The 57,671-nt window shown below is 53.3% G+C and carries 50 protein-coding genes, 1 CRISPR repeat array and 1 other annotated feature (1 of these 52 running past the window's edge); of the genes, 7 read left to right on the forward strand and 43 right to left on the reverse strand.

Annotated elements, in window-relative coordinates:
* Positions 1 to 490: 490 nt before the first annotated feature.
* The 11 genes from AC4ED1_RS03840 to AC4ED1_RS03890 all read right to left on the reverse strand — a co-directional run bounded on the left by AC4ED1_RS03840 (position 491) and on the right by AC4ED1_RS03890 (position 15,633).
* The gene (locus AC4ED1_RS03840; protein WP_490936095.1) at positions 491 to 619 is read right to left on the reverse strand and encodes an IS3 family transposase; all 129 of its coding nucleotides are present in this window, start codon (positions 617 to 619) and stop codon (positions 491 to 493) included.
* Positions 561 to 1,217 (reverse strand): transposase, encoded by a 657-nt coding sequence (locus AC4ED1_RS03845; RefSeq protein WP_490936096.1) that lies wholly within the window; start codon positions 1,215 to 1,217, stop codon positions 561 to 563. Before AC4ED1_RS03845 ends, AC4ED1_RS03840 begins: the two co-directional genes overlap by 59 nt.
* 281 nt (positions 1,218 to 1,498) lie before the next feature.
* Positions 1,499 to 5,651: direct repeats of the CRISPR family, unit length 36 nt; unit sequence GTGCTCAACGCTTTTCAGCATCACAGCAGTTATCAG.
* A gap of 263 nt (positions 5,652 to 5,914) precedes the next feature.
* Positions 5,915 to 6,262, reverse strand: a complete 348-nt coding sequence (gene cas2 / locus AC4ED1_RS03850; RefSeq protein WP_490936097.1) for a CRISPR-associated endonuclease Cas2 — start codon at positions 6,260 to 6,262, stop codon at positions 5,915 to 5,917.
* A complete protein-coding gene (gene cas1, locus AC4ED1_RS03855; protein WP_490936098.1) occupies positions 6,217 to 7,860 on the reverse strand; it encodes a type I-MYXAN CRISPR-associated endonuclease Cas1 in 1,644 nt (547 codons plus the stop codon). Before cas1 ends, cas2 begins: the two co-directional genes overlap by 46 nt.
* A 39-nt stretch (positions 7,861 to 7,899) precedes the next feature.
* Entirely contained in the window at positions 7,900 to 8,550 is a 651-nt protein-coding gene (gene cas5, locus AC4ED1_RS03860) for a CRISPR-associated protein Cas5 (protein WP_490936099.1), read from the reverse strand.
* 13 nt (positions 8,551 to 8,563) lie between these two features.
* Positions 8,564 to 9,469: a type I-B CRISPR-associated protein Cas7/Cst2/DevR gene (gene cas7i / locus AC4ED1_RS03865; protein WP_490936100.1), complete on the reverse strand. Its 906-nt coding sequence runs from the start codon at positions 9,467 to 9,469 to the stop codon at positions 8,564 to 8,566.
* A gap of 24 nt (positions 9,470 to 9,493) precedes the next feature.
* Positions 9,494 to 11,077 carry a type I-MYXAN CRISPR-associated Cas8a1/Cmx1 gene (gene cas8a1, locus AC4ED1_RS03870; RefSeq protein ID WP_490936101.1) on the reverse strand — a complete coding sequence of 528 codons (1,584 nt, stop codon included), beginning with the start codon at positions 11,075 to 11,077 and terminating at the stop codon, positions 9,494 to 9,496.
* On the reverse strand, positions 11,067 to 13,331 hold the full coding sequence (cas3, locus tag AC4ED1_RS03875) for a CRISPR-associated helicase Cas3' (RefSeq protein ID WP_490936102.1): 2,265 nt from the start codon (positions 13,329 to 13,331) through the stop codon (positions 11,067 to 11,069). The genes cas8a1 and cas3 overlap by 11 nt, the downstream gene beginning before the upstream one ends.
* On the reverse strand, positions 13,328 to 13,951 hold the full coding sequence (gene cas6 / locus AC4ED1_RS03880; RefSeq protein ID WP_490936103.1) for a type I-MYXAN CRISPR-associated protein Cas6/Cmx6: 624 nt from the start codon (positions 13,949 to 13,951) through the stop codon (positions 13,328 to 13,330). Before cas6 ends, cas3 begins: the two co-directional genes overlap by 4 nt.
* A 396-nt stretch (positions 13,952 to 14,347) precedes the next feature.
* The gene (locus tag AC4ED1_RS03885; protein WP_490936104.1) at positions 14,348 to 15,298 is read right to left on the reverse strand and encodes a helix-turn-helix transcriptional regulator; all 951 of its coding nucleotides are present in this window, start codon (positions 15,296 to 15,298) and stop codon (positions 14,348 to 14,350) included.
* A gap of 176 nt (positions 15,299 to 15,474) precedes the next feature.
* Positions 15,475 to 15,633 carry a hypothetical protein gene (locus AC4ED1_RS03890; protein WP_490936105.1) on the reverse strand — a complete coding sequence of 53 codons (159 nt, stop codon included), beginning with the start codon at positions 15,631 to 15,633 and terminating at the stop codon, positions 15,475 to 15,477.
* A 296-nt stretch (positions 15,634 to 15,929) separates the two neighbouring features.
* Here AC4ED1_RS03890 and AC4ED1_RS03895 point away from each other — a divergent pair, with 296 nt between their 5' ends.
* Positions 15,930 to 16,136, forward strand: a complete 207-nt coding sequence (locus tag AC4ED1_RS03895) for a hypothetical protein (RefSeq protein WP_490936106.1) — start codon at positions 15,930 to 15,932, stop codon at positions 16,134 to 16,136.
* A gap of 70 nt (positions 16,137 to 16,206) precedes the next feature.
* Here AC4ED1_RS03895 and dnaJ read toward each other — a convergent pair whose 3' ends face one another.
* The 8 genes from dnaJ to spoIIP form a co-directional block, all read right to left on the reverse strand.
* A complete protein-coding gene (dnaJ, locus tag AC4ED1_RS03900) occupies positions 16,207 to 17,331 on the reverse strand; it encodes a molecular chaperone DnaJ (protein WP_490936107.1) in 1,125 nt (374 codons plus the stop codon).
* Between the two features lie 113 nt (positions 17,332 to 17,444).
* Positions 17,445 to 19,271, reverse strand: a complete 1,827-nt coding sequence (gene dnaK / locus AC4ED1_RS03905; RefSeq protein ID WP_490936108.1) for a molecular chaperone DnaK — start codon at positions 19,269 to 19,271, stop codon at positions 17,445 to 17,447.
* A gap of 65 nt (positions 19,272 to 19,336) precedes the next feature.
* Positions 19,337 to 19,948: a nucleotide exchange factor GrpE gene (gene grpE / locus AC4ED1_RS03910; protein ID WP_490936109.1), complete on the reverse strand. Its 612-nt coding sequence runs from the start codon at positions 19,946 to 19,948 to the stop codon at positions 19,337 to 19,339.
* A 67-nt stretch (positions 19,949 to 20,015) separates the two neighbouring features.
* Entirely contained in the window at positions 20,016 to 21,044 is a 1,029-nt protein-coding gene (gene hrcA / locus AC4ED1_RS03915) for a heat-inducible transcriptional repressor HrcA (RefSeq protein WP_490936110.1), read from the reverse strand.
* An 81-nt stretch (positions 21,045 to 21,125) separates the two neighbouring features.
* Positions 21,126 to 22,268, reverse strand: coding sequence for a radical SAM family heme chaperone HemW (gene hemW / locus AC4ED1_RS03920; RefSeq protein WP_490936111.1), 1,143 nt, complete (start codon positions 22,266 to 22,268; stop codon positions 21,126 to 21,128).
* Positions 22,269 to 22,287: 19 nt separating this feature from the next.
* A complete protein-coding gene (lepA, locus tag AC4ED1_RS03925; protein ID WP_490936112.1) occupies positions 22,288 to 24,096 on the reverse strand; it encodes a translation elongation factor 4 in 1,809 nt (602 codons plus the stop codon).
* Between the two features lie 106 nt (positions 24,097 to 24,202).
* Entirely contained in the window at positions 24,203 to 24,583 is a 381-nt protein-coding gene (locus AC4ED1_RS03930; protein WP_490936113.1) for a hypothetical protein, read from the reverse strand.
* Between the two features lie 132 nt (positions 24,584 to 24,715).
* Positions 24,716 to 25,861 carry a stage II sporulation protein P gene (gene spoIIP / locus AC4ED1_RS03935; RefSeq protein WP_490936114.1) on the reverse strand — a complete coding sequence of 382 codons (1,146 nt, stop codon included), beginning with the start codon at positions 25,859 to 25,861 and terminating at the stop codon, positions 24,716 to 24,718.
* A 164-nt stretch (positions 25,862 to 26,025) separates the two neighbouring features.
* On the opposite strand from spoIIP, the gene AC4ED1_RS03940 reads away from it, so the two are divergent.
* Both AC4ED1_RS03940 and AC4ED1_RS03945 read left to right on the forward strand, forming a co-directional pair.
* On the forward strand, positions 26,026 to 26,244 hold the full coding sequence (locus AC4ED1_RS03940) for a spore germination protein (protein WP_490936115.1): 219 nt from the start codon (positions 26,026 to 26,028) through the stop codon (positions 26,242 to 26,244).
* Between the two features lie 151 nt (positions 26,245 to 26,395).
* Complete coding sequence (locus AC4ED1_RS03945; RefSeq protein ID WP_490936116.1) at positions 26,396 to 28,111, forward strand: ABC-ATPase domain-containing protein; 1,716 nt, start codon at positions 26,396 to 26,398, stop codon at positions 28,109 to 28,111.
* A gap of 21 nt (positions 28,112 to 28,132) precedes the next feature.
* On the opposite strand, the gene gpr is transcribed toward AC4ED1_RS03945, so the two are convergent.
* The gene (gpr, locus tag AC4ED1_RS03950) at positions 28,133 to 29,140 is read right to left on the reverse strand and encodes a GPR endopeptidase (protein WP_490936117.1); all 1,008 of its coding nucleotides are present in this window, start codon (positions 29,138 to 29,140) and stop codon (positions 28,133 to 28,135) included.
* Between the two features lie 153 nt (positions 29,141 to 29,293).
* On the opposite strand from gpr, the gene rpsT reads away from it, so the two are divergent.
* The gene (gene rpsT, locus AC4ED1_RS03955; RefSeq protein WP_490936118.1) at positions 29,294 to 29,560 is read left to right on the forward strand and encodes a 30S ribosomal protein S20; all 267 of its coding nucleotides are present in this window, start codon (positions 29,294 to 29,296) and stop codon (positions 29,558 to 29,560) included.
* A 65-nt stretch (positions 29,561 to 29,625) separates the two neighbouring features.
* On the opposite strand, the gene AC4ED1_RS03960 is transcribed toward rpsT, so the two are convergent.
* The 10 genes from AC4ED1_RS03960 to AC4ED1_RS04005 form a co-directional block, all read right to left on the reverse strand.
* Complete coding sequence (locus AC4ED1_RS03960; RefSeq protein ID WP_490936119.1) at positions 29,626 to 29,949, reverse strand: alpha/beta-type small acid-soluble spore protein; 324 nt, start codon at positions 29,947 to 29,949, stop codon at positions 29,626 to 29,628.
* Positions 29,950 to 30,106: 157 nt separating this feature from the next.
* Positions 30,107 to 31,135, reverse strand: coding sequence for a DNA polymerase III subunit delta (holA, locus tag AC4ED1_RS03965; RefSeq protein WP_490936120.1), 1,029 nt, complete (start codon positions 31,133 to 31,135; stop codon positions 30,107 to 30,109).
* A 64-nt stretch (positions 31,136 to 31,199) separates the two neighbouring features.
* Positions 31,200 to 32,384, reverse strand: coding sequence for an NAD(P)/FAD-dependent oxidoreductase (locus AC4ED1_RS03970; RefSeq protein ID WP_490936121.1), 1,185 nt, complete (start codon positions 32,382 to 32,384; stop codon positions 31,200 to 31,202).
* A 236-nt stretch (positions 32,385 to 32,620) separates the two neighbouring features.
* On the reverse strand, positions 32,621 to 33,316 hold the full coding sequence (locus tag AC4ED1_RS03975) for a VIT1/CCC1 transporter family protein (protein ID WP_490936122.1): 696 nt from the start codon (positions 33,314 to 33,316) through the stop codon (positions 32,621 to 32,623).
* A gap of 21 nt (positions 33,317 to 33,337) precedes the next feature.
* Complete coding sequence (locus AC4ED1_RS03980) at positions 33,338 to 35,275, reverse strand: heavy metal translocating P-type ATPase (RefSeq protein WP_490936123.1); 1,938 nt, start codon at positions 35,273 to 35,275, stop codon at positions 33,338 to 33,340.
* Positions 35,276 to 35,552: 277 nt separating this feature from the next.
* Complete coding sequence (locus tag AC4ED1_RS03985; protein WP_490936124.1) at positions 35,553 to 36,341, reverse strand: hypothetical protein; 789 nt, start codon at positions 36,339 to 36,341, stop codon at positions 35,553 to 35,555.
* 153 nt (positions 36,342 to 36,494) lie between these two features.
* Positions 36,495 to 36,752 (reverse strand): hypothetical protein, encoded by a 258-nt coding sequence (locus tag AC4ED1_RS03990; RefSeq protein WP_490936125.1) that lies wholly within the window; start codon positions 36,750 to 36,752, stop codon positions 36,495 to 36,497.
* A 121-nt stretch (positions 36,753 to 36,873) separates the two neighbouring features.
* Positions 36,874 to 39,357: a DNA internalization-related competence protein ComEC/Rec2 gene (locus AC4ED1_RS03995; RefSeq protein ID WP_490936126.1), complete on the reverse strand. Its 2,484-nt coding sequence runs from the start codon at positions 39,355 to 39,357 to the stop codon at positions 36,874 to 36,876.
* 174 nt (positions 39,358 to 39,531) lie between these two features.
* Positions 39,532 to 40,818, reverse strand: a complete 1,287-nt coding sequence (locus AC4ED1_RS04000; RefSeq protein ID WP_490936127.1) for a homocysteine synthase — start codon at positions 40,816 to 40,818, stop codon at positions 39,532 to 39,534.
* Between the two features lie 31 nt (positions 40,819 to 40,849).
* Positions 40,850 to 41,461 (reverse strand): helix-hairpin-helix domain-containing protein, encoded by a 612-nt coding sequence (locus AC4ED1_RS04005; protein WP_490936128.1) that lies wholly within the window; start codon positions 41,459 to 41,461, stop codon positions 40,850 to 40,852.
* 171 nt (positions 41,462 to 41,632) lie between these two features.
* On the opposite strand from AC4ED1_RS04005, the gene mntR reads away from it, so the two are divergent.
* Both mntR and AC4ED1_RS04015 read left to right on the forward strand, forming a co-directional pair.
* Complete coding sequence (mntR, locus tag AC4ED1_RS04010; protein WP_490936129.1) at positions 41,633 to 42,079, forward strand: transcriptional regulator MntR; 447 nt, start codon at positions 41,633 to 41,635, stop codon at positions 42,077 to 42,079.
* 56 nt (positions 42,080 to 42,135) lie between these two features.
* The gene (locus tag AC4ED1_RS04015; RefSeq protein WP_490936130.1) at positions 42,136 to 43,239 is read left to right on the forward strand and encodes a D-alanine--D-alanine ligase; all 1,104 of its coding nucleotides are present in this window, start codon (positions 42,136 to 42,138) and stop codon (positions 43,237 to 43,239) included.
* A gap of 139 nt (positions 43,240 to 43,378) precedes the next feature.
* On the opposite strand, the gene leuS is transcribed toward AC4ED1_RS04015, so the two are convergent.
* The 13 genes from leuS to AC4ED1_RS04080 all read right to left on the reverse strand — a co-directional run bounded on the left by leuS (position 43,379) and on the right by AC4ED1_RS04080 (position 57,200).
* Positions 43,379 to 45,841: a leucine--tRNA ligase gene (gene leuS, locus AC4ED1_RS04020; protein ID WP_490936131.1), complete on the reverse strand. Its 2,463-nt coding sequence runs from the start codon at positions 45,839 to 45,841 to the stop codon at positions 43,379 to 43,381.
* A 137-nt stretch (positions 45,842 to 45,978) separates the two neighbouring features.
* Positions 45,979 to 46,222, reverse strand: a binding site (T-box leader).
* A 111-nt stretch (positions 46,223 to 46,333) separates the two neighbouring features.
* The gene (locus tag AC4ED1_RS04025) at positions 46,334 to 47,644 is read right to left on the reverse strand and encodes a glycoside hydrolase family 18 protein (RefSeq protein WP_490936132.1); all 1,311 of its coding nucleotides are present in this window, start codon (positions 47,642 to 47,644) and stop codon (positions 46,334 to 46,336) included.
* 160 nt (positions 47,645 to 47,804) lie between these two features.
* Positions 47,805 to 49,472, reverse strand: coding sequence for a methyl-accepting chemotaxis protein (locus AC4ED1_RS04030; protein WP_490936133.1), 1,668 nt, complete (start codon positions 49,470 to 49,472; stop codon positions 47,805 to 47,807).
* Between the two features lie 176 nt (positions 49,473 to 49,648).
* Positions 49,649 to 50,218, reverse strand: a complete 570-nt coding sequence (locus tag AC4ED1_RS04035) for a cob(I)yrinic acid a,c-diamide adenosyltransferase (protein WP_490936134.1) — start codon at positions 50,216 to 50,218, stop codon at positions 49,649 to 49,651.
* Positions 50,215 to 51,786 (reverse strand): cobyric acid synthase, encoded by a 1,572-nt coding sequence (locus tag AC4ED1_RS04040; protein WP_490936135.1) that lies wholly within the window; start codon positions 51,784 to 51,786, stop codon positions 50,215 to 50,217. Before AC4ED1_RS04040 ends, AC4ED1_RS04035 begins: the two co-directional genes overlap by 4 nt.
* 34 nt (positions 51,787 to 51,820) lie before the next feature.
* On the reverse strand, positions 51,821 to 52,588 hold the full coding sequence (locus tag AC4ED1_RS04045) for a class I SAM-dependent DNA methyltransferase (RefSeq protein ID WP_490936136.1): 768 nt from the start codon (positions 52,586 to 52,588) through the stop codon (positions 51,821 to 51,823).
* On the reverse strand, positions 52,588 to 52,935 hold the full coding sequence (rsfS, locus tag AC4ED1_RS04050) for a ribosome silencing factor (RefSeq protein WP_490936137.1): 348 nt from the start codon (positions 52,933 to 52,935) through the stop codon (positions 52,588 to 52,590). Before rsfS ends, AC4ED1_RS04045 begins: the two co-directional genes overlap by 1 nt.
* Positions 52,936 to 52,995: 60 nt before the next feature.
* Entirely contained in the window at positions 52,996 to 53,571 is a 576-nt protein-coding gene (gene yqeK / locus AC4ED1_RS04055; RefSeq protein ID WP_490936138.1) for a bis(5'-nucleosyl)-tetraphosphatase (symmetrical) YqeK, read from the reverse strand.
* On the reverse strand, positions 53,549 to 54,163 hold the full coding sequence (nadD, locus tag AC4ED1_RS04060; RefSeq protein WP_490936139.1) for a nicotinate-nucleotide adenylyltransferase: 615 nt from the start codon (positions 54,161 to 54,163) through the stop codon (positions 53,549 to 53,551). Before nadD ends, yqeK begins: the two co-directional genes overlap by 23 nt.
* 75 nt (positions 54,164 to 54,238) lie before the next feature.
* The gene (aroE, locus tag AC4ED1_RS04065) at positions 54,239 to 55,081 is read right to left on the reverse strand and encodes a shikimate dehydrogenase (protein WP_490936140.1); all 843 of its coding nucleotides are present in this window, start codon (positions 55,079 to 55,081) and stop codon (positions 54,239 to 54,241) included.
* Between the two features lie 125 nt (positions 55,082 to 55,206).
* The gene (locus AC4ED1_RS04070) at positions 55,207 to 55,428 is read right to left on the reverse strand and encodes a hypothetical protein (RefSeq protein ID WP_490936141.1); all 222 of its coding nucleotides are present in this window, start codon (positions 55,426 to 55,428) and stop codon (positions 55,207 to 55,209) included.
* Positions 55,429 to 55,563: 135 nt separating this feature from the next.
* On the reverse strand, positions 55,564 to 56,676 hold the full coding sequence (yqeH, locus tag AC4ED1_RS04075; RefSeq protein WP_490936142.1) for a ribosome biogenesis GTPase YqeH: 1,113 nt from the start codon (positions 56,674 to 56,676) through the stop codon (positions 55,564 to 55,566).
* Between the two features lie 8 nt (positions 56,677 to 56,684).
* Positions 56,685 to 57,200, reverse strand: a complete 516-nt coding sequence (locus AC4ED1_RS04080) for a YqeG family HAD IIIA-type phosphatase (protein ID WP_490936143.1) — start codon at positions 57,198 to 57,200, stop codon at positions 56,685 to 56,687.
* Positions 57,201 to 57,395: 195 nt separating this feature from the next.
* On the opposite strand from AC4ED1_RS04080, the gene AC4ED1_RS04085 reads away from it, so the two are divergent.
* A protein-coding gene (locus AC4ED1_RS04085; RefSeq protein ID WP_490936144.1) for an Hsp20/alpha crystallin family protein crosses the window boundary here: on the forward strand, positions 57,396 to 57,671 show its 5' portion. Its footprint extends 165 nt past the window's final position; only the first 276 of its 441 coding nucleotides appear in the window; the start codon lies at positions 57,396 to 57,398; the stop codon falls past the right edge of the window.

Here is a 57,671-nt window from a genome sequence, read left to right on the forward strand (position 1 = left end):
GGTACAACGCTCACGTCAATGGCGGTGAGAAATTCATCGCCAAATAGCGTGAGCGGCTACAATTTTCATAAATCTGTTCATATAACGGAATTCCTCTTTTTACTGTGAGCATGGATTCCTCCTTATAGACTACTAGACTGCTGAATTCAGTCGACTGTCTTCTTGTCTGAATTATACATTCAATCGAAGATTTTCGCAACATTTTTAATCAAGTTGTGTGAGTCAAGTCAATGTGGGCATCGACCTGTTGCAACGTGAAATGTTCTTGGGGCTTCTCCTTCTTGAAAGCGCTTCCGTTATCTGTCCTTCACCCGTTCAAACGGTGTTGGGCTGTTTTAGCCGCGTAACGCCTTCAACGCCTCCCCTGTCGGGCTGCTTTGATAAGGACCCTGTAACCGGTTTGACACCCTAAATCCGGACTACACACCACTTATTCCGTTGTTTCGTAGAATCGCTTTGTCTTTCACCTGTGTTACTTAAACCGGAATATTCAGGCTCTCACCACCTTTGGCTCGACAACTCCTTGTTCCACTGCTTCCCTGTATTCATACGGCGCCATATCATAAAGACTGCCGTGAATCCGTCGCTCGTTGTAATACCGAATAAACTCTGTCACCACCTCGTACTTCTGCCGATAAATTGTCAAACTCGTTCCATTGGTAACACCCGCGTTCTAATATGCCATGAAAGGCTTCAATATGCGCATTTTGGTTCGGGGTTTTCGGCGGAATCCGCTCATGGGTGAGCTGAAACCGCTCACAAGCTTCTTCAAATAGATGGCTGATAAACTGTGGACCGTTGTCCGTCCGGATCACCGGCCTCTCTTTGACAGCAAACAGTTGGCGTTTCATCAACCCCTCCTGGACAATTTGCACGGCATGTCGTGCTTCGCAGGTGAGCCCGATATGGTACGCTACCACGGATCGATCAAACACATCCAGAATATCCATCAGGAAAAAGAACCGTTGCTCTCCCACAATCCAGCCGTATTTTACATCCATTTCCCACAGTTGGTTCGGACCGGTGACAGTACGGTTGCAGGCCACTTTCCGGGGATGGCGAAACACGCGCGGCCGCTGGGGACGAAGCACGTTCATTTCCTTGCAAAGCCGGTACACCTTCTTTTTGTTGATAACCAAGTGATGTCGTTTTCGCAAGGCAATGGTGAGCTTGCGATACCCATAAGCAAATCCTTCACCAAAAGCTCCATGATCCACTCCCGGATTTGTTCATCGCTTACCGGTTGGCCGTCTTTCGTGTAAGAGATCCCCGGCAGTGGTCGCCCCCCTTTACGCACCGCATGCTGCTTGGTCCGAACCTTCCGCTTGATGTGTGCATAATACGTGGAATGTGGGACGCCCACCACCCGCAATACGAAACGGATCGGGTGGCCTTGTGCGATGTATTTGTGCGCGATCTCTATTTTATCTTCAAGTGTGGGTTGGTTTTTTTTAGGTTACCAGGCTGGCAGAACTTCAAAAAGGAACATTTGTTGAGCGTGCTCAACGCTTCTCAGCATCACAGCAGTTACCAGCATCCGGCCGGGCGTACTACTCGAAATTACTGGATTAGTGCTCAACGCTTCTCAGCATCACAGCAGTTACCAGTATCACGAACAACCAAACGAAAGAGCAATACCAGCAGAAGTGCTCAACGCTTCTCAGCATCACAGCAGTTACCAGTCAAGGAACAGGACTAAATCCGGCAAGAAACATTTTAGTGCTCAACGCTTCTCAGCATCACAGCAGTTACCAGAATTGAATTCTGGATTTTGGTCTAAATATCTTTTTATGTGCTCAACGCTTCTCAGCATCACAGCAGTTACCAGAATTGAATTCTGGATTTTGGTCTAAATATCTTTTTATGTGCTCAACGCTTCTCAGCATCACAGCAGTTACCAGAACGGGGACGGCATCACGGTCACGCCTGAACTGACCGTGTGCTCAACGCTTCTCAGCATCACAGCAGTTACCAGACTATATCACCCCCTATCCTGCCGCGAAGGTTATCCGGGTGCTCAACGCTTCTCAGCATCACAGCAGTTACCAGGGAGGAACTGTTGGAAGCATGCCGCGGGAAGGGGGTGGTGCTCAACGCTTCTCAGCATCACAGCAGTTACCAGGTTGGGAATCCGCAAATGCGGTTGTATGCGCTGGGAGGTGCTCAACGCTTTTCAGCATCACAGCAGTTATCAGACGACCGTTTTTAAATTTACGAAAGCTACCATCAAGTGCTCAACGCTTTTCAGCATCACAGCAGTTATCAGTTTGCTAACCACTTGATGTATTGTTCGATCTGTTTGTGCTCAACGCTTTTCAGCATCACAGCAGTTATCAGAGGGAATCAGGAATCAGAGAATCAGCACGGCTTATTCGTGCTCAACGCTTTTCAGCATCACAGCAGTTATCAGTAGACTTTCCTTCCAGCCACAGGTCCGCCAGGGAGTGCTCAACGCTTTTCAGCATCACAGCAGTTATCAGTTTCAGTTTCGGCAACATACGTATTACTATTTTCGTGTGCTCAACGCTTTTCAGCATCACAGCAGTTATCAGAGTTGATGACGGAAAAGTTTCAACAGATTATGAAAGTGCTCAACGCTTTTCAGCATCACAGCAGTTATCAGATTTACGATTTGTTGATTTTTTTCTTTTTGAATGTGTGCTCAACGCTTTTCAGCATCACAGCAGTTATCAGCCTCTCCATTTGTCAATGTTAAAACACAATTTTCCTGTGCTCAACGCTTTTCAGCATCACAGCAGTTATCAGATATATAACCGTTTTCATTACGACTAACAATCTTACACGTGCTCAACGCTTTTCAGCATCACAGCAGTTATCAGCATCACCTGGAACTAATATTTCATATTTATCATAATGTGCTCAACGCTTTTCAGCATCACAGCAGTTATCAGACAATGATAAGGTGGCAAAAATAATTCAAGTAATTGAGGTGCTCAACGCTTTTCAGCATCACAGCAGTTATCAGGTCCGCATACTGATCAGCTCAGAAAGTCATCGTCTTCCTGTGCTCAACGCTTTTCAGCATCACAGCAGTTATCAGTTGACGCGGCGGAAAGTGCTATGAACGCAGTTATCTCGTGCTCAACGCTTTTCAGCATCACAGCAGTTATCAGGATGAAGATTTTGGAAATGTAAATTTTGTCAAAGAATGTGCTCAACGCTTTTCAGCATCACAGCAGTTATCAGTCGCCATGCAAATTGAGTACGTTGTCGAGAAGTTGTGCTCAACGCTTTTCAGCATCACAGCAGTTATCAGATCAAGTCATGACCGTTAGCTTTTCTTTGAATCTGGTGCTCAACGCTTTTCAGCATCACAGCAGTTATCAGGCTGTACCATCTTTTATTCTTCTGTTACTTATGCTGTGCTCAACGCTTTTCAGCATCACAGCAGTTATCAGGGGCACTAGTAGACTGGGTGCAGGCGACTTTTAGCGTGCTCAACGCTTTTCAGCATCACAGCAGTTATCAGTATACACGGATAGTCACACTCCCGTTATTGCAATTTTTGTGCTCAACGCTTTTCAGCATCACAGCAGTTATCAGGTGGTTATGCTTCCAATACCCGCGCCGGTTGCTAGTGCTCAACGCTTTTCAGCATCACAGCAGTTATCAGGTCCGCCAACCGCCCGATTTCCTTGTCGGGAACAATTGGTGCTCAACGCTTTTCAGCATCACAGCAGTTATCAGTCTTACCACCGGCGAGGAACCGTTGTCCACTGATTGTGCTCAACGCTTTTCAGCATCACAGCAGTTATCAGACACTTTTGTCCGTAAAAATGTAAAATCGCTAGGCGAGTGCTCAACGCTTTTCAGCATCACAGCAGTTATCAGAATCTTTTTATTTGCGCCAAGAGAGAGAGATAATAGTGCTCAACGCTTTTCAGCATCACAGCAGTTATCAGGGACAAGTTGTCAAGATCCCGCCCGCTCATTCAATGTGCTCAACGCTTTTCAGCATCACAGCAGTTATCAGTAGAGTAACCTTGTTACCATTCTCAACAAAGACATCTAGTGCTCAACGCTTTTCAGCATCACAGCAGTTATCAGAGGCGAACAATACGGCCTTATCTTCGATGGCAACATGTGCTCAACGCTTTTCAGCATCACAGCAGTTATCAGAACCCCACGCTCTGTTTCGCTCAACTCGTCAACTTGTGCTCAACGCTTTTCAGCATCACAGCAGTTATCAGGTGACTGTGACAGCAGGTACAGCGAACAACGTATTTGGTGCTCAACGCTTTTCAGCATCACAGCAGTTATCAGTGTTTAGAGGATCCTTTTCGATCACTTCCAGGCATTCCAGAATGTGCTCAACGCTTTTCAGCATCACAGCAGTTATCAGGCATCGACACCTACGGCGGGAAGCTCGTGGAAAAGTGCTCAACGCTTTTCAGCATCACAGCAGTTATCAGTAAATTACAGCAAGCATTATATGGCGTTTATTACTGTGCTCAACGCTTTTCAGCATCACAGCAGTTATCAGTTCGAGTGGGATTTGGCTGAGTTCTGTTATGACACGTGCTCAACGCTTTTCAGCATCACAGCAGTTATCAGAATCCACTTTCTTAATGTAAACATCCATATCCGTATGTGCTCAACGCTTTTCAGCATCACAGCAGTTATCAGCCACGGAAAATGCTCGTCCACCCACATCTTCTTTTCGTGCTCAACGCTTTTCAGCATCACAGCAGTTATCAGGCACAATCCTTGCGCGTTGGTCAGGACGATGAAATGTGCTCAACGCTTTTCAGCATCACAGCAGTTATCAGGAAGGCAAAAGGTCGCAAGAAATAGGAGGTAGTTGTGCTCAACGCTTTTCAGCATCACAGCAGTTATCAGATGGAATCGAGATTGAGACAGTCGTTGCAAGCATGTGCTCAACGCTTTTCAGCATCACAGCAGTTATCAGCCGGCACACCTTTGCCGAATTTAAGATCGATAATCTCGTGCTCAACGCTTTTCAGCATCACAGCAGTTATCAGGTATTGTCCCAAGACCGTGTACTCGTCGCCTACGAGATGTGCTCAACGCTTTTCAGCATCACAGCAGTTATCAGGTTGAAGAACGAAAGAAAAATGGAGCGATCTTTGGTGCTCAACGCTTTTCAGCATCACAGCAGTTATCAGCCGTTTTGATGCTGCAAGCGCAGACTCGTATTTTCTGTGCTCAACGCTTTTCAGCATCACAGCAGTTATCAGGTGTGTTTGCGAACACGCCGGGGACGTATTTGCTCAGGGTGCTCAACGCTTTTCAGCATCACAGCAGTTATCAGCCTGATCATCGACAAAATCCGGCCAGAGTATATGAGTGCTCAACGCTTTTCAGCATCACAGCAGTTATCAGTAATCTGTTCGACATGGTGCGCATCCACAAATTCGTGCTCAACGCTTTTCAGCATCACAGCAGTTATCAGCTGCATTCGAGCCTTGGGCAGAGAAAGCCGAACAGGTGCTCAACGCTTTTCAGCATCACAGCAGTTATCAGTCCTCTGGTGAGCGCGATATTCTGAAAATTCCCTTCGTGCTCAACGCTTTTCAGCATCACAGCAGTTATCAGATCTTACCGGATCTAAGAGCCATACTGCCTATCTGATAGTGCTCAACGCTTTTCAGCATCACAGCAGTTATCAGGGCCCGCGGTTTGAACCGTTGTCGGACGCGAACATTCGAGGCATGCTTTCAAGCATCTCACCCATTTGCGGACGAGTACACCTTGTCCTCTAAAGGATTGATGGCAAACGTGTCTTGCAACCCCCGCATCCGACAAGCGATCAATCCGACTCAAGCACCACACCCCCATTTTACATCACGTAGAACCTTGTATCTCACGACTAATTTGGCCTTCCACAATAGGAATTGAATTTCAATGGCCCTGATCCTTGAATTCGAAGTCACTAAAATAAGTCAAACCGCTGACGTTGATAAGAATCCCATTCCAGTTCAGGGCCTTTAATGACAAATTTATTCGAGTCGGGCGCATCAACCGGTGCGATAAGAAGACTGTCTTCCCGTGAAAGGCATTTTTCCAGTTCAAATCTCAACTTCGACATTTTCAAATCGCTTAGCTCACAATGGAAAACTGAATACTGCACGCGTTTTCCGTACTCCTTCAACAATTTGTAAGCCTTTCGCCACCTTCTTTCGTCTCGAACATCGTAGCATATTAAGTAATGGTGTCTCTGTTTTGCCAATGTAATCACCTGATACGGCTCATGGCAAACAACCCGGAGGCCCCTGTCCATTCTTTTTCCAACAAACGAGCCTCTAACTCAATCGTTCGATCATAGGTCAAGGAATAATTTACCACAGGGTGTTTCCATGAGTCTTGTTTGCGTTTTTCATAAGCTGCAATCGCTTTTTTCTTACCTTGCTCGCTCAACCAAACCTGCTTCCCGGCAGAAACAAAATCTTCTGCCCGATCCCATTGCTTACGATGGATTGTCCCGATTAACACCGTGTCGCAAATCATCACTCGAAACAGCTCCATCAAATCCAGCGCCAGCGGATAAGCAGCCGATCGGGGTTGGTGATAGAATCCGATTGTGGGATCCAGTCCTACTGTTATAATTGCCTGAACGCAATCCCGGTACAACAAACTGTACAAAAAAGAAAGGATCGCATTCGCCGGATCGCGAGGCGGCCGTTTGTTTCTTCCATCAAACGGAATGTAACTCTCATTTTCGCGAGTCAATAGCGATATACACTCAAAGTACGACTTTGCCGCCATTCCTTCATATCCGAGTAGCTGATCCCGATCCGGATTCCGGCCGTGGATGTGCCGTAAAGCGATACGCATCGACTGAATATGCGGTTCGTAAGGAGTCCGATCCCGCTCCCGTGTCAAACGCAAAACGTACCGCAACTGCGCTTCCACTTTGGCCCGAACCAAAATTTTCGCCAACCTCCCAGCCACCTCTTCATCGGAGAGCGCACGATACTGGCGTAACCTACGCTGCGTCCCACCGGCAGCCTGTGTCAAACTGCCGATATATTTTCCACCTGCTGTCATCCAATGAATGTGAATGCCTTTCAGTGCCGCCAAGTGAATCGCCTGTGTGGTGATTTGGCTATTTCCGTGGATTGTAATAGAACCCAAAGATTCACTTGGAAATTCCTTCACATTTCCCTCTTTATCTTGCAGCACAAACGTACCGGCGGACTTACGGATGGTGGAACCCGGTTGGATCACATGTACATCCAATAGATCCCGGTCAGGTGGAAAATATCTGGGCAATTCTTGTTTGTCTGTTGTCAGCAACCTTTCTTCTTCCGGTAAACAGACCGGTGCAAGTGAACATTTCCCACAAAGATTCTCATTTTTGGCAACAGGAGGTCGTTCCAATGAAACTCGCAATTCTCGTGCTCTTCGTATCGCAATCAGCACTTTTTGCCTAATTTCTGCATTAAGAGGGATTCTGGCCGTGCGGTGATCGGCAGCATAATACACACGCGCCTCCGATATTTCACGGCCAAAATGTTCCTCCACCAACATTGCGTAGGCTGCTATTTGCAGTTCATCTGAAGGCCACGCCAGTGTTCGTCCCTCCTGATTGGTACGAGATCGGCCTTTTTTATACTCGAACGGTATCCATTCTCCCCGCTCAGTACGAACACAGTCTACTTTTCCCTGGATTCCTAACTTGTCGCTTTGTAAATTGAAACTGGTAATTTCCACGTATTCGGGCATCTGTTCATGAAAGCGTCGGCCATCGTATACCGCCTTGTCAGCTACCCGAATTTCCTCCACTTCTTCAAGGTAAAATAACCGCTCGCAATAAGCCAATGCGTGAAGCCCCATTACGCGGATGAGCGGTTCCTCAGATGCAGCATTGACCGTCATTCAACCTTCCTCCCGTCTGCTAGAATTCGGTAGAATCCATTATTGACGGTCAATACGAAAATCATTCAACTGATCTAACGAAAAAACCGGATCGATGTGTACCAGCTGAGCTTTTTCCCATACCGTTCCAGCCGAACCTACATGATCCACCCAGACAGGACAGGCCCAATCCCCATCAGGGGAGGGCAAGAGCGCCCATCCTCCTATGACAAATTCATTCACCTGTTCTCGATTAAACAATTGAACCTGATCCACCAAGTGATGGCTTTCTCCACAAGATAATCCACCAAAACGATCAATATTTTCAGGCTGAAAGAAAAATTGACAGAGCCGCTCAATTATAGAATTCTCCGAGTCACCGTCGGTAACACGGACCAAAAAATTCACCCCCGTCAAAACGGTCTGGTAATCTGGCTTACTATTAGTTGGAGCATTCAGATCCTTGTCTTTCACCCGCCGAATTTTGCGTAAGATGATCGATGACACGGGCAACTCTTTCAAAATAATTGCCAATCGGATTCCTCTATACTTCGAACGATCTGTTTCACCAATCATAGACAACAACATTCCATACACGGTTGCAGGTGGGACAAAAGGATAACTTTCAACAAATTCCCGCGCTTGCGGAATAGCGAAAGAAGCAATCGGCACTGTCACATGAAGCCATAATGTTTCCTTTGCATCGGACATACGCTGTCCACCCCTAAACCAAGTGCTCGCGGACAAAGGCGATAGTCTCCTTAATCCCGGCATATACATGCGCCCCTTTTTCTTTTAGCAAACGGGCTTCATCTGAACCAGAAATGGCGCCTCCGATGACCAGTTCATCGGCCGAGATATCACCAGCTTCGACTCTTCTTACCAATTCAATCAGCCGTAACGGTTTTCCCACTTCTTGTTCAAATACATAGAGAATTCTGGGAGCCGGGTCATGGGAGACACGCATCACCATCGTCAGCGGTGAAAAGTCATACAAAAATCGGCTCTGGTTGCCTCCCACTTCGGTCAAAGATCCGAACGCCTCCAAGACAGCCTTGGCCCTTTCGGGACGATAGAGCTGGGAAGGAGTGAAGGAAAAACTGTACTGATAAGAAGTAGCATGCATCTCGGTAGCATACAGGGAAGTTCTTCCCTTTTGCCCTCCTCTTGCATTAAATGAGGTCTCACCAAAGAACGGGTACAATGATACCGCTCGAGTGACTTCCAATGCCCCCCGACGGGCAGTAGTGGTTCCCTTCGCACGCTTGTTTGACGATTTTGTTTCCCCATCTTCCTCTTTTTCCGCTTGAGCAGCTTTGGCGTCCATAAATCCCATCACATCGTCATCGATATAAGCTTCAGCCGAGAATGCCTGGTTTTCAATAACAAAATCCTGTTTGTCCTCATCCCACCTTCGGTTGATTCGCAAAAGTTCGTCTCCTGATTCATCGTACATTTTTTGCCACAAATACCTGAGTGCAAAGCGGATTGCTTCAGCAGATACACTCGTATGAACTTCCCCGTTCCACAGGATCTTTTGCAATGTTGTCAGATTCCCTTCATTTTCCCCTCTATTGTTGGCAGCCACACCAAATTGCGTTACAACCGTTCCGTGAACATGAATTGTCATTTGATTCTCCTCCTTCAGAGATTATCATTGTGAGACGTCCAATTCATCATCGCCGTCGTTCGGAAGATATTTTGCACCATCTTCCTTACCGGTATATGTCACAATAGCCAACAAACACAAATCCCTTGCTTCTTTCCAATCGCTTTCAATCGCGGCTTGGAACAACATACTTGCTCTTTCCTGCGGCGTGAGGTGCTTAAGTCGGGCTCGATTCACCGCGAGAAAACGTAACAATTCTTCGCGAAAACTCTCCTTTGTCCGGCACTTGCTGAAAGCCAGGACCATCCGGTCGTATTCCCTTTCCAACAAACTTTCTACATTGGCCCCGCTGTTTTTTGCATCAGCCGCCACCTTGCCGTACCGATTGCGCACTGCTACCTGGATCAAGTCTACAAATTGACGCTTCACTTCTTGGCTCCATTCCATCTCTCGTAGCAACTTCCCCAACTCCTTTCTCCATCGAAGAATTCGTCTTCCCATACCATTGCCTGCATATTGTGCAAAGCCCGAATACCACGGCCGCTCATGTATCAGATTTTCGGCTATGCGATTCCGCATCGGCATGACTTCAACGTATGTCACATTTCCATCGGCATCACGCTGTTCGTATGGCTGTAAATGTTCATCAATGAACAAATACGTTGTAATCATTTCCGGTTTCAGCGTAGCAGTCGATATCACACCCGTTCTGGTTTTTTGTTGCTTGCTCCATCCCACCGTTCCAAATCGCATAACCTGGAAATTCAACTGCCCTTGATTTGATTCACGAAAATCGATATCGAGCCGAAAAGCGGTTGCGTCTAATAGAAACATGGTGGCTGATAGCAAGGCGGCATCCGATTCTCCGGCAACATACAGATGTTGATGTAGTTGGGCTTGGGACGACTTGTAAAGTCGCAGCAATCGTTCGGTATGCCGTTCGAGTGAGACAGGGCGTGGAATGGCCAGAACAAACTGGGTTCTAGGATCAAAATCACCATTTGTTAACCGCGCCCTACCGGAAAAGTAAAGACAACCAAGCGGCGCACACAGCAACAAAAGGTATCGTTCCGGCGGATCCTGCAAAGCGGTTTGTTTGGAAAACGCATTATGGCGCACCATCCCCCCCGGAAATGCCCATCCTTTGATTTCGATCTGCTTGTTTTTTTCGATCGCTTCACTAATCTCGCTTGCTGATGCAAGGGATCGATGCTTAAAATCGAATAGGGGTAGAAAGGTGACCGGTATATGTTGCTCTCCGATCGAGTAAACTGCGGTATGACTTTGTTTAGCCGCTGTTCGGGAATTAGGATGTTGAATAAACGTTCCCAACAACATTTGTTGAAAATGGGCTTTGTACATAACCGAACACTGATAAAGCAAGGGAAAATCAATCAACCCCTGATCATCGATGCGGTAAACGGTTTTCAATAGTGACGCGATCGAGTCCGTATCAGCCCCCAACTTTGGAAGACGAAGCGTATTCCCTTCTACTCGATACTCCCATTCCGGCAGAAGCTCCCCATAGGGTTCCAATTGTCGCAAACTTGCAAGCAGTCCGGTTAAACCAGCACGATGAAGCGGACTCATTCCAGGACCGTTTAGATCAAAGATCCATTCATGCTTCATATTTCCACCTCCCTCCCATCTCAAGGGAATATTCAATCGAATCATTCGGTATTATGAAGGCGTGACGGTAGCGTTTTAGACCTTTGGGCAACCCTTTTTCAGGCAAAGGAATTACATATCTCGCCAACCGTTTCCACCTTATAGGTATTTCAGCCAATACATACTTCTCACGTATACAGTCAACTGTGTAACCGGGTGTTCTCAAAGATTTCTCTACTCTACAGGATACAAAATTCTTCCAGCCAAACGCTATTTTCTTGGTTGCTTCTTGCTTTTCCGCGGTCATCAAAACCAAAGCCAAGTCATTTTGTGAAACCCTATGGCCCTGCAAGTTTAACAGCATCCGTTCACATTCATCCAAATCCCGTGGATCATATGGATCGGGCTTCGCCGGTCGCCAAAAGAATGCTTCTTTGGCCGTATCTTCTGTAGCAGCGTAACGGTTCAAGCGACCCAATCTCTGAATTACAGATGGAAAATCTGCTATTTCTGACAAAAGCAAATCAGCAGAAATATCAAAACTCATTTCACAAATTTGTGTGGTGACCACACAACATGGTCCTTCCTGTCGGAAAGCTTCCACCACCTCCTGTTGACGATGCACCCGGTCTTGGTATTCAAAACGGGAGTGGTACAAATACCAACGAACATTGATATCCCGTCCCTTGGCTTCTTCTTTCACCAGCTCTTCATAATACCGCCGAGCCACTTCGACTTGATTGGCAACCAACAGTACTTTTCCGCCACGGTTCAAAACATCCCACAAACGCCAGTCCGGAAATCGATCAGCCACATGAATCAGATATCTCCTTCGTTTCTCATACGATTCGGGACCGTTTATCCAGTTTACAGATATTCCTCGTGTAGAGAGCACCTGCTTAATCTGTTCTTTTCTGTGAGGTTGCAATGAAGCCGACATTAACAAAGTGGGAATCCGCACCGTGCGTAAAAATTCCAACAGGTGACCAAACAAGATTTCATCATAAGCGTGTACCTCATCAAACACCACAACGCTGTTGAGTAATTTGGGGAACAAAATAGCACTCGCCCGGACGTTTTGGAGTACACCAAGAATAGTATCTACAGTGCACATCACTATTGGTCGTTGGATTCGTTCTACCGCACTCATCCAATCCGTTTCCTCGTCTTCTCCATTGGCCAGCAGTTCCATATCAACAGCGCTACGGGAATGGAGGAGCTTGCTGATTTCCGGTACAGCCAATCCATAATCTATGTAGCCTTGTGTCGCAGTTGCTGTAGTGGGATATGCAAGAAAAAAATTTACCGCTCGTCTGTTAGCCGCCCAGAGATTAGACGCCAACGTTTTTCCCGATCCGCATCCTGCTTCGACCACGGTAATCAAGCTTTCGCTACGAGCCACGCGCTGTTGAAAATCACTGATTTCCGGGTTGACAACGCGCCCCTGCAGCCGGTATTCCCGTAATTTATCAAAATATCCGGATATGGATTGTCCCCGAAGCGCTGTCTCAATGGCAGGAAAATGCTCATTCTGCCATTCTTCCCTTGTAGCGGCGTTCACCGAACCTAAACTGTCCGCGGCAAGAAGCAATATTCGCAAAAGCATTGCAAATTTGCCCTTTGGTGTGTCCGCATTTTGTTCCAATCCGCTTGCTTCGAGGGCAGACTGATAGTCCCTCTCCACATTTGTTATTATCCATCTGGGTTCAGCAAGTAGTGCGGGAATTTCCTCAGCAAGAATCTCGACACCGGATATCGCTTCCAGGAGCTTGCATACTTTCAAAAAATCTTCATGTTTGACAAATGGAGCAACTTTCACTCTAGAATGAGTGTCCTTGGGCGGGAATTTCAAATGATGCCCCAATATGGCTGTTCTCAGTGAAACAAACCGCCAATCATGCAGGGAAGATGGTGAATCCGGTAAGCCTAACACAGTTAGAATCGCCTGTCGAATTCCCCTGTGTTGACGCAAAATCCAATCCGATATGATTTCATGCCGGATTGGCTGTTGTTTCTCGGCACTTTCACCATACATTAGCTGTTGGAAAAACGGATTGGCTTTTCCCAAGTCATGTAAGATCGCAGCGAGCGATAACGCCTTGCGAAACAGATTTGTCATCTCTCCATCTTCCAACATGCCCAGCAGATGATGATCCGACAGTACTTCTCCGATTAATCGGGATACATCCATGACCTGTTCAATATGCCCTTGCAGAGTGGCAGCATAACCGGCTTGACCACCAATTGGAACTTTCTTTGCCAATAAGGATCTCATGGAACTTCATCTCCCTTGACAGGAACAAAAAAGCCAGCTCCATAGCGCCGTCGTCCCCCAAGGCCAAAAACTTGGATGCGAATCGAATCTTCATCTTCCAAACCTGAAAGACGAACCCCCCATCCAACAATTTTTTTATTGTGGATTCGGATAACTCTTCGCCGCAACAGGGTGATCGCGATCTTTTCGGTCCTAATCTCAAGCTCCCTCAGTTGCTCCAAAATCTTCTCTTCCATTTTCTCTTCGCTTGTGGCATTCTTAATAACAACCAGTCTAGTTTGCAATGAGAGGCTGGGAAGAATCGGCCACAGCTGTGGTACTCCGAATCGTACTGAATCTTCCTTAAGTTGCAATTTCCGGCCGGCCAAACCGATTACTTCACCGATATAACTAGTGGGAACCTGAAAAAAGATTCGGGAAAATCGATTTAATCGCATCCTGTTACCAAAGGCCTCACCGCCAATAATGGGAGAGAAAGCGAACCCATCCAACTCGTGCAAACTCGGTTTCTCACGAGAAATAGCGGCGTACATTGCTTCGTGATGATCAACGGAAATCTCTTGTCCGTAAACGGGAAAATTGACACGAAGCAATTGATCCAATGCGAATTCTGTCTTCATCAAATCACCTCCTTTGATGTATTTTTGTCTTTGTGTGTTACCAATCATATCAGTCAAAACCATTATATACACATGGCTCAACCAATGTCAACACTTGGTAATGCAATGATTGCTATTTAGCGTTGAGCACTATTTTTGTCTTGTGTGCTACAAAAAACTTTAGTAGTGGCAGTGATGCCTTCGGGCGATTCTACTCGGTAATTCGCTAACTATTAGCTAGTTGTATTTGACTGTGATGCCCTAAATGGCAATTTTACGAAAACATCTCCTGATACGCTTTGAATCTGTTCATCCGGTTGCTCTTCCCTAAAACAGGAGTTTCTTCCCAGTCTGCTGGATCCAGGTTCATCCTACAAATGAATACCCCCTGCCAGTAAACACCCCTTCATTCCCCATTTATTCATAAAGTTCCAGCCAGCGTTTTAACGTGTCCTTCATCGCTGCGCGGTACGCCTTGGGTTCCAGGATCTCCGCCGCCGGCCCGTACTGGAACAGCCAGTTCAGAAACTCCCGGTCATGATTCAGGGTGACTTCAAACAGCAGGCTCCCATCCGGCAAATCGGTCATTACCGGCCGCACGAACATCTCTTCTTCCTTGATGTACCGGGCGACATCCGGATGAAACCGGATTTTGAAACGAATCGATTTCGTCCCCCGTTCAATCGACCAGGTATGTTTTAAATAGTGCCTGATGTTGAAATTCCCTTTCTCAAAAAAACGGTCGGTCAGCTTCACGTCGCGAAACCGGCTGAGACGGAACGTCCGGACCTCCCGGGCCAGGTGGCAGTAGCCGATCAGGTAAAACCGCTGTTCCCGCGGCACCAGATAATAGGGATCGATCAACCGCTCCGTCAGTTCGTTCCGGCTCTGGGTGTGGTAGGCGGCCTCGATCGTTTTTTCCGACAGGATCGCCTGGATGATCTGGGGGAGAAAATTGGGTCCCTCCTCCCGGTACGCGGGGGTCCCCATTTGAATCATCTCGCCGACCCGGTTGAGAATCTCCCTGTCCTGCGACTTTTTTCTCAAATGGGCGGCCATCACCTTGTCGTACGCACTGTCAAACCCCGGCGGCAGTTTGCTTTTGTCCAACAGGGACGGCAGCACGGAAAAGGCCAGCGCCTCCTGTTCCGTCCAATTCAACGGATAGAGGGCGAAATTTCCCGCAAACGTGTACCCCTTCCCGTATCCTTCGTTCGTGATCGGGGCCAGGACATCCAGTGCCCGCAAATCCCGGTAAACCGTCCGTTCGGTGGTTTCGCATTTGTCCGCCAGTTCTTTGGCCGTAATCCCCGGCTTCGCCTGGATCGCATGCAGAATTCGAAGCCAGCGAATCAGCTTTTCCGCCATATTTTCATCCTCCTGCACAATCGGCCCAAAGCGTCCCCGTTGCCTAAAAGTTAATTGTTGTAAAAATTAGCCGCAGTCTTGTGCAATCCTTCCCGAATTTGTAAATAAAAAGCGAACTTTGCAAACGACGCAAAATCTCCGGAAAAACGCCTTCCTGTCTCAATCCTGTGCCCGGGTCATTCAATTCCCGATCCCGGTAACTTTCCCTTTTCAATCGCGCCTGTCAGTTCCACGATCACCGTGTCTTTCACAATAAACCGCACGATTCCGTACGTGCCGGCCGGTTTTAAAGATTTCCGGCCCAAAATAATGAACAGTCCCTGTGATGGCCACATACACGGGTTCCACCTGATCCATCGCTCTTTCCCCCTTTTTCATATGGGATAGATCCATGATAAAAAAAGAAACTGACCACTCTCTGTCAGCAAACAGACGTTCTCCGCCATCTCTTCCTCGATTCGGACAAATAGTTGACAAAAAATTTCAACTTTTTAATCGAAAATAGTTTATAATGGAATTGGAAGGAGAAAACGCTCTCGCAAACGGCGATCATCGTCGTTCTCCACATCTCAGACACGTATCCTGGCGGATGATCTACCTTCCGAGTAAAAACGCGAAAGGAGGGTTTGAAATGTCATTTGCCCATTTTGACGAGATTTACACTGTCTGCTGCGAGGCGGCCGAAGGAAAATTGGTCATTTCGCTCATCGCGGTGGAAAGGGCTGAACACGGCGAACATCCGCCTGGTCGCGCACCCGCTTTTCTTTCCGTCCCCAAAACGCTCCTACCTGCCACCGCAAATGAACGGGAAACGGACAAACCCCTGGTATGGAGCTGATCACCTAAAAAAATCAGTCAGCCGCACTCGACTGACTGATTTTTTTGCGTTGCATCCCGCACAGGGCGTTTCAATCCCAGTTTAGGGCATCCTTCGCCGCGTCCTTCACTTTTTCAAAAAACGTTTTGTGCTGCTCATTCGGCTTGCTGCCCAACTCCTCGCCCAATTGCCGCAAGAGTTCCCGTTGCTTTGCCGTTAAATCGGTGGGAGTGACCACCACCACGCGGACATGCAGGTCCCCGCGATAGGAGCTGTGCAAACGCGGCATTCCTTTGCCGCGAAGCCGGAAAGAGGTTCCCGTCTGCGTTCCTTCCGGAATCCGCAGCTTCACCTTTCCGTCCAGCGTCCTGACTTCGATCTCGTCGCCCAGCGCGGCCTGCACGAAGCTGATGGGCACCCGGCAGTGGAGGTCGTCGCCGTCCCGTTCGAAAAACTCGTGTTCCCGCACGTACACGACAATATACAAATCGCCCGGCGGCGCCCCTTTGTCCCCGGCCTCCCCCGCCCCGCTGATGCGGATCCGGTTGCCGGTATCGACACCCGCCGGAATTTTCACCTGGATCTTCTTGCGGACCCGGATCGTACCGGCTCCCCGGCACTGGGTGCAAGGTTCCTTGATGAGCTTGCCGTCGCCGCCGCACGCCTGGCAGGGGCGCCGGTTCACCATCCGGCCCAGCGGCGTGTTGATGACTTGCTCCTGCATACCGGTTCCGCGGCAGACGGAACAGGTTTCCGGATGCGTCCCTGGTTTGGCTCCCGTCCCGTGACAGGTGGGACATTCTTCCGTCCGCGGGATCTCAATTTCCTTTTCAACGCCTTTGGCCGCTTCTTCAAACTCGATCTGCAGATTGTACTGCAAATCGGCGCCTCTGCGGGGACCGCGCTGGCGTCCCCCGCCAAAGAACATATCAAAAATATCGCCAAACCCGCCGAAATCGCCAAAGTCGCCGGCTCCGCCGCCAAAACCGGCGCCCGGGTCCGCGTGTCCGAATTGGTCGTAGCGGGCCTTTTTTTCTTTGTCGGACAACACCTCGTAAGCTTCGTTTATTTCTTTGAACTTCGCTTCCGCTTCCGGGTCGTCCTTGTTCACGTCCGGATGATATTTGCGTGCCAGCTTGCGGTACGCTTTTTTGATCTCGTCTTCCGTCGCGTTTCTGCTGACGCCAAGGATTTCGTAATAATCTCGCTTACTCAAGAACGGACCTCCTTCCTCAAACTGAGCCCCGTTTGCTCACGCTAGCTCCGTTATACACAGAAGAAAAGTCAAAGCCCGGATGCCCCTGCGACTTTGACTTTTCGCCGCCGTCCTTATTTCTTGTCTTCGTTTACCTCCGTATATTCGGCGTCGACGACAGTGTCATCCCGCTTGCCCGCACCGCCGTCGCCGCCGGCCTGCTGGGCTTGCGCCGCCTGCTGATACAGTTTGACGGACAGTTGCTGAACCACTTGGCCGAGTTCTTCCGAAGCTTTCTTGATCGCTTCGGTATCGGTTCCCTTCAGCGCTTCTTTCAGTTTGTCCTTCGCCGCGTTCGCCTTGTCGATTTCCGCTTTGTCCACCTTGCCTTCCAGGTCTTTCAGCGTCTTCTCGGTGGTATACACCAGCGAATCCGCGTTGTTGCGGATCTCCACTTCTTCCCGGCGCTTGCGGTCGGCTTCCGCGTTCATCTCCGCCTCTTTCACCATCCGTTCCACTTCTTCCTTGCTGAGACCGGAAGAGGAGGTGATGGTGATCTTCTGGCTCTTGCCCGTTCCAAGGTCTTTGGCGGACACGTTGACAATTCCGTTTGCGTCAATGTCGAAGGTGACTTCGATTTGCGGAACGCCGCGCGGCGCCGGCGGAATGTCCGTCAGCGTGAAGCGGCCAAGCGTCTTGTTGTCGCGGGCAAATTCGCGCTCCCCTTGCAGAACGTGAATCTCCACCGACGTCTGGTTGTCGGCCGCCGTCGAAAATACCTGGCTCTTCGAGGTAGGAATGGTCGTGTTCCGTTCAATCAGCTTGGTCATCACGCCGCCAAGCGTTTCAATGCCGAGCGACAGCGGAGTGACGTCAAGCAGCAGAACGTCTTTCACTTCGCCGGTGAGAACCCCTGCCTGAATGGCCGCCCCAATCGCCACGACCTCATCCGGGTTGACGCCTTTGGTCGGTTCCTTGCCGATCAGCTTCTTGATCGCTTCCTGAACAGCCGGTATCCGGGTCGAACCGCCGACGAGAATCACCTTGTCGATCTGGCTCGGCGTCAGGCCCGCATCGCTTAAAGCCTGGCGGGTCGGTCCGAGGGTCGCTTCCACCAGATCGGCGGTCAGTTCTTCAAACTTCGCGCGGGTAAGGTTGACTTCCAGATGCTTCGGGCCGGTTGCGTCCGCCGAAATAAACGGCAGCGAAATGGTGGTCGTCAGCACCCCCGACAGTTCCTTTTTGGCTTTTTCCGCCGCATCCTTCAAGCGCTGCATCGCCATCTTGTCCTGGGACAGGTCGATGCCGGTATCCCGCTTGAACGTATCGATCAGGTATTTCATGATTCGTTCGTCAAAATCGTCACCGCCCAGGCGGTTGTTCCCGCTGGTCGCTTTCACTTCAAACACGCCGTCCCCCAGTTCCAGGATCGACACGTCGAAAGTGCCGCCCCCGAGGTCGTAGACAAGGATCGTCCCTTCTTCTTCCTTGTCGAGACCGTAAGCCAGAGCGGCCGCAGTAGGCTCGTTGACGATCCGCAAAACTTCCAGACCGGCGATTTTCCCCGCGTCTTTGGTCGCCTGCCGCTGGGAATCGTTAAAATAGGCCGGCACCGTAATGACCGCCTGCTTGACCGGTTGGCCGAGATAGGCTTCCGCGTCGGCCTTCAGCTTTTGCAGGATCATTGCCGAGATTTCCTGCGGCGTGTATTCTTTTCCTTCGACCGTCACCTTATGGTTGGTGCCCATATGGCGCTTGATCGAGATCACCGTGTTTTCCGGGTTGGTGACCGCCTGGCGTTTTGCGACGTCGCCGACCAGGCGCTCGCCGTTCTTGATGGCAAGCACGGACGGGGTCGTGCGTCCGCCTTCCGCGTTGGGAATGACAACCGGTTCGCCGCCTTCCATGACGGCCACGCAAGAGTTGGTCGTACCCAAGTCAATGCCGATTACCTTACTCATTCGATAGCCCCCCTGTTCCTTGTATCCTGATTCGTTGCTTCAATCCGTTGTTTCCGGGTCATTGTTTACTTTGACACCTTGACCATTGCCGGCCGCACGACCCTGTCGTGCAGCATGTATCCTTTCCGGAGTTCTTCCACCACAATACCGGATTCATATTCTTCGCTTTCCACCTGCATAACCGCTTCATGAAAATTTGGGTCAAACGGCTGACCCACGGCATTCATTTCGGTCACGCCTTCCCGCTCCAACGTGCCGAGAAACTGGCGGAACACCATATCGACGCCTTTTTTCAGGGATTCGGCATCGGTGGCTTCAGCCGCCATCGCCAGGTGAAAATTGTCGAGCACAGGCAGCATTTCCTGCACCAAACGCAGGGTGGCGTATTTGCTGAGCTCCTCTTTTTCCTGGCGTGCCCGTTTGCGGAAATTGTCAAAATCGGCACTCGTCCGGAGGAGGCGGTTGTGCAGTTCTTTCATTTCTTCGCTCAATCGGGCGATCTCCGCAAGCAGTTCTTCGCGGCTGCGCGGGTCTGCAACCGCCGCGTCCTGCGTCTCTGCGGGATTCGCCGTATCCCCTTCGGTTTTCGCCGCTTCCGGTGTGTCCGGTGTTGTTTCGACTGCCGGCGTTTCCTCTGTTTCCGGTATGTCCTCCGTTTGCTTCCGATGCTGCTCCATCGTGTCCCTCCCCGTTTCGCTAGACCGTATTTCCCTGATTGCTCATCTTTCAATTTTATTTGTGCATTTATTTGTGCAGCCGCGTCAAAAGATCGGAAAGGAGCTTGGCCAGATGATCCATCACGCCGATCACCCGGCTGTACTCCATCCGGGTCGGACCGAGCACGCCGATGGTGCCGGCCGCTTTTCCGTCGATGTGGTAGGTGGCGGTGATGACCGAGCAATCTTTCAATTCTTCCAGATCGTTTTCAAGACCGATCCGCACCTGAACGCCGGGCGCATTTTGCTGGCTCAAAAGCCGCAGCACGGCATGGTTGGTTTCCAGCATGTCAAGCAGCGGGCGCAATTTCTCGACATCGCGGAACTCCGGCTGGTTCAGAATCTTCGTCGTGCCGCCGAGATACACGCGGTCGTCTTTATCCGGCCGCACGATCTGGTTGAGGATCGCCATCACATCTTCGTAATGATCCATATAGCGGTTCAATTCGCCCATGATTTCGCTGTACAGCCGGGTCTTGGCCTGGCTCAAGGGAACACCGACCAATTTGTTGTTCAAGATGGCGACAAACCGGCTGATATCGTCGGTGGAAATTCCATCCGGCACCGCTACTTTTCTGTTCTCCACATGGCCGGTGTCGGTGACCAAGATTGCGACCGCCGTCCGTTCCGTCAACGGGATCAACTGAATGTGTTTCAGTTTGATCTCCTGAATCTGCGGTTCCAACACCAGCGCCGTATAGTTGGTCAGGCTCGAGAGAATCTGCGCGGTTTCCTGGACGACGCGCTCCATCGCGTCGATCTTGTCGACGAATATTTTTTTCAACTGAAACAGCTCTTCCGGCGTCAGACGCAAAGGATGGATCAAATGATCCACATAAAACCGGTATCCCTTCTGGGACGGAATCCGTCCGGCCGACGTGTGCGGCTGTTCCAGGTAGCCCATCTCTTCAAGATCCGCCATCTCGTTGCGAATCGTAGCCGGCGAAAAGTTCACTTCCGAACGCTTCGAGATCGTGCGTGAACCGACCGGTTCGGCAGAATGGACGTAATCTTCGACGATCATCCGCAAAATCATCTGCTGGCGCTCTGACAGCATCGGTGTTCACTCCTTTTGTTAGCACTCTATCGTCTTGAGTGCTAACCACTACGTAAAAAATAACAAATCGCGTCCGCAGTGTCAACTGAGAAGGAAACCCGCAAACACTTCGTTGGCGATGGGAAGCGCTCCTTTGGCCAGGCGGACCCCAACCGCGTCTTCGATTAACAGACCGTCCCGCACATAGTTTGCGATCACTTCGCCAAACACCTCATTCATGTCCGTACCGTGACGGTTCCGAAAGCGGGCGCGCTCGACTCCCCGAATCATCCGAAGTCCGAGAATCATGGTATCTTCCCGCCGGATGGGTTCCGGGATTTCTTCCCGTTCAACGACGGGGCGTTTGCCGGACAAACAGGTCTCAATATAAGCGGGAACGTTGGGTTCAATTACATAGCGGACATGGTTGACATAGCCGTGCGCCCCCGCCCCGGCGGCCAGATACGGCTCGTTCCGCCAATACACCTGATTGTGGCGGCAGGCATAACCAGTTTTTGCAAAGTTGGAGATTTCATACATTCCGTAACCGGCAGCTTCCAATGTCTCCATTAACAATAGGTACATGGCAAGGTCGTCTTCTTCCGGCGGCAGTTGCAGCTTGCCCCGTTCCTGCCAGACGGCGAACGGCGTTCCTTCTTCCACTTTAAGCGAATACGCGGAGATGTGTTCCGGCGCCAACTCGACGGTTTTTCGCAGGCTGTCGCTGAAAATGTCCACCGTTTGCCCCGGCACTCCAAACATCAAGTCGAGGTTGATCGACGAAAATCCGGCCTGCCGCGCCTTGTCGTAACTGTGGTAAACGGTGAGACTGTCGTGCAGCCGGCCCAATTTTTTCAAAATCGGGTCATGAAAAGACTGTACGCCAAAAGAGAGGCGGTTGACCCCTCCCTCTTTCAATACGCGCAACTTGTCCGCATTGACGGTGCCGGGGTTCGCTTCGACCGACACTTCCGCGTCCTCCGCGAGCCGGAAGCAACTGTGCAGGATTTCGAGCATCCGCTCCGTTTGCTTCACACTGAACACCGTCGGCGTTCCGCCGCCGAAAAAAACGGTCCGCAGCGGTTCCCACGGCAGTTCCCGCGACAACAGACGCATCTCCTGCTCCAGCGCGTCGAGATACCGGTCCATCACTTCGCCGGTGGACACGTAAGAATTAAAGTCGCAATAGTAACATTTGCTGGCGCAAAACGGGATATGGACATAAAGCGAACTCGGTTTCATCATGCCGCTCTCCGACCGCCGTTCAGTCCATTTTGAGCACGGCCATGAACGCTTCCTGCGGCACTTCCACCGAGCCGACCTGCTTCATGCGCTTTTTTCCCTCTTTTTGTTTTTCGAGGAGTTTGCGCTTCCGGGTGATGTCCCCGCCGTAACACTTTGCAAGGACGTTCTTCCGCATCGCCTTGATGGTCTCCCGCGCGATGACTTTGTTGCCGATCGCCGCCTGAATCGGAACTTCGAACTGCTGGCGCGGGATCAGTTCTTTCAATTTCTCGCACAACGCTTTGCCGCGCTCGTACGCCTTGTCCCGGTGAACGATGAAAGACAGCGCGTCCACCACTTCCCCGTTGAGGAGAATGTCCATTTTCACCAATCTGGAAGCGCGGTATCCGATCAGTTCGTAATCGAACGACGCGTATCCTTTGGTGCTCGATTTCAGGCGGTCGAAGAAGTCGTACACGATCTCGGTCAACGGAACTTCGTAGATCAAAGTGACACGGGTTTGGTCGAGGTATTGCATGTCGACAAACACGCCCCGTTTTTCCTGGCACAGTTCCATCACCGGTCCGACGTAGTCCTTCGGCACGATAATCGAAGCTTTCACGAAAGGTTCTTCGACGCGGTCGATTTTTCCGGTTTCCGGCATCTTGCTCGGATTGTCGATCTCAAGCTTTTCGCCCGCCGTGGTGTAAACATGGTAGACAACGCTGGGAGCGGTCGTAATCAAAGTCAGGTCATACTCCCGCTCCAGACGTTCCTGGATCACTTCCATGTGCAAAAGGCCCAGGAATCCGCAGCGAAACCCGAAGCCGAGAGCGGTTGACGTCTCCGGTTCGTATTTCAACGACGCGTCGTTCAATTCAAGCTTTTCAAGCGCTTCCCGCAAGTCGTTGTAGTCGGCCGAGTCAACCGGGTACAGGCCGCAGAACACCATCGGGTTGATTTTGCGGTAACCCGGCAGCGGCTCCGGTGCCGGCGCTTTCGCGTCCGTCACGGTATCCCCGACCCGTGTGTGCTTGACGTTTTTGATCGATGCCGCGATGTAGCCGACGTCACCGACCATCAACTCGTCAACCGGCGTCATGCGCGGCTTCATGGTGCCGATCTCCACCACTTCGTACTCCGCTCCGGTCGCCATCATCCGGATTTTCATGCCCGGCTTGATCGAACCGTTGACCACCCGCACATAGATGATGACGCCCTTGTAAGGGTCGTAATGGGAATCGAAAATCAGCGCTTGCAACGGCTGGTCCGGATCGCCGGACGGGGCCGGAATTTTCATCACGATCTGTTCCAGAATCTCTTCGATGCCGATTCCCGCTTTGGCCGACGCGAGCACCGCTGCCGACGCGTCAAGGCCGATCACGTCTTCAATTTCCTGTTTGACGCGTTCCGGTTCGGCCGCAGGCAGGTCGATTTTGTTGATGACCGGCAGGATCTCCAAGTCATTTTCCAGCGCCAGGTACACATTGGCCAGCGTTTGCGCCTCGATCCCCTGCGCGGCATCGACGACCAGCAGCGCCCCCTCGCACGCGGCAAGGGAACGGCTGACTTCGTACGTGAAGTCCACGTGCCCCGGCGTATCGATCAGGTGAAGGATGTAATCTTTGCCGTCCTTCGCGCGGTAGTTCAGGCGGACAGACTGGAGTTTGATGGTGATTCCCCGCTCCCGCTCGAGGTCCATGTTGTCCAATACCTGCTCCTGCATTTCACGCGCCTGCAGCGCACCCGTATATTCCAGAATCCGGTCAGCCAATGTCGACTTCCCGTGGTCGATATGCGCGATGATCGAAAAGTTGCGGATATATTTCTGTCTTTCTCTCGCGTCCATGAATGATTCCCCTAACCGTAAAAATGCTATCGTACATTATAGCACCCCCATCCAGACGCCCGCAATCCGCAATCGATCCGCTCTATAAAGCCAAACGGCGACGGCGTCAAAAACCCGCCGTCGCTTTGTGAATCAAATACACGGCCAGAGAACCGACCCATTCGATCAGCTTTCGGGCGATCGTTTGCAACAGCCTCCCGATTTCAAATCCCGCTTCGTTGACCGCCTCGCCCCATTCGCTTTTCGTTGCCTCGATTTGACGGCTCCACGTGTCGCCGAGAGTCGGTTTCGGCTGCACCATCCGCTCTCCGGGAACCGTCCTTTCCATCGCTTGTCCGTCGGTATCAGTATAAATCGCCTTCGGCGGCCCGCCGGTTCCGACCAGTGCCTGGATCCCCCGTTCCGCCGCATGAAAGCCGATTCCCGCCAGTATCGCCGCCATACAGGCAAGGCCCGCATACAGCATAAAACCACGCACGCTCCGCACGGCATCATCCTCCCTGTCTCTGTCCGGCCTTTCAATCCAGTTTATTCAAATTTTATTCAAATCCAGTTTGTTTCCAGTATGTTCGGGAGAATGCCGTTCTATACCGGGCGCGGTTTGCAGCCGGCATACCCGTTACGGCCTGGCGGCTTTCTGATCCTCCTTGACCAGTTCGGCGATTGCGTTCGCCAGCAGATCCGCCGTATAATACGCTTCCTGCAGCGTGTTGCCCGGACCGCCGATCTCGATGATGACCGAGTTGGCAAACAGATCCTGATTGTATCTGGTGTCATAGTCGTTGCTGCGCTTTGTAAAGGCCCCCTTCGAAAGGCCCGGATACATCTCCTGCAGTTTGTTGTGAATCCTTTTGGCAAACTCCTCGTTTTGCCTTGCATTCGGATTCGACCCGCCGACGATGAATGACACTCTGGCAGCCTCTTTGTCCTTGATTTTCAGGGTCGTTTTCTCCCGGGGCAGCGAATCCCTGTGTATGTCAAACACCATCTTGAGGCTGTTGTTTTTGTTCAACACTTCGCTGACCGTTTTCCGGGAGAGATCGTATTCGTTCTTGATGTCTCCCTTGTACCAGTAGTCGTTCTTGGTTTGAATCGCCGCAATGTTTTTCTCTTTGAGCGATCTGAGCAGCCTTTCCCCGACCAGGGTGATGTTCTTGTCCTTGTCGTAGGCTTTTTCAGGGTCGGTTTCGCCGTTGAGTTCCGGCAAAAACGACTCCCGGTTGTGCGTGTGGTAAATATAGACAACCGGCTTTCCGTCTGTCTGAAACGGTTCGCTTTCTTTCGGCTGGGATGGTTGCGGCGGCCCCATCCGGTCAGGGGTTTGCGGATCCGTATCTTCCCCCGGGTGCTCCACGGAATCTTTCGTCAACGGTTCAAAATTGCTGACCGCCATCGCGGCGATGGAGCCGCCGAGCATCGTCTCCGGATGATCGACATTGATATCCGTAAACAGGTAAAACAGCATGGAAGTCAAATTGGAACGCGGTTCTTTCGGTTTGCCGGTCGGATTCGGCTGCGCCGACGCGTACAACGGAATTTCCTGGCTCATAATCGAATTCAACGATTGGTTGCTCACCGAATGGAGAACGCGGGAAGCGAACGAATTGCTGCTCTTGGCCGCCATCAACTGCACCGCGATCACGCTTACAAAAAGGATCAGCACCGCAATCGCCAGACTCATCGTAATCACCATCGTCCGCGCCTTACGGGTCCCCATGTTGAACGTCACGGACCGGAACTGCCTGCGATAAGGGGGCCGGTTCATAAACTTGCTCCTCTCCCATTCAATATCTGTGAAAATGATATGTTACGAGATTTCCCGTTATGCCTGTTGAATACACAGTTAAAGTACATCCGCCCAGAACTGATGCCTATCCGTTTACATACTCTAGAACGATCGATACATGACGGCAATGAGGAGTGAAATTCATGCCATCCCTCATCCTGGGGCCCGTGAAAATCATCAGTGTTTCCGGCACCGTCCTGTTTGGCGATACGGCGTTCATCGCTCCCAAGAGCGCTTCCAAAACCTATAACGGTTCAGGCTCAGGCGACGTCGGGGATTTTCAGTTTTCCACCAACGTAATCAGCAATACCAATACATTCGACTCCGACCTTGTGGATGACAACATCAACGCGGGTACTTAGCAAACAAGAAAACGGCTGCCTCCCCCCTGGAAAAAAACAGGGGGTTTAGCGTGTTGTTCGGATTGGCGCAAACCTGTGGTCATTTGCGTTTAAATGCGATATCGTTATAGGATTAATGGTAAATAGGAAATGCGGAAACGATCGGGAAGAGGTGTTTGCTTTGGAGCGTTTGCGGGAAATATTGCGCCAGATCGACGGCAAAGGATACAAAGCCTACAAACAGATCGAAGGTACATATGAATATGAAGGGGAAGGGTTCCTGCTCCACATCGACTACGTTCAGGGCGATCCGTTCGCGGCCCCTTCCCGCGTTCGGGTGGAAATGTCCGGAGAGATCGCGGGATATCCGGAAGAGTGGTATCAGCCGCAAACCAGAAAGGTGGCGTTTGAAGATTTCCTGGCGCGGGAGGCGGCCCGCCGGATTCGACTCCATCCCCAAAACAAAAGGGGAACCGGCAACAGCGGATTGCTGTTCATCGACACGCCGGGCCAGGAAGTGTTGCCCAGAACCGCCGTGAAAGTCACTCCCCGAAAGCTGGAGTTCCGTTTGTCGGCGGGACTCCCGGCGGCAGGCAGAACCGTATTGGGGAGACAGGCCGAACAAATGCTTTGCGAAGACATTCCGCATTTGATAAAAGAGACGGTCTTCCGCTTGGACCGCAGCCATTTGCTGCGGCATTTGCAGTTGGCGGATCAACAGGCGGCAATCCGCGAGTATTTGGATCGGCACAACTATATTTGCTTTGTGGCAAACGGCTCCATCCTGCCGCGGGAGAGCGGCGTCAGCAACCGTCCGTTAAAAGGGAAGGGAGCGATCGCCTTCCAATCTCCCGCTTCGCTTGAGATCGAAATTCCGATCCCCCATTCGGAACCGCTTCGCGGTATGGCGATTCCGCAAGGCGTGACGCTCATCGTCGGCGGAGGCTACCACGGAAAAAGCACCTTGCTGAAGGCCATCGAGCGCGGCGTTTACAATCACATTGCCGGGGACGGCCGGGAATACGTGATTACCAGTCACACAGCCTGCAAAATCCGGTCGGAAGACGGAAGAAGAGTCGAGAACGTCAACATTTCCCCGTTCATCAACCGGCTTCCGTTCGGAAAGGATACGGCCCGATTTTCGACGGAAGATGCCAGCGGCAGCACCTCGCAGGCGGCCAACATCATGGAATGTCTGGAGATGGGCAGCCGGGTGTTGCTGATCGATGAAGACACCAGCGCGACAAATTTCATGATCCGCGACGCCCGCATGCAGGAGTTGGTCGGCAAAGAGAAAGAGCCGATCACCCCGTTTATCGACAAGGTCAGGCAACTTTACGAGGAGTATCGCGTGTCGACGATTCTGGTCGTGGGCGGATCGGGGGATTATTTTGACGTGGCAGACCATGTGATCATGCTGGATGAATACCGGCCGGTCGACGTTACGGCAAAAGCGAAGGAAATTTCCAACAGAATCCGGCAAAAGCGGCAGCCGGAGGGCGGAGAGAAATTCGGAGCGGTGACAAATCGCATCATCGGCCGCCAAAGCTTCAACGCCTACCGTGGGAACAAGGAAAAAGTGGACATAAAAGGATTAAAGAAGATCGTTTACGGAACGAGCGAGATCGATCTGTCGTTCGTTGAGCAACTGGTCGATCCCGGTCAAACCCGTGCCATTGCGTATATGATTCGCTATATCGCGAATCGGTTGGCTGACGGTTCCACTCCGCTTGCGGCGCTTGTCGAACGACTCTACCGGGAGATAGAAGAGAAGGGGCTGGACGTGATCTCCCCCTACTTTGGCAAACATCCCGGCGATTTCGCATTGCCGCGCAAATTGGAGGTTGCCGCAGCGATCAACCGGCTCCGCACACTGCAAGTCAAATGAAAACACCGCATATTGACCCGCTCAGTGCAAAAACATCGGCGCATCCTCCGACGTAATCGAAGAATGGAGTGCCATATTGAGACCATTGGCCACTACCGTCGCGACATCGTCGATAAACTGGTCGATTTCCTTCGGTGTCACCATCAGATTTTGGTCGAGCGGCTGCAAAATCTCGTGAATCAACTGCCGCTTTTCCTGGTCGTTGAAGTTGTCGAAAAGCTGGGCGCACGCGTTTCCGGGGACATGCTGCCGGATGTGGTTCATCAGCAGGTCGATCGTGTCGTGGGCGATCGTCACGGCGTCCACCACTGTGGGAACTCCGATGGCCACAACCGGGATGCCGAGGGTTTCCCGGTTCAGCCCCTTGCGTCTGTTGCCTACCCCGGCCCCCGGCGTGATTCCGGTATCCGCGACTTGAATGGTCGTATTCACACGATTCAACGAGCGAGAAGCCAGCGCATCGATCGCAATCACCAGATCCGGTTCGGTGTTTTGCACAATCCCGCGAACGATCTCGCTGGTTTCAATGCCGGTAATTCCAAGCACCCCCGGCGAAACGGCAGCCACCGGACGAAACCCTTCCTCCAAAAGTTCCGGCATATGGCTGTACAAATGCCGGGTGACAAACACTTTTTTGACAACCAGCGGACCGAGCGCGTCAGGAGTGACGTTCCAATTTCCCAGTCCCACAATCAACACCTTGGCCTGGTCGGGCAGGTTCAGGAAAGCGCGAAGTTCCTCCGCGAACCGCTGCGCCACTTTGCTTTGCAATTCCGGATCTTTCTGGCGAAGCCCCGGCACTTCGAAGGTCAGGTAATTCCCCACCGTCTTCCCGATCATGCGGGCACCGTTCTCGTCCCTCACGCGCATTTTCGTGACCCGGATTCCTTCTTCCTCATAAGAGCTTGTTTCGACACCGGGGATTTCGGGAGTTCCCTGCACCTCCCCCGCCAGTTGATGCGATTCGACTGCCAGATCCGTGCGGACCGAATACCCCGCCCAGTCGCTTCCTTCCGTGTCGTAACCCATCCGCGCTCCCTCCAAACTTCTTCTCTTAACGTAAAGTTTCTCAAGATTGGGGACGGCTATTCAAATTGCAGTTGCACTGTGCCATTCCACATGCTACAATATCCATTGTCCGTTTAAAAAGGATCGTATCTGTGCTGTAAGGAGGTGAACAGGGTGCCGAACATCAAATCCGCGATCAAAAGGGTGAAGACTGCCAAAACCCGTACCCTTCGCAATGCTGCGGCGAAATCCGCCCTTCGTACAGCGATCAAGAAATTCGAAGCCGCTCTTGCAAACCGTGATCTCGACAATGCAAAAGAACTGCTCCGAAAAGCTTCTCGTTCGCTTGACAAAGCGGTTACCAAGGGCATTATCCATAAGAATGCCGCCGCCCGCAAAAAATCCCGTTTGACGAAGAAATTCAACAAACTGGGTGCCTAAATCCTTTTATATGCAAGATGATATGCAAAACGCCCCGTTTCACCGGGGCGTCTTCGATTTCGTTTTCAATTTGTGATTTCCGATTCGCGATGCGCTCCCTCTTGATCTTGCTTGGCCAATTGCTGCCGGGCGATTTCCACAAGCCGACGAACCATTGCTCCCCCCATCTGACCGCCGACTTTTCCGGCCTGCCGGGCGGTCAACTCCCCATTGTCTCCCTTCACAAGCGGAACTCCCACCTGCCGGGCGGCCGCGTACTTGATATCGTTCGGATGGATGGTGCAGGAGACGTCCGGAGAATTGACAGACTCCTTTACAACTTCGCATTTCAAGCGATCCAGCGCCTGTCTGGCTTCCGGAACAAGCAAGCGGTTGCGATTCCTCGCCACACGCAACACCTCCCAACTCCGTATACGCTTAAGGTACCCCAACAGCGGCAACCGGATTCGCACTCCGCATGCCCTCCCCCTGCATCCGCTTTCAATGCGGGCGCTCAGGTGCACCCGCCTGATCAGGGGCAGCCACCATCCCCGCACCTGCACCCCTTTAGACGATCCCTTTCACCTTGCGCGGCATCGTCAACAAAAACATTTCCAGCGCTTGCCGGTCTTCGATTTTTCCCGTCTTGATCTTATGGTCGATTTCCCCGAGTTCCGCCAGCAGCGCCTCCAACTCCTGACGCGAGTATCGCTTGGCCTGCTCGCCCGCCACTTTACAGGCATAGGGATGGATCCCGATTTGGGCGGCGATTTGCTGCGCCGTCAGCCCGCCGGCGCTTTGGATCTTCATCTGCAACATGATCCGGATTTGCCGGGCGATCATAAACAAAAGATAAACGGGAGCCTGCTTGTTTTTGAGCAAATCCCCCGCCTTCCGCAGCGCGTGTTCGGTCCGCATGCGGACGGCTTCATCGACAAACGCGAATATGTCCTGCTCCAAGGTTTTCGAAGCAAGCAGATTGACCGCATCCTCGTCGATCGTCCCGTCCTCTCCCGCGTACAAAGCCAGCTTGTCGAGTTCCGTGGCGAGAAACGCCAGGTTGGAGCCGCACATCAACAGCAATCTGGCGGCGGCTCCCGGTGTGATGGACACCCGGTTCTTGCGGCAGCGCAGCAAAATCCAATCCTGCAGCTCCTGTTCTTTCAGCGGTAAAAACGCGACCACTTTTCCGTGCTTACGGGCGGCTTTCGTGATTTTTTTCCGCTCGTCCAACTTGTCGGCAAATACGGTGCAGATCAGCGTGGAAGTGGGAGACGGATTTTCCAGATAGCGCAAAAATTCGTCCAAATCGTGGTCGCCGCGGGAGGGCTTGGCTCCCGTGAACATCGTGGCGTTCTGTACAATCACCAGCCGCTTGTCGCTTAAAAAAGGCAGCGTTTCCGCTTCCCGCACCGCGATTTGAATCGGCGTTTCGTCACAGTGAAACCGCAACACGTTCAGGGAGTCGCCCGGGCTGACAGCCTGCTCCAGCGCTTCCACCGCTTCCCGGATCAGCAATTGCTCGCTGCCGTACAGCAGATAAACGGGGCGGATTATCCCTTTTTTGATTTCCTGCATGATTTCCTTGTATAACATCGTCCACAGCTCCCAAAAAGCCGCGCTTTCACAACGAAAGCACGGCTTTGCTGCTCATAAAGATTTAATAAGACCTGGTAAACTGCCTGCTCTTTCTTGCCAAAAGGCTGAATCCGCCAAGATTGATCAGCCACTTCGCTTTTGACGCTTCCTTCATCAGCGAGGCCGTAACGCCTCTGGTTTTGAACCCTTTCACGTTGCCAACGCCGACTTCGGAACCGATTGACGCCAGGGTTCCCATGTAATTGAACACAAATTTTTGCATCGGTTGCCCGTTGAGAAGCGCTTTGATGTTCTCCGCCACATGTTCGCCCATCTGTCCTGCAAGCTGCGCGGTCGGCGGCAGCGGACGGCCGTCTTCCCCGATAAAGCATGCGGAATCGCCGATCACAAAGATGTCCGGGTAATCCACCGATTGCAAAAACTCGTTGACTTTGGCGCGACCGCGCGGATCGCAATCGAATCCGGCCTCGGCCAGCAGCGGATTGGCCCGTACGCCGCCGGTCCAGATGATCGTTTTGGCTTCGATTTTCTCGCCCGTCGCCAATTCCACCTCGTTCTCCCCAACCCGGACGATTTTTTCGCTGGTGCGCACCTGCACGCCTTTTTGGGTCAGGACATAGAGCGCCGTCTCCTGCAGCCGCTGATCCAGCATCGGCAAAATCGTAGGCGCCGCTTCGAGGTTGATCAGCTCGATCCCGGAATCGGGAATCCGGTATTTGCTTGCGAGATGGGGCAGATATTCGGCCAGTTCGCCGCAGAGTTCGACGCCGGTCAGCCCCGCACCTCCCACGACGATGCGCAGCCGTGCCGGATCCTTGTCAACCGCATAGGCGGCAAACATATTTTCAATATGGCTGCGTATTTCCTTGGCGGTCTCCAGACTCCGCAACAGCAGACTGTGTTCTTTCAGTCCGGGAATTCCAAAAAACTCCGGTGCGTTGCCAAGGGCGAAAATCAGATAATCATAGGCATATTCGCCGTTTTCCCCGATCACCCTTTTTTCGTCGGGTTTGACGGCGGTAACCACATCTTTTACGATTGTCGCTTCCGGACCGTGCAACACTTCCGAAATCTCCACATAGTAGGGTTCGAAATCGTTGCGTCCCCCTGCCGGTTCATGCAGCAAGGTGGTGAAATAATGGTAGGTATGCTTATTGATAATCGTAAACGGGATACGGGCTTTCTGCATCTTCACGGATGCGGCCATTCCCCCGTATCCAGCACCCAAAACCAAAATTTTTGCCATTTGACATCCCCCTTGAAGTCGGCACCTTCAGTATTACTGCCGTTAGTGTTCAAACAATCGCCGCGATGCATGCATCGACTGAATGACATACTTTGTGAAAAAATGTACCTACTTTATTATAGCATACTCCAGCTTTATGTGTACCAAAAAATTGCTACTTTTTTCACAAACCATTTAAAAAAAGAATTTTTCCAATCCAAGATAAAGAAAATCCGGGTGCACCCTCACCCGGATCGTTACCCGATCCATCTTGCGACCAAATATGCGACACCGGCCGCCAAACCGCCGACCAGAGTCGTTTGCCAGGCACTTTTCAACCGATTGGTGCCGGTGAATTTTCCCTTGATCAGCCCGAACGCAAACAGCGCTGCCAGCGTCACCATCACCGACACCAAGAGGGCCGTCTGCGGCCGTTGAATGAACAAATAAGGCGACAGTGGAATCATCCCGCCGACAATATACGACAGCCCGATCGTCAGCGAGCTGTTGCGAGCCCGCTTTGGTTCCGGTTCTTCCAGTCCCAGTTCGAATTTCATCATGAACTCGACCCAACGATCGGGATTTTTACTGATCGCGTCGACGGCCGCCGGCACATTTTCTTCCGGCATCCCCCACTCAAGCAGAATGTCGGCCACTTCCTGCCGCTCCCTGTCGGGCAGTTCAATCACCTCGCGCCGTTCCCGTTCCAACTCCGCCAAATAATGCTCGCGGTCGGTCCGAGCCGCCAAATATCCGCCAAGCCCCATTGCGATGGAACCAGCGGCAATTTCGGCAAGACCGGCAATAACGACCAGTTCCGTCGTGCTGACCGTTCCCGACAAACCGGCCGCCAAAGCAAACGGAACCGTCAGTCCGTCCGCCATACCAATTACAATATCCCTGACCATGTCGGGGGCTTCGAAGTGTTTTTCCACGTGTTTTGTCTGCGGCATAAGCTCCTCCCGTATTCAAAATTATTTCAGCAGACGCAGCCCGTTCAGAATGACGAGAATGGTGCTGCCTTCATGTCCCACAACGCCCAGCGGCAACGAGATGCCCTGGGCAAAATTGGATACGATCAACAAGACAATCACAGCCAATGAAAAAACAATATTTTGTTTGATAATAAATTGTGTTCTTTTTCCAAGGAAAATTGCAACAGGAATTTTTTCAATGTCATCCTTCATCAGGACAACATCCGCCGTTTCAATGGCCGCATCGCTTCCGGCGGCTCCCATCGCAATCCCGATCGTGGCGCTTGCCAGCGCCGGGGCGTCATTAACGCCGTCGCCGACCATCACCACCTCCCCGTATTTCGCTTTTAGTTCGGTCACCTTCCGTACTTTGTCCTGCGGCATCAGGTCGGCAAAAACGGCATCGACCCCCGCTTCCGCCGCCATTGCTTCGGCCGCCGACTGCCGGTCTCCGGTCAGCATCGTCGTATGGATTCCCAATTCCTTGAGCCGGGCAACCGTTTTCTTGGCCTGCGGCCTGATGGTATCCCGAACCGCCAGCAGTCCTGCCGCGCCTTTTGCATTGCCCACCGCGATCACCGTTTTGCCCGCAAGCGCCAGGCGCTCGATGGCACTGAGCGCCTCGCTGTCCAGATGTTCCCGTTCAATAAACGAAGGCTTGCCGATTTTCCAAACTTCTCCGTCCAATTCCGCCACAACGCCTTGCCCCGTAACCGCCTGCAGCCGGGAAGGGCGTTCCGTCGGCACCCCAAGCCGCAGCGCCTCGCCGACGATCGCTTTTGCGACGGGATGTTCGGACAGGCTTTCGATCGACGCGGCGATTCGCAGCAGTTCCTTCCGGCTGTATTCTTGCAGCGGCACGAGGTCGGTCAATTGGAGGCTCCCTTCGGTCAATGTGCCCGTCTTGTCAAAAGCGACCGCCTTGATCCGCGAGATGTGTTCCAGTTGGGCGCCGCCTTTAAACAAGATCCCTTTTCTCGCTCCGTTTGACATCGCCGACAGGGTCGCCGGCATGATCGACGCCATCAACGCGCAGGGGGAAGCAACCACGAGAAACACCATCGCCTTGTAAAAGCTCTCATTCCATCCCCATTTGAGCAGATAAGGCGGAACCACAATCAACATCAGCGTTGCAACGATGACCGTCTTTGCGTAAATCCCTTCAAAACGCTTGATAAACTCCTGCGTTTTCGGCATTTCGTTTTGCGCTTCTTCCACCAGGCGGATAATCTTGGCAAACAGGCTGTACTCGCTGGTGCGCGTCACTTCAATCAGCAAAGAGCCGTTGCCGTTTAACGTGCCGGCGTAAACTTCGTCGCCGGCTGCCTTGTCGACCGGCACGGATTCCCCCGTAATCGGCGCCTGGTTGACTGACGAAATCCCCTCTTTTACAACCCCGTCGACGGGAATCCTTTCTCCCGGCTTGACGATGACAGTGTCTCCGACCCGCAACCGTTCGATTCGCACTTGCCGCTCTTTTCCGTTTTCGCAAAGCCAGGCGGTTTCCGGTTTCATCCGCACCAGCGAAGAGATGTCGCGGCGGCTGCGCTCCGTCGCATATTTTTCCAGCACGCCGCTGACGGCAAAAATGAAGATCAGGATCGCCCCTTCCGTCCAGTATCCGCTGCCCGCCGCCCCCGCCGCAGCGGCCAGCATCAGCAGATTTACGTCGATTTCGCGCTTTTTGACGAGAGTCAAAAGCCCCTCCCGCCCTTTTGCGAATCCTCCGATACCATACGCCAAAAGAAAACAGCCAACCGCCAAATCCGGGTGGTTTTCCTGCAAGAACCAAGCCAAGGCGATGAGTCCCCCGCTGCAGGCTGCCGCAATCGCCTCCCCATGCCGGAGCAGGGAGCGGACCCGGCTTCTTTGCCGGGAATCGGGAGGTTCCGGGCGAAAGACAGGTTGCAGCAGAGATGATTTTTCCAAGTGATACATGCCCTCCATCTCCTTTCATTGCAAAGGGGGTAAACCGTTGAGAACTAAAATCAACATCCCAAAAACGGCACATGCTGCCGTCTAGGTGACGGCAGCATGTGAAGGCGAGAATTTCTGAAATCAGAATACCATGAAAAAGAAAGAAAATAAAGCAAAAATTAAGAATATCGGTTATTTTTCTGCGAGAACGCTTATCATTGTCCATTTCGGACGTTTACTTGACATTGAAAATTATTCTCAAGAATAATTCCAAACTGATAGTATAATAAGGCAGCCGTCAATGAAAAGCGGCTCGCCTTTTTTTGCTTCTTCTGTCCGCAAAGTAAGCCGCAATCCCGTTCGCCGGTATCCATACGGCCAACCAGATGCCGCACGTGTAAAGGACACTTTTTACGGCGCGGATAGAAGGGACTGTCGAATGTTGTGTTTTCACCCGGGATGCGACCGGATTTTGCAGCACTTCTTCGTCCGTCAGCAGTCGTTCCCGCGAGGTATTGTAAAAAACGGTCATCTTGTGAGTGACCAGCCCCGTATCGATTTCCGCCTGCGCGTACACGATCGGCTCCGGTTCTTTGTAAGCGGTCAATTCCTGTTGGCGGGCCTGCAGCTTGGCGATCCGCTGTTGCGATTCGTCGGCGATTTTTCTGTGCTTGTCGATTCTGTCCCGAAACAACTGCAGGAGCATGTCCGCGTCGGCGCGTGTCAACCGCCCGTGATCAAAATCGTTTTGCACCGCCTGGATCGCCCGCTCGCTGTCCGCAATTCCCTCTTCCGCTTGATTTTTCCGCTGTTCGGCCACAGCCGTCTCCTGCCGGATGGCGGACAGTTCCCGTTCACGTTCCTCCCGGGTTAACACCGGACCCGACAAAGGCAGAGGAGTCCATATTCCGAAGCGGACGTCATTTTCCGTTATCCCCTGAAATTGCTGCCGAATGGCGGAAATCACGGTCCGTTCCCGCTGATCGCGGGGATATGCTTGTCCGCTGTCAGAACCTCTTGCATATAACAGGACGGCGGCAAGCACCCCCGCCAGCAACATTGCAAAAAGCGGAATTTTCCTGGTCATTCCCGTCACCCTCCCGGCCAATCGCAAATCAAACGACGGATTGAATCCGTTCACGCAAGTTCAACATTCCCAAGGGTACAAGCCGTACCTGACGGTACAGCTTGTTATGACGATTCTATTCGCCGGTTGCCGCCTTCATTCCGGGTAGAGAGTTTAATAGCTTAATTTTTTAATCTGTGTCCATGTGCCCCAGCCTTTTCCGGAAGTCGGCTTCTCTCCCCGCAAAGGTACGGGTTGCAGCGCCAATGCTGCAAAAACACTGAAAGTCGCAATCAAGGCGAAGCATTTTTTCATATCAACCAAAACCTCCCTAAATCCCATTCCGGCGGAAGCTTGTCTGCCATCATTCCGGAAAATATCATGCGTCGCCGAATTTGAATTTTGGTCATCATCGGCAAAGTCGATATCCATATGTTCCGTTACGACGCAGGTCGCCTTCCGGCGCCCGTCGATCGGCTGCAGGACCGAAACGGAACCGGTTTGGTCCGCTTGTCGTACCCGGCTGGCAAACTGTTCGTCCGTAGTTAGAATTTCAAGGAAAAAAGGGTCTTATTCGCAAGGGTAACCATTTTTTTATCGAAAAATGGGGCCTTTCACCTTGCACAAAAGGCTGAACCCGCAAACTCTTCCCGTCTGTGGTCACCGTAACGGCGCCCTGCCGGTCCGTTCGCAGCACCCGGGCCCCGACACTCGCCAGCCGCTCCAGCACCTCGTTGTGAGGATGATGGTAAACATTGCGTTTGCCGACCGAAATGACGGCATATTGGGGCCGGACCCGTTGCACAAACTCTTCCGTCGTCGAGTAATGGCTGCCATGGTGGGCGACCTTCAACACATCCACCGGGTGAAGATCGGGCAACAGCTCCGGTTCCACCTGCCCTTCCACGTCTCCCGTGAACAAAAACGAACGGTCTCCGTACTGCAGTTCAAAAACGATGCAGTTGGCGTTTCGGTCGTTCCGCGTTCCCGTTCGAATCCCGGCGGGATTCAAAAAACGCCACCGGACTCCCGGCTCCAGTTCCCACCCGAGTCCCGCCCTGGATTCGTAAATCGCGGTTCCCTTGCGGTGGGCGACCTGCAGCAGTTGCCGGAAGGCGGGGCTTGCATCGTAATAACCGGACACAATCAGGTTTTGCACCTCCATTTTTTCGGCGATGGTCACCAATCCGCCCACATGGTCTTCGTCCGCATGGGTAGCAATCATGTAATCGATCGTCCGCACCCCTCGATGCCGAAGAAACGGGATCACAATTTGTTCACCCGTATCAAAATCAGACCGCACATGGGACGGAACCCCGCCGCCGTCGACGAGTATCGCGATCCCCGATGGCGTTTCGATCAAAGCGCTGTCGCCTTGCCCGACATCGAGAAACGTGACGCGCAGTTCGGAAGACGGCCAGAGCCACGCCGTCGACAAAGCAATCGCCGCGCCTGCGATTCCCGCCATCCACCGCCGCTTCCAACCGTCGACAAGCCGCAAGCCGGCAAATCGCAAACACACGCTCCGCCAGACCTGAAAGCGCGACCAGTGAGCCCGGAGTTGCTGCCGAAACAAGACGATCAACATTAAGCCGTAAGAAAGCCAGACTCCCCAAAGCGGCGGGCTGGGGACCGTCCAAGTCCAGCCGGCGGTCGCTTCCGCCAGCCAAACGACCGGTTTGACCAACAACCACAAAAGCAGCCGGCAAACACCGACAAAAGGGAAGGCAAGCCAGACGTGCAAAGCCCCCAACACGATCACTCCAAATCCCAGGGGCACCAGCAAGAAGGTGAGCGGCATGATGTACAGATTGGCAAGCAGCGCAAACGGGGAAAGCTGGTTGAAATAGTAGATCAGAAGGGGCAGGGAAGAAATCTGCGCGGCCAGAGTGACGGCAACGGCGGAACGCGCCCACTCCGGACCGCTGATCAACGGCGTCAGGCGGGGAGTCAGCAAAAACAATCCGAGAGTCGTGATAAAGGAGAGCAGAAACCCGATGTCGGCAAGGATCCCCGGATTCCCGAGAGAGGCAACGAGCGCAGCGACGGCGACCGTTGTCGGAAGGTCGATTTTTCTCCCTAAAGACGCTCCCGCGATGACAAGCGCCGCCATCAATCCGGCCCGTACAACCGAAGGCCCCGCTCCGGCGACCAGCGTATACAGAAAAATGGTGCCGATCACAGCCGGGTCGGCAATCCGCTTCGCCAGACGGAATCGCTTCGCCAGCCAAAACAGCGAACCGGCGATCAACCCGACATTCATGCCGGAAGCAGCCAAAATATGCGTCACATTTAACATCTGAAAAGCGGATTTCCATTCCTTCGGCAACTCCGATTGGAATCCGATCACCAAGCCTCCGGCCAATTCCGCTTCGCCCGGCGGAAACAGCCTGTTCAACACGTTCCGGATGTGTTCGCGAAGCGGCGCAACAGTGAGGCCGTACAAAGTGGTCTTGGAGCCGGTTTTCTGCACCGATTCGTCGCTTTTGACCGCGATTCGGGCGTGAATCCCCTGGCGTTCCAGGAATTCCCGGTCATCGTATCCGCCCGGGTTGCGCCGAGGGGAAGGCTCCAGCAGCAGGCCGCGGATCGCCACCCTGTCGCCGTAGGCGGGAGGCCCGTTTTCCCGGGAATCCGCAACCTGAATCCGGTCTTTCAGCGGCACTTTCCGTCCGTCTTCCGCGATCAACGCTTCGACTGAAACGGTATATTGCCATTTGCCGTTGCGAAAAACCGGGGAATCCTCCGTCACGCCGAAAACCTGAACTTGCTGATCGTAAAAAGGTTGCAGGAGGTTCGGACGAAACGACAGATAAGAATGGCTGTAAAGAAAACCGGCCGTTATGAAAAAGACAGCCAGCAAGCCTGCGGGCAAAGGCCGGTTCCGGCGTGCATACGCGAATAACGCGGCACCGACAGCCGCCGCAAACACCACCAGCATCACCATCAGACCGGCCGGATCGAACCGGGGGGCAAAACCGGCCAACACAATGCCTGTCAAAAAAAGGAGGGTAAGATGAAGGAGAATTCGCCGCAAAAGGATCTTTCCTTTCGGGGGAGAGGTTTTAAGTAACCGGAGGAGAGATAGTAAATGATGCGATCCTGAGATAGGAGGAGAACGGAAGCAAAGCCGGTATCGACAAACGGCAATGCGGTGCGGGGGACTTCCCGCCCCCCGCCTGTTGCCGCTTGCTAACCGGTACTTGGTGTACTAGGCCTGACTCTTTTTTAACGCCTGGTCGAGATCGTAAATCAAGTCGTCGACCGTTTCCGTTCCAATGGACAAACGCACCATGTCGGGCGTAACGCCGGTGGCCCGCTGCTGTTCTTCCGTCAGCTGTTGATGGGTGGTGCTTGCCGGATGAATGACCAGCGATTTGGAATCCCCCACGTTGGCGACATGGGAAAACAACTGCAGCGAATCGATAAATTTCCGCCCCGCCGCAAGGCCCCCTTTGATCCCGAAGGTCATCATCGCGCCTTGGCCTTTCGGCAGATACTGACGGGCGAGCTTGTGGTACGGACTCGACTCGAGGCCCGGATAGTTCACCCAACTGACCCATTCATGATTTTCAAGGAACCGGGCGACCGCCAGCGCGTTCTGGGAATGGCGCTCCATCCGCAGATGCAGCGTTTCCAGGCCCTGCAACAGCAAAAACGAGTTAAACGGCGAAATGGCGGCACCGATGTCGCGCATCAGTTGCACACGCGCTTTCACGATGAATGCCAGATTCCCCAGCGCTTCCGTATACGAAATCCCGTGGTAACTCGGATCCGGTTCGACCAGACCGGGGAACTTGCCGTTGGTCCAGTCAAACGTTCCGCCGTCGACGATTACGCCGCCGATGGAGTTGCCGTGACCCCCGATAAATTTGGTCGCCGAATGCACCACAATATCCGCCCCGTGTTCAATCGGCCGACACAAATAAGGAGACGGGAACGTATTATCAATAATGAGCGGCACTCCCGCATCATGCGCAAGTTTGGCGACAGCCGCAATATCGAGCACGTCGATGCGCGGGTTTCCGATGGTTTCGGCGTACACTGCCTTGGTCCGGTCGGTGATCGCTTGGCGGAAGTTTTCGGGATCGGCAGGATCGACAAATTTCACTTCGATTCCCAGTTTCTTCAGCGTAACCGCGAACAGATTGTAGGTGCCCCCGTACAAATTGGTGGAAGAGACGATCTCGTCTCCCGGTCCCGCGATGTTCAAAATGGCAAAAGTGATCGCCGCTTGTCCGGACGAAGTGGCAAGGGCGCCGACGCCGCCTTCCAATGCCGCAATCCTTTTTTCAAACACGTCTTGCGTCGGATTCATGATCCGGGTGTAGATATTGCCCGGCTCCTCCAGGGAAAACAGTTTTGCCGCATGCTCCGTATCGCGGAACACGTAAGACGTGGTTTGGTAGATCGGAACCGCCCGCGCACCGGTCGTCGGATCCGGTTCCTGTCCGCCGTGTACGGATAATGTTTCAAGTCCCCATTTGCGTTCTGTCATTTGATCTCCTCCCCGTTGCGTAAGCGATGATTCAATAGGCTGTCAGTTTGTCCTTGATCGTTTCGAGCAGCTTCGGACCAAATCCCTTCACTTTTTGCAAATCGTCCACCGATTGAAAGGGACCGTGTTTTTCCCGGTATTCCACAATCGCTTTCGCTCTCGTCGATCCGATTCCTTCTAAAGCGTCCAACTGCTCAGCCGTCGCCGTGTTGATGTTGAGTTTTCCGTCCGGATTGGCGGACCCTTTTCCGCCGGCTGCACGCTCCCCTTGGACGGGTACGTTTACAAGCCCCCCGTCCGGCAGTTTCTGCGCCAGATTTAAGGATTGCAGATCGGCCTGCTCGCTGATTCCTCCCGCCGCCTGAATGGCGTCGGTTACGCGGGAGCCGGCGGGCAATGTGTAAACGCCGGGCGTTCGAACCGCCCCTTTCACGTCGACCTTGATTTCCGCGGCCGGTTTTGCAGGGACTGGCTCTTGTTTGCCGCTTGTCGCTCCGTCCGTTTGACCCTGAATGTCCGCTTTCGGGAGCGGAACCTGCGAAACCGGGACGGGACGTCCGTACATGTAGACCCCCGATGCAACCAGAAGCAGAACCAGAAAGCCGGTCACAATCACCTGTTCCCGTCTGGTCAACCGAAACATGGAATCACCTCGTCAAATGCCCCCCGATTTTTCCATTTCGCTACAAAACGGGGGAACCCTGCCGGCATGCCGAATTTTTTTTTGAAATTTCCCCCAACCGTCTCAAATTTGCAAGAAGATCAGGTTCCATAGTACAATAGTTCCGAATAGGATTGAAAGAGAGGAAGCGGGATGCTCACACCCAGCATGGAAGACTATTTGGAGAAAATCTATGAATTGATGAAAGAAAAAGGGTATGCCCGCGTCTCAGACATCGCTTCGTCCCTTGCCGTACAGCCTTCTTCCGTCACCAAGATGATTCAGAAACTCGACGAACAAAACTACGTGACCTATGAGAAATACCGCGGCATCATCCTGACTCCCCGCGGTGAGCAGTTGGGACGTTTGATGAAGCAACGCCATAAAATGCTGGAAGGGTTTCTGCGAATGCTCGGCGTGAACGAGGCGACCATCGAAAAGGATGTGGAAGGCATCGAACATCATGTCAGCCCAAGCACGTTGGACAGTTTGCAAAGCTTGGTGCTTTTCTTCGAAGATTATCCGGAGTGTCTTGAAGAATACAGGCACTTCCGCCAAAAGCTGAAACACCTTTCGACGACGGACGGCGAAACCAAATAGACAAAGCCTCCACTGTGGGGCTTTTTGTTTTTCATATCAGGAGAGGAGTGACTTGTTTGTCTGACAAAATCCGTGTTGGCGTCGTGTTTGGAGGCCGTTCGGGCGAGCACGAAGTGTCCCTCAATTCCGCCCGTTCTGTCATCGAAAACCTCAATCCCGATAAATATGACATCACACCGATCGGCATTACAAAAAACGGGATCTGGCACGTCGGAATCGAGTCGTACAAGGCGCTCGGCGCCGAAATTCCCTCAACACTGCTTGCGTCTGCTCAAACCGCCCAAGCCAATCTTCCGGCAAACATCGCCCCCGGTCCGACCCTGCCCGTCCGGATCGGCGAGTCGCTGGACGTGGTGATTCCCGTCCTGCACGGTCCCTATGGCGAAGACGGAACGGTGCAAGGGCTGTTCGAACTTATGGATATCCCTTACGTCGGAGCGGGGGTGCTCGCTTCCGCCGTCGGCATGGATAAGGCGGTGATGAAAGCCGTGTTTGCCCATGCGGGGCTTCCGCAATGCAAATATGAAGTATATCTGCGCAGCCGCTGGGAGAAAGAACCTGATCCGATCCTCGACGAGATCGAAGCCAAACTCGGTTTCCCCTGTTTCGTCAAGCCGGCAAATCTCGGTTCCTCCGTCGGCATCTCGAAAGCGCGGGACCGGCAAAGTCTGATTGCGGCAATGCACGAAGCTGCCCGCCACGACCGAAAAATCGTTGTGGAAGAAGGCGTTGACGCCCGCGAAATCGAAGTGGCCGTTCTCGGCAACGACGAACCCCGCGCGTCGGTTGCCGGCGAGATCATCCCGAAAGCCGATTTTTACGATTATAACGCCAAATACGTCGACGGCACATCCGATCTGATCATCCCGGCCGATCTTCCCGCCGATAAAATGGCGGAAGTCCGCGAAATGGCGATCCGGGCGTACCGGGCCATCGACGGATCGGGGCTGTCGCGGGTCGATTTTTTCCTTGACCGCAAGACGGACCGTTTCCTGATCAACGAGATCAACACATTCCCCGGCTTTACGGTCTATTCGATGTACCCGAAGTTATGGGAAGCCACCGGCATTCCTTATGACCAACTGCTGGACGAACTGATTCGCCTAGCGATGGAACGCCATCACGACAAGAACCGTGGCCGAGCGCCGGGGCAGCCGTAACCGCCGGTAACAGCCGGCCAGTAACAGCCGTAAGAAAGAGAGCCCTGTAAGCGAATGTAAGCGTTTTTGCGGGGCTTTCCCCACAAACAAGTGCAAACGCGATTCGCGCTTGCACTGCCGAAAAGGGGTCTGTCCGGGGTCAGCCAACGACAATGTTGACCAGTTTGCCCGGCACGACGATAAATTTTTTGACGGTGCCGCCTGCCACCTGTTCTTTTACTTTCTCCTGCGCCAAGACAAGCGCTTTGAGCTCGTCTTCCGTCACGTCCTTCGAGACGACCACGCGGTCGCGCAATTTGCCGTTCACCTGTACCGCATATTCGATTTCATCCTGTACCAGCGCGGCCGGATCGTATACGGGCCACGTTTGGCGATGAACGCTCTCCCGGTGCCCGATCATATGCCACAGCTCTTCCGCAATATGCGGCGCGACCGGCGCCAGCAGCAAAATTACCGTTTCAATCGCGTCGAGTTTGGTTCCGATGTCGGCGCCGTCCGGATAGCTGTAGATGCCGTTCACCAGCTCCATGATCGCCGAAATGGCCGTGTTGAACTGGTAGCGTTCCCCGATGTCTTCCGTCACTTTCTTGATGACAAAATGGGTCTGCTGCCAAAGCTTCTTGGCCGGTCCGGTTGCAACATCCGCCGCCGGACGGTTGGCGAACAGATGGGCGTGTGTATCGACCAGGCGCCATACGCGGCCGAGGAACCGGTAGGCTCCTTCCACCCCCTGGTCGCTCCATTCCAAATCGCGGTCGGGCGGAGCGGCAAACAGGATAAAGGTGCGGGCCGTATCGGCTCCGTACTTGTTCACAATGTCTTCCGGCGAAACGACATTGCCTTTGGACTTCGACATCTTGGCGCCTTCTTTGATCACCATGCCCTGCGTCAGCAGGCTTTCGAAGGGTTCTTCAAAATTCACCAGCCCGGCGTCGTACAGTACCTTGGTGAAAAACCGGGAATACAGCAGGTGCAGCACCGCATGCTCAATTCCGCCGATGTACTTGTCGACGGGCAGCCAGCGGTTCACCGCCTCCGTATCGAACGGGCCGTCGCTTTTCTTGGCCGAAACGTACCGCAGATAATACCACGACGAATCGATGAACGTGTCCATCGTGTCCGTTTCCCGGGTTGCTTTTCCGCCGCAGGAAGGACATACGGTGTTGACAAAAGACTCGTTTGTGGCAAGCGGCGATTTGCCCGCCACCTCGAACTGCACTTCTTCCGGCAGCAGCACCGGCAACTCCTCTTTCGGAACGGGAACCGTTCCGCACTTCTCGCAATACACGACCGGAATCGGACATCCCCAGTACCGCTGGCGGGAGATCAGCCAGTCCCGCAGACGGTAGGAAACGGTGCGCTTTCCCTTTCCTTCCCGTTCCAGATTTTCCGAGATCTTGTCGATCGCTTCCAGATTGTCCAACCCGTTGAATGCATCGGATTCCACCAGCACGCCTTCGTCGGTGTAAGCGGCCTGCAACGGCAGTTCCAGCGGCTTGTCTTTCGGCTGTATGACGACTTTGACCGGCAAACCGTATTTTGCGGCGAATTCGAAGTCCCGCTGGTCGTGGGCGGGCACCCCCATCACCGCACCGGTTCCGTAATCCGGCAACACGTAGTTGGCGATCCAAATCGGGATGCGGTCGCCGGTTTTCGGGTGAATCGCGTATTCGCCCGTGAACATTCCGATCTTTTCCGCGGTTTCGGAGGTGCGCTCAATCTCCGATTTTTTCCGCACTTCTTCGACAAACGAGTGAATTTCGTTCTTTTTCCCGGATTTTCCGGTGATTCGTTCAACAGCGGGGTGTTCGGGGGCCAACACCAGATACGTGACCCCGTACAACGTATCCGGGCGGGTTGTGAATACGGTCAGCAATCCGTCGTGCCCGTCGATCCCGAAGATGATTTCCGTACCGGTCGATTTGCCGATCCAATTCCGCTGCATCGTCTTGACGCGTTCCGGCCAGCCCGGCAAATTGTCCAGGTCGTTCAGCAACCGTTCCGCGTAGTCGGTAATCCGCAGATACCATTGCTCCAGGTCTTTTTTCACCACTTCGGTGCCGCAGCGCCAGCAACCGCCGTCTTCCACCTGCTCGTTGGCAAGCACGGTGGCGCATTCCGGGCACCAGTTGACCGCCCCTTTTTTCCTGTAGGCGAGCCCCCGTTCGTAGAACAGCAGGAACAACCACTGGGTCCACTTGTAGTAATCGGGCGAACAAGTCGTCACTTCCCGGGACCAGTCGTACGAAACGCCCAGTTCTTTTTGCTGGTTGCGCATGAACGCGATATTGTCGTACGTCCAGGGAGCCGGGTGGCTCTTGTTCTTGATCGCCGCGTTTTCGGCCGGCATGCCGAACGCGTCCCATCCCATCGGATGCAGGACGTTGAAGCCGTGCATCCGTTTGAAACGCGCCACCACATCGCCGATGGAATACACGCGGACATGTCCCATATGAAGGCGCCCCGAAGGGTACGGGAACATTTCCAGACAATAAAAATAAGGTTTTCCGGTCGATTCGACTGTCCTGTGGACACCGGACTCCTCCCATGCCTGCTGCCATTTTTTCTCGATTTCAGCAGGCACGTATTTTCGTTCGCTCATCTGACAGCCCCCCAATGAATCGCTCCCCAAAAAGTGAAACGAAGGTTCCGTCCGGGAACTCCCAAGCGCTTTTGGGAGACCCGAAACGCAAATATAGCGGAGATTATAATATAAAACCTCCCACCCCAAAGCCTTCTGCTAGGGACGAGAGGTTGGAAAAACATCACTGGTTCCCGCGGTACCACCCTATTAGACAAGAATCGCCGTCCGGCGGCGACACTGTCCGCTCGAGGTTCTTAACGGGGACAACCCGGTCACAGGTACTCCGTTCCCTGTAACTGCTCAAAGGCGAGTTTCTTCGTCTGTTCCTGCCAACTCGCACCTTCCGTTGGCTCTCTGGGAAGAACGGGATCGAATACTGCTCCTTGTCAACGCATTTGCCGTAACATTTTGTCGAATTCGTACATCCGCTTGTTAGTATACGCAGACGACCACCGTTTTGTCAAGGCGCATATGTGGGCCATATGTGGGCCGCTGCGACAGCCACGCGCATCAGGCGAGATCCGAAAACTCTTCCATCTTCCTTATGTCAAACGTACCGCTGAGCAGCGTCCAGTTTTGCGGAAACGGGTGGCCCAGCATCCAATAGCTGACGCCCGCAAGCCCCATCTCCCACACAAGATGAAATTTCGCCAAAACGGAGCGAGCGTCTTCAAACCACACCTGACGGGTTTCCTGCATCGGTCCCCGGTAGGTAAACATCGGGGCGGCAGCCGCCGTATGGAAGTGAATGTGACCGTTTGTGCGGATCGCCTGCTCCACCGCCGCTTTTGGCGAAATGCCCGTCGCCCGCTTCCCTTTCTCGTAAGGGGTGGGCCAATTATACCCATATAACGCCATGCCCATCAATATTTGGGCGGGCGGGATCACAGCGGTCGCGTAATGGAGAACCCGGCGCACCATGTTCAGCGGGGCGATCGCCATTGGGGGACCTCCCACCCACCCCCACTCAAAGGTCATCAGGATCACCCGGTCCGCCAACTGCCCGAGTGTGCGGTAATCGTAAGCGCCTGTCCAGGGATTGCGGGGATCGTCGGACATCTTGGGGCCGATCGAGACCACAACCGGAATTTGACGAAGTTTGGCAGCTTCCGTCAAGTCCCGGACAAATGCGTTATAGTGTTCTCGGTCTTCCGGATACAGGTGCTCAAAATCGACATTGATCCCGCTGTAGCCTTTCGCTTGCACAAGAGAGAGCAGGTTGGAAACGGTTTTTCCCCGGACAGCCGGGTTTTCGGTAACGGCACGGGCCACATCGGAGTTGAAACGGGTTCCGTCAAAATTCGTAACGGTGAGCAACGGCGCGATTGCTTCCGCCTTCGCTTTGGCGATCGCTTTTTCATCGGGCAAATCCGACAGGGTTCCGTCCGGTCGGACGGGATAGTGAAAAAATGACACATAGGTGAGGCAGTCGGCGGTTTCCGCAAGCATCTCTTCATCGACACCGCTGCCGGTCGGGACCATAAACGCGTTGACTTCCACCGATTCTTCGCCGCGAATCGGACAAGGCACCCAAATCGTTTCGTAAGCGGCCAGATTTTGTTCATCCAGCCTGCCGTTGACAGCCCTGATGATGTGCGGCGGTACACGTAGCCGCTTCGCAATCGTGTCCAGGGTGTCCCCCGCTTGAATTTTGCAAGTCCGCAGCGTGCAGCGAGGACCGGCAGGGATTACGAGGCTCATCCCCGGCACCAGCCGGTCTCCCTCCAAACCGTTTGCCACCCGGAGACGTTCAGCCGTTCCCCCATACAGTTCCGCTATGGAAAAAAGGGATTCTCCCGGTTTCACCACATGCACGAACATGGCTCTTCCTCCTTACCGGCACCCGGAAAAGCGTCTGCCGGCAATGTTCTGCAAGACCGACTTGCTCAGGCAAATCCTGCTCGGATACCGTCCTGCCATATCTTATTCAGGAGGAACGCCGGTTATTTTTCTTCGGCAGATGCAACGGTTATTTTCCGCTTCAGATCGTAAACCGTTTTACCATCTCCGCCAGCTTTTCCGCCATTTGTGCCAGAGTTTCGGAAGCCGCCGTCATCTCCTGCGTGGTTGCCGACTGCTGTTCGGATGCAGCTGCCACTTCCTGCGTATCGTTTGCCGCCACTTCCGCCAGATGGGAAATGTAGTCGGCATTTTTCACGATTTGTTCCGTGTCTTTAACGATCGCCTGAATCGAGTTGTTCATATTAAAGACCTGATTGCTGACATCGTCCACTGCCCGCAGAATGTGCTGGAATGCCTGGCCGACCGCCGACACGTCGTCACGGCCTTGTTGGACGGTTCCGCTGGTTTCCTCCATCGCCACAACCGCTTGCTTAATCTCGTCGTTGATGGAAAGGATCAAGCCGGAGATTTCTTCCGCCGCTTTTCCCGATTCTTCGGCCAACTTCCGCACCTCTGTGGCGACAACGGCAAAACTGCGGCCTTGTTCACCGGCGCGCGCCGCCTCAATCGCGGCGTTTAGCGCCAGCAAATTCGTCTGAGCGCTTATTTCGCGAATCACCGTGATAATTCCCAAAATGGCTTCCGAACGTTCGCCGAGTTCTTTGACCACGCCTTGCGTTTGGCTGACTTTGGCCGTGATGTCGTTCATCTCCACAACGAGTTCCTGCAGCGTTTTCTCGCCATTATGGGCGTATTGCTGGGCGGCTTGGGAATCTTCGTTCACCTTTTGCATGAACATGCCGATTTGTTCGATATCCCTACCGATGCGGTGAAGGGACGAGGTTGTTTCCATGACGGAATGTTTTTGCTTCTCCGAACCGGCGGCGATCTCGGAAGCGGAAGCCGCGATTTGCTCCGATGCCCGCGCGCTCTCCGTGGCACTGGCGGTCAATTCTTCGGAAGCACTGGCAACTTGCTCGGAAACATGCTGCACGTCTTTTATCATATCGCGGAAAACCGACATCATTTCGTTGTACATGGCAGAGAGTTGCCCCAGTTCATCCCGCAATTTCACAGGCACTCGCCCGGTCAGATCACCCGTTTCGGCCTTCCGCATCGCTCCCACCAGCGCGCGGATCGGTTCGGTCACGCGATGGACGACCAAACTTCCGACAGACAGAGCTGCAACGCACGCAATCAAGCTGATGACAAGTGTCATCACCTTGCTTTTGTTGATCGGCTGCAAGAGATCGTCCGTATAGCTGCCAATGCCAAGGATCCAACCGTTTGGTAATGTCTCGAAGGCGGTGAGTTTCGATTTTCCCTGAAAAACATATTCAATCCAGCCCCGTTTTTGCTTGAGCATTTGGGGGAAGAAAATCTCTCCGCTCAGATCCTTTCCCTTCTGCGTGGGATGGAAGATCGCAATGCCTTTTGGGTCGAGAATGAACGCGTATCCGTTCATTCCGTTCGGCTTGTAATAACGTTCGGCAACGTCTTTGACAATCGCGTCCACCTTTTCCAAGTCTGCACCGTTTGGATTGCTGCTTTGGGTATAAGCGTACAGTTCCTTGGCGATAAGCGAGGTCTGGTATTGCAGATCCGCAACCGTCAAATCGTATACGGCTTTTTCAGCGTTTCTGTACTGCAGGTAGCCGACGGCAAAAATCGGGCAGAGCGTGATCACAACCAGCATGATCAGAAGTTTGCCGCGGATCGACGAAGAAATGCGAGCAACCAGAAACATTCGGATTCCCCCTCCCGTTCAAATCGGCATGAAACACTTTTCCATTATGTAAAACAATAATTCTTCTTTATACATTCTATACAAAATATAAGGTGAGAGGAAGATTTATACAACAAAAAATCCACTCCTCTCCCGCAAAATGCGGCAGGGGAGTGGAGGACACCGGCAACATCGCATTACCGGAACACTTCGCCGCCCCGTTTGTATTCCACATCGCCAACGCCGTCCCGCATGTTGGCAGCGCGTGCGATGGCAAAGAAGAAATCGGACAAACGGTTCAAATACCGGCGGACTTCCGCATTGACCGGCTCTTGTTCCGCCAGCGTCACCACCCGGCGCTCCGCGCGGCGGGCGACCGTCCGGCACACGTGAAGCGCAGCCGATACAGGGCTTCCTCCCGGCAGAACAAACCGTTTGAGCGGCGGACATTCCGCGTCATACCGGTCGATCCACTGCTCCAACCGGGTGACCTGATCGGCGTTGATCTTGTAAGGGATCGTCATCCCCTCCGGCGCTTTCACCAAAGCGAGATCGCTGCCGGCGTCAAACAATTCATGCTGTATTTCGGTCAGGTCCTCGATCATTTTCCTGTGCTTCACCGGGTCCATTAACGTGATCGCCTGCCCGACAAACGAATTCAGTTCGTCGATCGTGCCGTACGCCTCGACGCGGGCCGAATCTTTGCGGACACGTCCGCCGATGACGCCGGTGGTTCCCTGATCTCCCGTCCGGGTGTAAATTTTCATCTGAAAATCTCTCCTTTGATCCCGCTCGCCGGTGGCGAAATTTCCCGCATGGCGCGGCCGGCTCCGGTTTGCATGATCGACAAAAGGCGGTCCACATCAACAACTTTTTCCACAAGATCCGCCCACCGGTCAAACGCTTCCTGCCGTCGTCGGTGGCTGGAATCCGTCTTTCCGACCGGCGCGAGTCCTTTGCCGATCCGGATACCGTCAAGGAATGTCCGCCGCCAGACATCATTATGCAGAATCCCGTGCAGATAGGTCCCGATCACCGTACCGTCGGCGTTGACGGCCCCGTCTTCTTTTTCCCCGCCCTGAGCGGAAAGTCGGGCAAACGGACGGCAGCTCCCCCGCCTTGACTGCCCCATATGAATCTCGTAGCCTTCAACCCCGATCCCGGACAGCGCGGCAGCGGCTCCCGGCAAATCCAGGACAATCCCTCGCGCTTGCACAGTCGTTTTTTCGGGAAGAAACCGGGTTGTCACATCGAGCAGGCCCAGGCCGTCCGTCTCGGACACGTCCGATTCGACCCGATCCGGATCGAACAGCTTGACTCCAAGCATTTGGTATCCGCCGCAAATGCCAAGAATGCGGGTGCTGCCCGCCAAGCACGCGATCCGCCGCGCCAACCCGTTTTTTCGCAGCCACAGCAGATCGTCAATCGTGTTCTTGGTGCCCGGCAGAATGATCAAATCCGGTTCCCCCAATTGTTCCGCAGTCGATACGAAACGCCAGGACACATCCGGTTCGAAGCGAAGCGGATCCACATCGGTAAAATTGGAGATGTGCGGCAACCGGATCACCGCAACATCAATTTCATTCCGAGCCGAGGGGGAACCGATTTGGTCGAGAACCACCGAGTCCTCGCTTTCAATGTACAAGTCGCGTTGGTACGGAATCACGCCCAGCACCGGAATGCCCGTACGCTCTTCCAGCCATTGCAGCCCCGGCTCCAACAAGCGGATGTCTCCCCGGAACTTGTTGATAAGAAAGCCCCGGACGCGCGCCCGCTCATGCGGTTCCAGCAATTCCAGCGTCCCGACAATCGAGGCGAACACCCCGCCGCGGTCGATATCGGCGACAAGGAGGACCGGCGCATCCGCCAGTTCCGCCACTTTCATATTGACGATATCCCGGTGCTTTAAGTTAATTTCTGCCGGACTGCCCGCTCCTTCGATGACGACCATATCGTATTCGCCGCGCAGCCAGGCAAGCGATTCTTCAACGATGCGCAACGCGGTGGGAACGTATTCGTTCCGGTACTCGGCGGCCGACATATCCCCCACGGGCACCCCTCTCACCACCACCTGGGAGGTCATATCCCCCTTCGGCTTCAACAAAATCGGGTTCATATCGACGGTGGCCGCCACTCCCGCCGCTTCCGCTTGTACGCCTTGCGCCCGTCCGATCTCCTTGCCGTCGCATGTGACGTAGGAATTTAACGCCATGTTCTGCGATTTAAAAGGGGCGACACGATATCCCCTTCTCGCAAAAATCCGACACAGCGCCGTACAGAGCAAACTCTTTCCGACATCGCTCGCCGTTCCCTGCACCATCACGGTCAAACTCAAAACAAAATCCCCCTTCCGTCCGGCAAAGAGAAACTCATTTCGCCCAAAAGAAAAACCGGCTGGCGGTCTCGCCCGGTTCCTTCCAGCGGAAATCCGCCCCGCATTCCACCTCGCGAAATCCCGCTTCAAAAAGCAACCGCTCGACCGTTTCCCGCGTGTACGTCCGCTGCGTGTGGGTTTCCTGAAAACGGCGGTACAAGCCGTTTTCAGACTGCACAAAAAAAGTGACATCATATTCGGCCTGACACCGTTCAGGATCAAATTTGCTTTGCCAGATATAAGCGATCTCGTCCCGGATGTCGTAAAAAACTTGCTGTCCCAATTCTTCCCGCAACCTGTACGGGGTGTGCAGGTCAAACAGGAAACAGCCTCCCGGCTTCAGTTGGCTGCGGATCGCCCGGAACGCCTGCAACAGATCCGACTCCTCCAAAAGATAATTTAGGGAGTCGCAAAAGGAAACGGCGATGTCGACCGGTTCCGGCAGCCGCAAATGCCGCAAATCCTGTTGCAAAAAGCGCAAAAAAGGGGTTGGGCGGTCGAGTTTCGCCTGCGCCTGCGCCAACATTTCTTCGGACAAGTCGACCGCGTAAACCTGATACCCTTTTTCGAGCAAGCGAACCGACAGGGTGCCTGTCCCACACCCAAGATCGGCAATTTTCAACAGCCGCCGGCCATAACCGGCTCCTCCCGTTTGCCGCCGAAGGGTCTCCTCGAAAAAATCCATCCACCGGTCATAAGGGGCGTCCTGCATCAAAACATCGTAATATTCGGCGAATTCGCCGTAAACCAAACGATTTTCCATCAACCGATGCTTAACTCCCTTGCGTCGCTCCACACCCGGTCGAGGTTGTAAAACTCGCGTTCCTCCGTCCGGAACACGTGCACGACCAAGTCGCCGCAATCGATCAAAACCCATTTGGCTTCGTCATAGCCTTCCATACCGCGCACCGGCAATCCTTTTTCATTCATCTTTTCCTTCACCGCTTTTGCGATGGCTTGCACCTGAGTAGTGGAATTTCCGCTGCACAAGACGAAGTAATCGGCGATCACTGTCAATCCCCGTATATCGAGCATTACGATGTCTTTCGCCTTTTTGTCCGCAGCCGTCTCGGCCGCGATTTTTGCAAATTCCACCGTTTGATCCCCCATGCACATGCCTCCCAGGAAATGTGAAATGGTCCTTACTGAGTATTTTATGTCAAAAGAGAGTCAACGTACCGGTCTGTCCTTCAAAATCCGCCAGATCTCATTGCGGGCGACAACCGTCAAAGGAAAGATCGGCTGCCGGCATTTGATCAGATATTCGATCGTATTGTCGAACGAGAGAGCCAACGCCATGTCGAGGTCCTCTTCTGCCACCTTGCGCAACTCCCGCACCGCCGGGTAATCGCGTCCCGGCTCGATCGCATCGGCGAGAAAGACGACTTTTTCAAGCAAGGACATGTTTGGGCGCCCGGAAGTATGGTAGCGTGAAGCATTCAGCACATCTTCGTCGGCGATGCCGAACACCTGCGGCGCCATCGCCGCCGAGATGTGCCCGTGCAGCAGCTCGGTCACCTCAAAATAGATTTCCTCTATACCATATTCTTTCGCCGCCCGTACCAATTTTTCCTGTGGCCATTCCCGACAGAAATCGTGAATCCATGCCCCCAGTCTCGCCCGCTCCGGGGCGGCCCCGTGGATTCTCGCAAGCCGGTCGGCGGTTTGCACCACCCCTTCGACATGACGAAACCGTTTGGGGCTGAGTTCCGCTTTCACTTTTTCACGAATCATGTCTTCCGTCATACACTCTGTTCTCCTCAATAAACCGAATCACCGGTTCCGGCACCAGATAATCGACCGACAGGCCTTTTTGCAGCCGGTTGCGCAACCAGGTCGACGAGATGTCAAGCCCAGGCATCTCGACATAATGGATCCGTTCGCCGGAACCGGGCAGCGCTTTGGCCAAGGCGGCTCTGCAGGCGTCCAAGGCAAAGCCGGGCCGCGTCAATCCGATCACCCGCGCCAGTTGCAGAATCCGCTGTGCCCGATGCCAATTGGGAAAATCGGCCAACATATCAGCTCCCATTATAAAGTATAACTCGTCCTCCGGAAAGCGACACGCGAACTCCTCCACCGTTGCCGCCGTGTAAGAGGGCCCTTCCCGCCGCAATTCCCAATCGGAGACTGCAAAACCGGGTTCATGCCCGACCGCCAGCTGAACCATCCGCAGCCGTCCGGCCGCCGGGGTGATCGCTTTTCCGATTTTATGGGGCGGCACGCCCGCAGGAACGAAAATCACCCGGTCGAGTCCGAGAGCTTCCTTTGCGAGTTTGGCCGCCACCAGATGCCCGATATGAATCGGGTCGAATGTGCCTCCGAACAACCCGGTTTTCATTCCGTCACCGCCTCTCCAACTCCCGGTTGCCCGCTTGTCCGGTTACCGCGGAAGCTCAATTTGTTTGTTTTTCCTTTACAGTAGCGCTTCCACTGTTTTCCGCATCGTGTCCACCGGCGCCTCAACGCCTGTCCACAATGTGAACGCTTCCGCCCCCTGATACACGAACATGCCAAGACCGCCGTGGGTCAACGCCCCCCGCAGCCGGGCTTCCCGCAAAAGCCGCGTTTCCCGCGGGTTGTAGATCAGATCGGAGACGACCAGGCCCTCGTGCAGCAGGGAAGGATCGATCGGGATCTCATCGACGCCCGGGTGCATGCCGACAGACGTGGTGTTTACAACCAGCCGAACTTCGCGCAACAATGCCGGGAGATCGGCAAACGACACCGAATGGGCGGGGCACAACGACGAAATGCGTTTCACAAGCTCGTCCCCTTTTTCCGGCGTCCTGTTGGCGATGTAGATTTCCTTGGCGCCTTGCAGGGCCATTGCGGTCACGACCGCCCGCGAAGCCCCGCCCGCCCCGAGAACCAGAACCCTCGCCTCCGGCAGCGACAAACGGGTTTCCTCCGTCAGGGAGCGCACATATCCGCTTCCGTCCGTGTTGTATCCGATCAGTTCACCGTTTTGATTCACAATCGTATTGACGGCGCCGATCATCTCGGCTTCCGGCGTAATCCGGTCCAAATGCTTCATCACTTCGACTTTATGAGGAATCGTAACGTTCACGCCGCGAATTCCCAGCGCCCGAACGCTTTCCGCCGCGGCAGCCAGCCGATCCGGCGCGACATCGAACGCGATGTATACATACGGCAGGCCTTTGTCGCGAAAAGCCGCGTTGTGCATTTGCGGGGACCGGGAATGAGAAACGGGGCGGCCGAACAGCCCGGTGAGAATCAATTGTCCGAAAGCTTCCATCTTCTCCCTCCCGCATGTCCTTTGCTGCAACACTTCCCTTACTATACCAGAATTTGCTGCAACAGAAAAACACCCCCGATGCACCAACGCGTGCCCGAACAGGGGTGTTGCTTGCCAGGATTCTGTCATTTGCGAAAATCGATCTGCAAAACGATGGATTGATTCTGAAAAGACAATTTGACATCGTGAAGATAATAGTCAGCAAGCGTCGGATCTTCCCGCCGCGCCAACGAAACTTCCCGCTGCAAACGGTCGATCAATTCGTCCATCCGCACCGGTTGCGCCGGCGGACCGGTATCCATGCGGCGTTCAACCAAACGCTTGCCCTCCTGTACCTGAGGCGTCATTTTGAACCTCCCCTGCGACGGAAAATCATGTATTTTACCGTATGCTGATTTCCGGGAGGCTATGACGCTTTTCGTTTCGCTTCACAAAACCTTTACAATTGCCCTGACGCCCCACCCGGCTAAAGCCCTGCCAGATCAAATGATCGCCCTGCGGACGGAGACATCCACGCCTCTGGGAACCCTGATCTGCACATCGCACGCGTTGCCGCGCACGGAGATCCAGCCGAGACCAGCAATCACGAGATCCGTGTTTGGCCCCTGCTTGAATTTGAGCTTGTGGGTGACCCAATCCCGGAGATGGCCGCCGCAAGCGGCGCATGGCGGAACCAGCAGTCCTCCGACATGCTTGTCATACAAAGCGTCGGCATTCTCCAGCTTGGTGCGGTGAATCTCCAGTTGATTCGCGAAATAACAGACGAACGGCTGCCGGTCGCCGCTGATGAAGTCAAACCGCACAAGCCCGCCCGCAAACAATGTCTGCCGGCTGTTTAACTGATAAATCTTGGGATCGATCGGACGGTCCGGAACGATCCGTTTGAGACACTTCGGACACACCAAATTGGTCAGGCGGTGTGTCGTCATGATCCCCGGCGTGTCGATGATCATGTGTTTGTAATTGGGAATCGCCAATCGGACGGTCGAGAGCGTCGTCCCCGGATAGCGGGATGTGGTAAGTTCGACATCCCCCGTCTCCCCGAACAGACGGATCAAGCGGTTGATTAAAGTCGATTTCCCTACGTTTGCGGTGCCGACAACATAAATGTCCCGATCGTTGGCATACCTTTCGATGAATGTTTTGACCTGTTCGACGCGGTGTCCTTTGCTTGCCGACACCAGCGCAATTCCTTCGGGCAGAATCCCTTTTTTCCCGACTTCTTTTTGCAGCCACTGCTCGACTTTGTCGAAATTGGTCTGCTTCGGAAGAACGTCTGCTTTGTTGGCGACCAGCAAAACCGGATTGTTGCCTATGTACCGCCTGAGGCTGTCGATCCAGGAACCGGAAAAATCGAACAGGTCGACGACTTTTACCACGAGCGCTCTTTTCCGGCCAATGTCGCTGACGATACGGACGAATTCATCCTCCCGGATGGCGACGGGCGCCACCTCGTTATAATGTTTGATGCGAAAACAGCGTCTGCAAACCGGATGTTCCTTCTCCAACGCGGAAGAAGGCGTAAAGCCCGGGCGTTCCGGGTGTTCCGTTTGCAAAGGGACTCCGCACCCCGTACAGACTTGTACCGTTTCCATCGCCGCCATCACTCCTCCCAGGGGATCATCCCGCGTTTGCGCAGACCCCTCAACACCAATCGTTCCATCACGCGAAGAATCTTGGTTCCCGCCCATTCCTTGGTCGCGATCGGCAGCACCAAAATCGAATACAGCCCCATCCGGTTGCCGCCAAGCACATCGGTGAAAATCTGGTCCCCCACGACCGCCGTCTCCTGCGGTTTTGTGCCCATGATCGCCATGGCGTGCCGAAACGCGCGTCCGGCCGGTTTTTTCGCGCCGTATATCGCCGGAAGATGCAACGGGCGGGCAAATTCCTCCACCCTTGTTTTATTATTGTTCGAGACGATACACACCTGAAATCCGCGCTCCTTGACGTCATTGAGCCAAGCAATCAGCTTCGGCGTCGCGTACGGGGAGTCCCAGGCGACCAGCGTATTGTCCAAATCGGTGATAATCCCTTTGATCCCCCGCATTTCCAGCGCATCCAGATCAATATGGTAGATCGACTGCACACAGAGCGACGGGATTAATTTTTTAAGCATAAAGTCACCCCGAACATCGTCGCTTTTTTTATCGTTTGCATGACTGAGCGGTTTATGCCGAGCACTGCTATCGTACCACAAGAACCCATCGGATGGATATCCGCATAATCCCCGCATCGGCCCATACCCTGGTTTCGGGATGTTCATAACATGATACCGAAAGGGGACTAAAAAACTGTAGGAGGGGTGTCGGACATGAACCGGAGGAATCTCCCCCAAAAATGGGAGCCTGCAAACGCAAACCTGCCGGATTTGAGCGATCCGCGTCAGGTATTGGGACGCATGTTCGCCGATCTCGAAAAGTGGTTGGATGCCGCCGCCCACTGGCAAAATTTGTTCGAGCAGATGAACAACCGGATCCGAGTCGACGAAACGAAGGACGCCTACCAGATTACGGTGCTGCTTGACGGAATCGAACGGCCCGGCGACATCGAAGCGCATTTGGTGCAGGGACGGCTGCACCTGCGCCGG

The organism is Effusibacillus sp. SKA8 (assembly GCF_058273125.1).

Bases quoted from the DNA above. Each gene is read 5' to 3' on its own strand.
- grpE (WP_490936109.1), bottom strand. From the start codon at position 19,948: ATGGAGCAGCATCGGAAGCAAACGGAGGACATACCGGAAACAGAGGAA.
- cas5 (WP_490936099.1), bottom strand. From the start codon at position 8,550: ATGTCCGATGCAAAGGAAACATTATGGCTTCATGTGACAGTGCCGATT.
- lepA (WP_490936112.1), bottom strand. From the start codon at position 24,096: ATGGACGCGAGAGAAAGACAGAAATATATCCGCAACTTTTCGATCATC.
- cas6 (WP_490936103.1), bottom strand. From the start codon at position 13,951: ATGAAGACAGAATTCGCATTGGATCAATTGCTTCGTGTCAATTTTCCC.
- AC4ED1_RS03985 (WP_490936124.1), bottom strand. From the start codon at position 36,341: ATGACCAGGAAAATTCCGCTTTTTGCAATGTTGCTGGCGGGGGTGCTT.
- spoIIP (WP_490936114.1), bottom strand. From the start codon at position 25,861: ATGAACCGGCCCCCTTATCGCAGGCAGTTCCGGTCCGTGACGTTCAAC.
- cas1 (WP_490936098.1), bottom strand. From the start codon at position 7,860: ATGACGGTCAATGCTGCATCTGAGGAACCGCTCATCCGCGTAATGGGG.
- AC4ED1_RS04000 (WP_490936127.1), bottom strand. From the start codon at position 40,818: ATGACAGAACGCAAATGGGGACTTGAAACATTATCCGTACACGGCGGA.
- AC4ED1_RS04045 (WP_490936136.1), bottom strand. From the start codon at position 52,588: ATGGAAAATCGTTTGGTTTACGGCGAATTCGCCGAATATTACGATGTT.
- cas7i (WP_490936100.1), bottom strand. From the start codon at position 9,469: ATGACAATTCATGTTCACGGAACGGTTGTAACGCAATTTGGTGTGGCT.
- hemW (WP_490936111.1), bottom strand. From the start codon at position 22,268: ATGATGAAACCGAGTTCGCTTTATGTCCATATCCCGTTTTGCGCCAGC.
- yqeH (WP_490936142.1), bottom strand. From the start codon at position 56,676: ATGGAAACGGTACAAGTCTGTACGGGGTGCGGAGTCCCTTTGCAAACG.
- AC4ED1_RS03970 (WP_490936121.1), bottom strand. From the start codon at position 32,384: ATGGCAAAAATTTTGGTTTTGGGTGCTGGATACGGGGGAATGGCCGCA.
- AC4ED1_RS03980 (WP_490936123.1), bottom strand. From the start codon at position 35,275: ATGTATCACTTGGAAAAATCATCTCTGCTGCAACCTGTCTTTCGCCCG.
- AC4ED1_RS04005 (WP_490936128.1), bottom strand. From the start codon at position 41,461: ATGTTTCGGTTGACCAGACGGGAACAGGTGATTGTGACCGGCTTTCTG.
- AC4ED1_RS04080 (WP_490936143.1), bottom strand. From the start codon at position 57,200: ATGCTTAAAAAATTAATCCCGTCGCTCTGTGTGCAGTCGATCTACCAT.
- hrcA (WP_490936110.1), bottom strand. From the start codon at position 21,044: ATGCTGTCAGAGCGCCAGCAGATGATTTTGCGGATGATCGTCGAAGAT.
- AC4ED1_RS03885 (WP_490936104.1), bottom strand. From the start codon at position 15,298: ATGGCGGAAAAGCTGATTCGCTGGCTTCGAATTCTGCATGCGATCCAG.
- holA (WP_490936120.1), bottom strand. From the start codon at position 31,135: ATGTTATACAAGGAAATCATGCAGGAAATCAAAAAAGGGATAATCCGC.
- nadD (WP_490936139.1), bottom strand. From the start codon at position 54,163: ATGAAAACCGGGTTGTTCGGAGGCACATTCGACCCGATTCATATCGGG.
- AC4ED1_RS03895 (WP_490936106.1), top strand. From the start codon at position 15,930: ATGTCATTTGCCCATTTTGACGAGATTTACACTGTCTGCTGCGAGGCG.
- dnaK (WP_490936108.1), bottom strand. From the start codon at position 19,271: ATGAGTAAGGTAATCGGCATTGACTTGGGTACGACCAACTCTTGCGTG.
- AC4ED1_RS03975 (WP_490936122.1), bottom strand. From the start codon at position 33,316: ATGCCGCAGACAAAACACGTGGAAAAACACTTCGAAGCCCCCGACATG.
- AC4ED1_RS04030 (WP_490936133.1), bottom strand. From the start codon at position 49,472: ATGTTTCTGGTTGCTCGCATTTCTTCGTCGATCCGCGGCAAACTTCTG.
- AC4ED1_RS04070 (WP_490936141.1), bottom strand. From the start codon at position 55,428: ATGACGCCTCAGGTACAGGAGGGCAAGCGTTTGGTTGAACGCCGCATG.
- cas8a1 (WP_490936101.1), bottom strand. From the start codon at position 11,077: ATGAAGCATGAATGGATCTTTGATCTAAACGGTCCTGGAATGAGTCCG.
- mntR (WP_490936129.1), top strand. From the start codon at position 41,633: ATGCTCACACCCAGCATGGAAGACTATTTGGAGAAAATCTATGAATTG.
- AC4ED1_RS04025 (WP_490936132.1), bottom strand. From the start codon at position 47,644: ATGTTCGTGCATGTGGTGAAACCGGGAGAATCCCTTTTTTCCATAGCG.
- AC4ED1_RS04035 (WP_490936134.1), bottom strand. From the start codon at position 50,218: ATGAAAATTTACACCCGGACGGGAGATCAGGGAACCACCGGCGTCATC.
- rsfS (WP_490936137.1), bottom strand. From the start codon at position 52,935: ATGGGGGATCAAACGGTGGAATTTGCAAAAATCGCGGCCGAGACGGCT.
- yqeK (WP_490936138.1), bottom strand. From the start codon at position 53,571: ATGACGGAAGACATGATTCGTGAAAAAGTGAAAGCGGAACTCAGCCCC.
- cas3 (WP_490936102.1), bottom strand. From the start codon at position 13,331: ATGAGATCCTTATTGGCAAAGAAAGTTCCAATTGGTGGTCAAGCCGGT.
- cas2 (WP_490936097.1), bottom strand. From the start codon at position 6,262: ATGGACAGGGGCCTCCGGGTTGTTTGCCATGAGCCGTATCAGGTGATT.
- leuS (WP_490936131.1), bottom strand. From the start codon at position 45,841: ATGAGCGAACGAAAATACGTGCCTGCTGAAATCGAGAAAAAATGGCAG.
- AC4ED1_RS03990 (WP_490936125.1), bottom strand. From the start codon at position 36,752: ATGGATATCGACTTTGCCGATGATGACCAAAATTCAAATTCGGCGACG.
- AC4ED1_RS03940 (WP_490936115.1), top strand. From the start codon at position 26,026: ATGCCATCCCTCATCCTGGGGCCCGTGAAAATCATCAGTGTTTCCGGC.
- gpr (WP_490936117.1), bottom strand. From the start codon at position 29,140: ATGGGTTACGACACGGAAGGAAGCGACTGGGCGGGGTATTCGGTCCGC.
- AC4ED1_RS03890 (WP_490936105.1), bottom strand. From the start codon at position 15,633: ATGTGGCCATCACAGGGACTGTTCATTATTTTGGGCCGGAAATCTTTA.
- aroE (WP_490936140.1), bottom strand. From the start codon at position 55,081: ATGGAAGCTTTCGGACAATTGATTCTCACCGGGCTGTTCGGCCGCCCC.